This window comes from Atribacterota bacterium (assembly GCA_028717805.1).
Classification (GTDB): Bacteria; Atribacterota; Phoenicimicrobiia; order Phoenicimicrobiales; family Stramentimicrobiaceae; genus Stramentimicrobium.
Genome location: JAQUNC010000010.1, coordinates 1 through 54,554 on the forward strand (window position 1 = coordinate 1; position 54,554 = coordinate 54,554).

47 protein-coding genes and 1 CRISPR repeat array are annotated in these 54,554 nt (G+C 33.6%); of the genes, 3 read left to right on the forward strand and 44 right to left on the reverse strand.

What is annotated here, in order from left to right:
• The first annotated feature begins 59 nt into the window (after nucleotides 1-59).
• A CRISPR array of direct repeats spans nucleotides 60-321; the repeat unit is 37 nt; unit sequence GTTTCAATCCTTGTTTTAATGGATGTCCCTCTTCAAC.
• Nucleotides 322-488: 167 nt separating this feature from the next.
• The 9 genes from cas4 to PHD84_03610 form a co-directional block, all read right to left on the reverse strand.
• Nucleotides 489-1,103 carry a CRISPR-associated protein Cas4 gene (gene cas4, locus PHD84_03570; protein ID MDD5636884.1) on the reverse strand — a complete coding sequence of 205 codons (615 nt, stop codon included), beginning with the start codon at nucleotides 1,101-1,103 and terminating at the stop codon, nucleotides 489-491.
• Between the two features lie 75 nt (nucleotides 1,104-1,178).
• Nucleotides 1,179-1,469 (reverse strand): CRISPR-associated endonuclease Cas2, encoded by a 291-nt coding sequence (cas2, locus tag PHD84_03575; protein ID MDD5636885.1) that lies wholly within the window; start codon nucleotides 1,467-1,469, stop codon nucleotides 1,179-1,181.
• The gene (gene cas1, locus PHD84_03580; GenBank protein MDD5636886.1) at nucleotides 1,469-2,449 is read right to left on the reverse strand and encodes a CRISPR-associated endonuclease Cas1; all 981 of its coding nucleotides are present in this window, start codon (nucleotides 2,447-2,449) and stop codon (nucleotides 1,469-1,471) included. Before cas1 ends, cas2 begins: the two co-directional genes overlap by 1 nt.
• Before the next feature lie 13 nt (nucleotides 2,450-2,462).
• A complete protein-coding gene (locus PHD84_03585) occupies nucleotides 2,463-3,131 on the reverse strand; it encodes a CRISPR-associated endonuclease Cas6 (GenBank protein MDD5636887.1) in 669 nt (222 codons plus the stop codon).
• 12 nt (nucleotides 3,132-3,143) lie between these two features.
• Nucleotides 3,144-5,705 (reverse strand): CRISPR-associated helicase Cas3', encoded by a 2,562-nt coding sequence (gene cas3 / locus PHD84_03590; GenBank protein ID MDD5636888.1) that lies wholly within the window; start codon nucleotides 5,703-5,705, stop codon nucleotides 3,144-3,146.
• Nucleotides 5,706-5,725: 20 nt separating this feature from the next.
• Nucleotides 5,726-6,550, reverse strand: coding sequence for a type I-B CRISPR-associated protein Cas5b (gene cas5b, locus PHD84_03595; GenBank protein ID MDD5636889.1), 825 nt, complete (start codon nucleotides 6,548-6,550; stop codon nucleotides 5,726-5,728).
• Nucleotides 6,551-6,608: 58 nt separating this feature from the next.
• Nucleotides 6,609-7,598: a type I-B CRISPR-associated protein Cas7/Csh2 gene (gene cas7b, locus PHD84_03600; protein ID MDD5636890.1), complete on the reverse strand. Its 990-nt coding sequence runs from the start codon at nucleotides 7,596-7,598 to the stop codon at nucleotides 6,609-6,611.
• Between the two features lie 2 nt (nucleotides 7,599-7,600).
• Nucleotides 7,601-9,775, reverse strand: a complete 2,175-nt coding sequence (locus PHD84_03605) for a TIGR02556 family CRISPR-associated protein (protein ID MDD5636891.1) — start codon at nucleotides 9,773-9,775, stop codon at nucleotides 7,601-7,603.
• Between the two features lie 77 nt (nucleotides 9,776-9,852).
• Entirely contained in the window at nucleotides 9,853-10,830 is a 978-nt protein-coding gene (locus tag PHD84_03610) for a WYL domain-containing protein (protein MDD5636892.1), read from the reverse strand.
• Nucleotides 10,831-11,522: 692 nt separating this feature from the next.
• On the opposite strand from PHD84_03610, the gene mnmG reads away from it, so the two are divergent.
• Complete coding sequence (gene mnmG, locus PHD84_03615) at nucleotides 11,523-13,418, forward strand: tRNA uridine-5-carboxymethylaminomethyl(34) synthesis enzyme MnmG (protein MDD5636893.1); 1,896 nt, start codon at nucleotides 11,523-11,525, stop codon at nucleotides 13,416-13,418.
• Between the two features lie 39 nt (nucleotides 13,419-13,457).
• On the opposite strand, the gene PHD84_03620 is transcribed toward mnmG, so the two are convergent.
• The 27 genes from PHD84_03620 to PHD84_03750 all read right to left on the reverse strand — a co-directional run bounded on the left by PHD84_03620 (nucleotide 13,458) and on the right by PHD84_03750 (nucleotide 43,685).
• A complete protein-coding gene (locus PHD84_03620) occupies nucleotides 13,458-14,333 on the reverse strand; it encodes a bifunctional 5,10-methylenetetrahydrofolate dehydrogenase/5,10-methenyltetrahydrofolate cyclohydrolase (protein ID MDD5636894.1) in 876 nt (291 codons plus the stop codon).
• A 133-nt stretch (nucleotides 14,334-14,466) separates the two neighbouring features.
• A complete protein-coding gene (locus PHD84_03625; protein ID MDD5636895.1) occupies nucleotides 14,467-16,419 on the reverse strand; it encodes a LysM peptidoglycan-binding domain-containing protein in 1,953 nt (650 codons plus the stop codon).
• Nucleotides 16,420-16,649: 230 nt separating this feature from the next.
• Entirely contained in the window at nucleotides 16,650-16,835 is a 186-nt protein-coding gene (locus tag PHD84_03630; GenBank protein MDD5636896.1) for a helix-turn-helix domain-containing protein, read from the reverse strand.
• A gap of 187 nt (nucleotides 16,836-17,022) precedes the next feature.
• Entirely contained in the window at nucleotides 17,023-19,299 is a 2,277-nt protein-coding gene (locus PHD84_03635; protein ID MDD5636897.1) for a transglycosylase SLT domain-containing protein, read from the reverse strand.
• Between the two features lie 37 nt (nucleotides 19,300-19,336).
• Nucleotides 19,337-20,359 (reverse strand): histidinol-phosphate transaminase, encoded by a 1,023-nt coding sequence (locus PHD84_03640; GenBank protein MDD5636898.1) that lies wholly within the window; start codon nucleotides 20,357-20,359, stop codon nucleotides 19,337-19,339.
• Between the two features lie 351 nt (nucleotides 20,360-20,710).
• Nucleotides 20,711-21,487 (reverse strand): transporter substrate-binding domain-containing protein, encoded by a 777-nt coding sequence (locus PHD84_03645; GenBank protein MDD5636899.1) that lies wholly within the window; start codon nucleotides 21,485-21,487, stop codon nucleotides 20,711-20,713.
• An 18-nt stretch (nucleotides 21,488-21,505) separates the two neighbouring features.
• Entirely contained in the window at nucleotides 21,506-21,805 is a 300-nt protein-coding gene (locus PHD84_03650; protein ID MDD5636900.1) for a YerC/YecD family TrpR-related protein, read from the reverse strand.
• A gap of 276 nt (nucleotides 21,806-22,081) precedes the next feature.
• Nucleotides 22,082-23,266, reverse strand: a complete 1,185-nt coding sequence (locus PHD84_03655; protein MDD5636901.1) for an MFS transporter — start codon at nucleotides 23,264-23,266, stop codon at nucleotides 22,082-22,084.
• A gap of 107 nt (nucleotides 23,267-23,373) precedes the next feature.
• A complete protein-coding gene (gene msrB / locus PHD84_03660; GenBank protein ID MDD5636902.1) occupies nucleotides 23,374-24,396 on the reverse strand; it encodes a peptide-methionine (R)-S-oxide reductase MsrB in 1,023 nt (340 codons plus the stop codon).
• A 227-nt stretch (nucleotides 24,397-24,623) separates the two neighbouring features.
• Nucleotides 24,624-25,781 carry a glycosyltransferase gene (locus PHD84_03665; GenBank protein ID MDD5636903.1) on the reverse strand — a complete coding sequence of 386 codons (1,158 nt, stop codon included), beginning with the start codon at nucleotides 25,779-25,781 and terminating at the stop codon, nucleotides 24,624-24,626.
• A 37-nt stretch (nucleotides 25,782-25,818) separates the two neighbouring features.
• Nucleotides 25,819-27,537 carry a glutamine--tRNA ligase/YqeY domain fusion protein gene (locus PHD84_03670; GenBank protein ID MDD5636904.1) on the reverse strand — a complete coding sequence of 573 codons (1,719 nt, stop codon included), beginning with the start codon at nucleotides 27,535-27,537 and terminating at the stop codon, nucleotides 25,819-25,821.
• A gap of 250 nt (nucleotides 27,538-27,787) precedes the next feature.
• Nucleotides 27,788-28,873, reverse strand: coding sequence for a Gfo/Idh/MocA family oxidoreductase (locus tag PHD84_03675; GenBank protein ID MDD5636905.1), 1,086 nt, complete (start codon nucleotides 28,871-28,873; stop codon nucleotides 27,788-27,790).
• A gap of 11 nt (nucleotides 28,874-28,884) precedes the next feature.
• Nucleotides 28,885-29,916, reverse strand: a complete 1,032-nt coding sequence (locus PHD84_03680; GenBank protein MDD5636906.1) for an alcohol dehydrogenase catalytic domain-containing protein — start codon at nucleotides 29,914-29,916, stop codon at nucleotides 28,885-28,887.
• A gap of 80 nt (nucleotides 29,917-29,996) precedes the next feature.
• Nucleotides 29,997-31,175, reverse strand: a complete 1,179-nt coding sequence (locus PHD84_03685; GenBank protein ID MDD5636907.1) for a hypothetical protein — start codon at nucleotides 31,173-31,175, stop codon at nucleotides 29,997-29,999.
• 172 nt (nucleotides 31,176-31,347) lie between these two features.
• Nucleotides 31,348-32,631 carry a TRAP transporter large permease gene (locus tag PHD84_03690; protein ID MDD5636908.1) on the reverse strand — a complete coding sequence of 428 codons (1,284 nt, stop codon included), beginning with the start codon at nucleotides 32,629-32,631 and terminating at the stop codon, nucleotides 31,348-31,350.
• Nucleotides 32,628-33,155, reverse strand: a complete 528-nt coding sequence (locus tag PHD84_03695; protein ID MDD5636909.1) for a TRAP transporter small permease — start codon at nucleotides 33,153-33,155, stop codon at nucleotides 32,628-32,630. Before PHD84_03695 ends, PHD84_03690 begins: the two co-directional genes overlap by 4 nt.
• Nucleotides 33,156-33,242: 87 nt before the next feature.
• The gene (locus PHD84_03700; protein ID MDD5636910.1) at nucleotides 33,243-34,238 is read right to left on the reverse strand and encodes a DctP family TRAP transporter solute-binding subunit; all 996 of its coding nucleotides are present in this window, start codon (nucleotides 34,236-34,238) and stop codon (nucleotides 33,243-33,245) included.
• Between the two features lie 275 nt (nucleotides 34,239-34,513).
• Nucleotides 34,514-35,797 carry a TRAP transporter large permease gene (locus tag PHD84_03705; GenBank protein ID MDD5636911.1) on the reverse strand — a complete coding sequence of 428 codons (1,284 nt, stop codon included), beginning with the start codon at nucleotides 35,795-35,797 and terminating at the stop codon, nucleotides 34,514-34,516.
• A 663-nt stretch (nucleotides 35,798-36,460) separates the two neighbouring features.
• Nucleotides 36,461-37,453, reverse strand: coding sequence for a TRAP transporter substrate-binding protein (locus PHD84_03710; GenBank protein MDD5636912.1), 993 nt, complete (start codon nucleotides 37,451-37,453; stop codon nucleotides 36,461-36,463).
• A 138-nt stretch (nucleotides 37,454-37,591) separates the two neighbouring features.
• Complete coding sequence (locus PHD84_03715; GenBank protein ID MDD5636913.1) at nucleotides 37,592-38,092, reverse strand: VOC family protein; 501 nt, start codon at nucleotides 38,090-38,092, stop codon at nucleotides 37,592-37,594.
• A gap of 91 nt (nucleotides 38,093-38,183) precedes the next feature.
• A complete protein-coding gene (locus tag PHD84_03720) occupies nucleotides 38,184-38,951 on the reverse strand; it encodes a 3-oxoacyl-ACP reductase FabG (GenBank protein MDD5636914.1) in 768 nt (255 codons plus the stop codon).
• A 98-nt stretch (nucleotides 38,952-39,049) separates the two neighbouring features.
• Nucleotides 39,050-40,015, reverse strand: a complete 966-nt coding sequence (gene iolN, locus PHD84_03725) for a 3-dehydro-scyllo-inosose hydrolase (GenBank protein MDD5636915.1) — start codon at nucleotides 40,013-40,015, stop codon at nucleotides 39,050-39,052.
• Between the two features lie 90 nt (nucleotides 40,016-40,105).
• Nucleotides 40,106-40,465, reverse strand: a complete 360-nt coding sequence (locus PHD84_03730) for a cupin domain-containing protein (GenBank protein MDD5636916.1) — start codon at nucleotides 40,463-40,465, stop codon at nucleotides 40,106-40,108.
• Between the two features lie 20 nt (nucleotides 40,466-40,485).
• The gene (locus PHD84_03735) at nucleotides 40,486-41,232 is read right to left on the reverse strand and encodes a 3-oxoacyl-ACP reductase FabG (protein ID MDD5636917.1); all 747 of its coding nucleotides are present in this window, start codon (nucleotides 41,230-41,232) and stop codon (nucleotides 40,486-40,488) included.
• Between the two features lie 27 nt (nucleotides 41,233-41,259).
• Nucleotides 41,260-42,294, reverse strand: a complete 1,035-nt coding sequence (locus PHD84_03740; protein MDD5636918.1) for an Ldh family oxidoreductase — start codon at nucleotides 42,292-42,294, stop codon at nucleotides 41,260-41,262.
• Nucleotides 42,287-42,970, reverse strand: a complete 684-nt coding sequence (locus PHD84_03745; GenBank protein MDD5636919.1) for a 4-carboxy-4-hydroxy-2-oxoadipate aldolase/oxaloacetate decarboxylase — start codon at nucleotides 42,968-42,970, stop codon at nucleotides 42,287-42,289. The genes PHD84_03740 and PHD84_03745 overlap by 8 nt, the downstream gene beginning before the upstream one ends.
• Before the next feature lie 55 nt (nucleotides 42,971-43,025).
• On the reverse strand, nucleotides 43,026-43,685 hold the full coding sequence (locus PHD84_03750; protein ID MDD5636920.1) for a GntR family transcriptional regulator: 660 nt from the start codon (nucleotides 43,683-43,685) through the stop codon (nucleotides 43,026-43,028).
• Nucleotides 43,686-44,052: 367 nt separating this feature from the next.
• On the opposite strand from PHD84_03750, the gene PHD84_03755 reads away from it, so the two are divergent.
• Entirely contained in the window at nucleotides 44,053-44,718 is a 666-nt protein-coding gene (locus tag PHD84_03755) for a hemolysin III family protein (GenBank protein MDD5636921.1), read from the forward strand.
• 79 nt (nucleotides 44,719-44,797) lie between these two features.
• The gene (gene lspA, locus PHD84_03760; protein MDD5636922.1) at nucleotides 44,798-45,322 is read left to right on the forward strand and encodes a signal peptidase II; all 525 of its coding nucleotides are present in this window, start codon (nucleotides 44,798-44,800) and stop codon (nucleotides 45,320-45,322) included.
• Between the two features lie 28 nt (nucleotides 45,323-45,350).
• Here the strand turns inward: lspA and nrdJ are convergent, their stop codons facing one another.
• The 8 genes from nrdJ to PHD84_03800 form a co-directional block, all read right to left on the reverse strand.
• Entirely contained in the window at nucleotides 45,351-47,690 is a 2,340-nt protein-coding gene (nrdJ, locus tag PHD84_03765) for a ribonucleoside-triphosphate reductase, adenosylcobalamin-dependent (GenBank protein ID MDD5636923.1), read from the reverse strand.
• 255 nt (nucleotides 47,691-47,945) lie between these two features.
• Entirely contained in the window at nucleotides 47,946-48,629 is a 684-nt protein-coding gene (locus PHD84_03770) for a zinc metallopeptidase (GenBank protein MDD5636924.1), read from the reverse strand.
• 146 nt (nucleotides 48,630-48,775) lie between these two features.
• Nucleotides 48,776-49,393, reverse strand: a complete 618-nt coding sequence (locus PHD84_03775; protein ID MDD5636925.1) for a hypothetical protein — start codon at nucleotides 49,391-49,393, stop codon at nucleotides 48,776-48,778.
• Between the two features lie 187 nt (nucleotides 49,394-49,580).
• A complete protein-coding gene (locus tag PHD84_03780) occupies nucleotides 49,581-50,777 on the reverse strand; it encodes a D-alanyl-D-alanine carboxypeptidase (protein MDD5636926.1) in 1,197 nt (398 codons plus the stop codon).
• Nucleotides 50,774-52,069 (reverse strand): NAD(P)/FAD-dependent oxidoreductase, encoded by a 1,296-nt coding sequence (locus PHD84_03785; GenBank protein MDD5636927.1) that lies wholly within the window; start codon nucleotides 52,067-52,069, stop codon nucleotides 50,774-50,776. Before PHD84_03785 ends, PHD84_03780 begins: the two co-directional genes overlap by 4 nt.
• 14 nt (nucleotides 52,070-52,083) lie before the next feature.
• Nucleotides 52,084-53,286, reverse strand: a complete 1,203-nt coding sequence (locus PHD84_03790; GenBank protein ID MDD5636928.1) for an ABC transporter permease — start codon at nucleotides 53,284-53,286, stop codon at nucleotides 52,084-52,086.
• Nucleotides 53,283-54,053, reverse strand: coding sequence for an ATP-binding cassette domain-containing protein (locus PHD84_03795; GenBank protein ID MDD5636929.1), 771 nt, complete (start codon nucleotides 54,051-54,053; stop codon nucleotides 53,283-53,285). The genes PHD84_03790 and PHD84_03795 overlap by 4 nt, the downstream gene beginning before the upstream one ends.
• Before the next feature lie 247 nt (nucleotides 54,054-54,300).
• Nucleotides 54,301-54,554, reverse strand: a 254-nt coding sequence (locus tag PHD84_03800) for an adenosine-specific kinase (protein MDD5636930.1), incomplete at its 5' end; no start/stop codon positions are given.

A 54,554-nucleotide genomic window follows, 5' to 3' on the forward strand; every position in this document is an offset into this window, starting at 1 on the left:
TAATGGATGTCCCTCTTCAACACAGTTGCTCCGAAATTTGGCCAGCAGCCGGATAAACAGTTTCAATCCTTGTTTTAATGGATGTCCCTCTTCAACCATATCATCTCAAAAAAATACCTATATATAGTAGAGGGGTTTCAATCCTTGTTTTAATGGATGTCCCTCTTCAACATTTGATTTTGAAAGTATAGCAAAGGAATTATATCGAAGTTTCAATCCTTGTTTTAATGGATGTCCCTCTTCAACAATAATCAGGTACAGGGTAATTAGTGTTAAATATTTTGGTTTCAATCCTTGTTTTAATGGATGTCCCTCTTCAACGGTAATTATTAAAAAAATATATATTTATAAGGTTTCGGTAATTTTTTTGTAGGAATATTTTTTGAAAAATTAGCCTCATTTTTCAGTAAATATTGAAGATTTTCAATTTTTTTACATATTTTTTCCATTGTCAAACCTTTACAAAAAAAGGATTTCATAACTATACTCTATTTCAAACAGATATTTTTATAACAACAATCAATACATCTCACTTTATAGGCAGTTGCCTTGGGGAAATATCCATTTTGAATGATAAATATCATCTCTTTTATTATATCACTTATTTTCTCAAAATCTTTATCTTTAAAGGTAATTTCTTTAAGCAGATTCTTACTTCTAACATAACAAAGGAAACCCTTTTTCACTTGACAAGCATAATTATCCATAATTAAGAGTCCATAAAGTATCGATTGTATTCTATGAGTTCTATACAATCGTTCCTGATACTCAGTAAATTTATAATCTAAAGGTGCCATTGTGTCATCTTCCAGAAATAACACTTCATCTATTTCACCTTTAAGGTGATATCTTTCTGAAACTAGATATACCAGGTTTTCCCTTTTCACACACCCAATTTTTCTTCTTAGATAATCTCTATTTATCTTAGCCTTTTTCTCATGTATTTTCCTACCCATCAAAACTTTAAATCTTTTCTCCTCATGTTGGAGTATATTCAAACAATGCATAAAATAAATGAAACGTGGGCAAAACAAATATTCAATTATCTCAGAAGGAGTAAGAAAAATTTGTTCTTTAGTTTCTAAAGATATCTTTTCTTCCATTCTGATTTATCACCTGCTAAACAAGCAATTTTACTTTATCACATCATCACATTAAGATTAAGATATATTGAGATATTAAAAAAATTTAGCTAACACCTCATCTTTCACTATTTTTTTATCAAAAGCCTGTCCTAGTAGTTTTACCTTTTTAAAATCTTCATCACACATAGGAAAAATATAAATAGAATCTTTTTTCTGATTCATAAGCTCCTGGCATTTTAAAGATATTTCATCAATCTCGTTATTATTCAAAGTGCCCAGAAAAACACTCTTCTGCACCCTTACTAATCCATATCCCTTGCATTGTGCAGCAACTTTGCTTCTGGTTTTATTGTTTTCAATATCATAGATAATCCAGACCAACATTATTTTTTATTCTCTTTAATAAAACTGTTGGCGATGTGATGGCATTCAAACTGAATGATATTTTTATTTTTAACATTCCTACCCCTATATCTTACTGTCTTTTCCATCATCTCATTATAAGCAGTAATCAATAATGCCTTGCCAGCTTGATTTAAAGTTAAACCTCCTCTAATCTTATCAAAACATTCTTTTTTTACCTGCCTTTTGCTAAAAAGATGAATTACTGCCCTATCAACCAAAGGCCGGAAAGGTTCTATCAAATCAAAAACGAAGGATTTTTTATTATAATTATCAGTATGTAAAAATCCAATATAGGGATCCAGTCCAGCTAAAATACAGGATTTCTCTACTAAAGAATACAACACTCCATAGCCATAATTTAAAAGACAATTGAATTCATCTTTTGCCGGATTTCTGCTTCTTCCATTAAATTTATACGGCTCTGGCATAATATAACTGAGGGCTGAAAAATAATCCTTGCTTATTGCCGCTTCTGTTACCATTATCTGATTTCTTTTTTCTTCAATCGTGCCTTGCAGATTTTGTAATATTACTTTCTTCTGAAAGATACTATCTATTATAAATTGTAATTGTACAGCTTTATTTTTTCTGGCATTCTTAAGTTCAGTTAAAAGATTAATCTGATTATCAATCTTTTTAATTATCCATTCTTTGGCTAATTTTAGCCCTTGAGAACCTGTGGAATATTCCAGCTGATATCGTCTTATGAGGGTGGTACTTCCTAATTTGGAATGCCATACCCTGCCATAAGGATTACCAAAGGTATCTAAAAAAACAATATCAATATTATTATCAATAGCAAACTTTACTGCATCAGTGGAGAAATAAGCACTGGTGGTAATCAAGATGCTATCAACCTTCTTCACTGAAATCTCAAAAACCTTATCCTCATTTTTTACCAAGAAACAATTCTCTTTTTTTCTTAAATATGAACCCCTGGTATTTATCACTAATTGCATAACCACTGCCTTCTTATTCTTTTAATTGCTTGATTGTGCCAAAACCACGGGAGACAGATTTGCCCAGACCAATATAATCCGGAAGATGAAAATTTACCTGAAATGTACCTAAAAATCCAATAATCGATTTACCTTTAAAGTCAATTGTAGTCTCCATTAGATTAACCTCCGCTAAAATTCTTTTTTCAACAAAATAATTAAAAGTTTTTGCAATTGACAAAATATTTTGAATTAGGATACTTTTTAACTGATCATCTCTCTCATGGAAAGAATATTCTTTATATCTTCTGTAATTTTCTTCATTTAAGGCAAACCATGGATTAAGAAATTCATATTTTAAATATTCACCAATTTCATTGGTAATTTCAAACAATTCTTCTTTAATGAAAATCTCTTTACTGTAAATCTGGTATTTATTATCATCTAAATTAATCCAATCGTATTGATTATAAATACTCTGTAATACTTCTACTCCTTCTGCTAAACCTAAAATCATCTTTCTTCCATTAATTTCCTTATATTGTATTCGGGGATATTGATATAAAATTTTATTGTTTCCTAAATGATGGTGTAACAAAAGGTAACTATTAAATTTACGGGCAAAGAATCCTCTTAATTTCTCTGCCTCCCCCATTATAGGTTTATCTGATTCCATGATTAATTTCATTGTTTTTATAAGCATGTGGTTTCCAGGCTAAAGAATTAGCGAGCCTCCTTCAGATACCTCTTTATTTCTTTTAAAGCCAGTTTCTGGGTTGTAGTAATTTTCCTGTATAATGTCTTCTTTGGAAATTTTAGGAATATAACTAATACCTTTATTATCTATGAAATCACCTGCATATTGATAGGGTATAGAAATTACATAATCATAAAAATCTTTTCTTATTTTTAAGAACTCGTTCTTTCTTTCCCATAGATTCTTAATTTCTTTTATTTCTTGATATCTTGTGTATATCCTTTGAGCTTCATCGTCCAATTCCACAAAAATATCAACATTATTCCAGTCTTTCTCTTCAATAAGTTTAAACTCAGAGATTGGCTTCCTTCTTTTATTATCTGGATTCTTATCATAAAAATATAAACTATAAAGCGACTTAGTTAAATTAGTTTCTATATTTGATTTTTCTTTTGCCTTCATAAAATAATCATTTATTAAATCTAAAAAATCTTTTTCATATATAATTTTCTTACCATTTAATATTTCTGTCACTATATTTAATAAAACTTTATCGTAAATATTAGCATACCAATATTCTGAACCGCTATCTCTCATTTTCATTAAATTCACCAAATAAGTATTACCTTTGTGCAATTTTTTATTCCTATTACACCTGCCAGCTACCTGAATGATAGAATCTAATGGTCCCAGATCCCTATAAACACATTCACAATCTATATCAACACCTGCTTCAATTAATTGTGTTGAAATTATTATAGCTTTATGATTATTTTCAAGTCTTTTTTTTATTAATTCTATTCTTTCTCTTCTTATTTTTGGAATGACATTGGACGAGAGATAATATAAATCATATTTGTAATTTCCCTTAATAATTTTATTTATTATCAATTTCTTTTTCTCTTCTTTGTAAATAATTATTTCATTTTCTTTAAATTTGTCTCTTGAAAGAAGAGAATAAAATTCCAACGAAGATCCTATTGTATTAAACACAAACAAATATGAATTTTGAGACCAATTAACTAGACTATTGTAAAAATTTAATACATATCGTTTATTAAGATTTACTTCTAAACAAACACGGTTTAATTCAGGCTTACTAAAATATTTTTCATAATCTTCAACTAATTCAATGTATTCTCCATCTTGAAATATCAATGGTTTTGTAGCAGTAATCAGAATAACCCTACAGTTATAGTATTTAGTCATTCCAATTAGAACTTCTCGAACTAGATTCCAGTATTTGACAGGTATGTTTTGGATCTCATCTAAAAGAATTATTGAATTAACTATATTGTGAAATTTTTTTAAACTACAGTTTTTATGACCTATTAATGTGTAAAATAGTTGAATGAAAGTGGTAACAATTATTTCAGATTCCCAAGATTCAATTAGTGCCAAACTTTCTTCAACATCTCTTTCTCTATCTACTCCTTCTGTTTTATAGAAAATCTCCGAAAGGTGGTGATGTTTTAATAAATATTCATTTTCATATGCTCTAAAATCCTCAATTTGATTTAATACTTTATCAAATACAGTATAATTCTGATCAATAATACTGGTAAAAGGTAAAGAATATATTATTCGTGGTTCATTTTTTAAATTGAGATATTTTTTTAATTTATTTCTTAGTAATAAAGCAGCTGAAAGAGAGGCCAAAGTCTTTCCAGTTCCAGTAGGTGCAGTCAAGGTATAAATTTTTTGATGTTTATTTTTAGGATCTCCTATATTTCTCAAAACTGACTTTCGAATTTCATTCCTTATGCAGTTAATATTATTTTCGCCTTCTTCTTTAAATTCATCTTTGTTCAAATAATTTTCTACCAGATTTTCAGGAAATATTTTTCGCTCAATCTCCTTAACGCCACCTGCATACTTTTTATCTGAATCAATCAAGACAGAATACAGTAGTAATATTATAAAATAATATTGCAATGTTTTCACATTAGCCATTCTAAAAGAATAAAAAGAAATATCTAATTCTTTTAAAATTTCCTCAATGTCAGAAGAGTATTTTATATTTTTTTTATATTTTTCTAGATTATTAAAAATTATTTCTGAAGAAATAGGGTAATTTATAAATAATGCATTGTATTCTTTTTTTATTTGCTTTTTATTCTGCCAGATATCTTCAAACTGTTTGCTTATATATCTAAAATCAGAGTCAAAAAGTTTCTCTACTGAAATATCATCTTCAATATCACCCAAATCCAAATGGTGCCTTTTAACTACAAAATAAGAAAATAGTGGTAAGAATTCATATGGAATAATGTTTTTTAGATTCTTAGTCCTGACATATTCATAGGCAACCTCAAACATAAATAAAGCAGAAATTAATCCATGGCGTGCTAAAAAATCATTCTTATCGCACATTCCTTTTAGTTTTTTTTGGAAAAAAGTAGTATATTTACCAAAGTCATGGGATATACCAATAAGATATGAAATATCAGCAAGAATTAACTCATCTATCTCATCTAACCTTTTTGCTTGAATAATTCTCTTGCTTCTACTCCCTACATCCTTTAAATGATCTTTCAATAATATTTTATTGGGTTCTAGATGCGAATAAAACTCTATCATTTTCTCTTTTTAAACATTTCTTACATAAACATTATATTTTCACTTAAGTGTCTACCTTTTTCTAAATAAGTTACAGAATAACATGAAAAACCATACTTTAGTTTGATATTGAATGGTTTACAATTAACTTCACATAAATAAACACAGGGTTCCTTAGGTATTCTACCATTATAAAAAACTGTAGGCATCTTCTCAGTTAGATATTGAAAATTATTTCCATTAAAATTTAATTCAATTTCTTTTAGTTTGCAAACGCTGTTTAACTCTATTTCTTTACTTAAACTTCTAGTTACTTTACCTTCGTCAACATACTTAATAGAAGCCAACAACTCTGATATACCAAAATAGGGAGGAAATACATAGTGATTATTTTCTAATCGTCTTTTTAAGTCAGTATATATTCTGCTATCTGTATGGTAAAAATATATTCTATATATTATATTGTTAGTAGTATCAGGAAGTAATAATTCAATAGGGATTTGGGTACTACCTATTTTCCCTGTCATCATTTTCAAGAATAAATCATATGTTTTTCTTGGAAAGTCATCTGTAGCAAGATAGTTTACGGTTTGCATCATTTTTCTAATCTTAGATCTCATTGAAACAGTTACAAAACATTTCTTTTCATCAAATTTTTCATAATAAGTATCCTCTATAATATTTGTATGTTTTTCACTTGGGATTCCTAAAAGTCCTGCTATTAGCCCAACAATGACTGTTCTAGGAGGAAATAAATAACTTAAAGAAGAAGAATTTGTATAGTATTTTCTAAAATGTGCTATTGGACCTTTTATATCAAAAATTAATATCCTATCTCTATCAAAAGGAAAACTACTAATTGGCATTTCTATTCCCTTCTTAATATTTTTAATTATTTAATATTCTTAACCAATTAATAACCTTTTATGGATTGAGTACCATTAATTTATCTTCATTAACATTCCATCCAGTAATGCAAAAATCTCTATGTTTCCAAAAATGTATTTTATCTATCTTATAGTCATGGCCCATTATTTTTTTTGTTAAATCTGATAAATCTAATTTGTAATCATTACAAGACTTAAAATTTGCTGTATCTTCAAATTTTATTTCCTCATTATCTATATTTACAATTTTTAAATCATCTCTTAGATCTCCTAAGAAAAACTCAGAGTTATTATATTCTATTCGAATATATAATCGTGGACATTGCCCCATTTTACTACGTGTTGTTGCCTCCAAAGGTATGGCATTAATCATTGCCTCATCGAAAAGCTTTATATCATCATCCGTAAGATTAGTTTGAACTCCTCTTCCGGAACTGACTATTCCATGGAATGCAATTAAAGAATAACTTAAACGATAATCTTTACCCATTGCCCCTGCACTTTTTGCTGATTCTTTTTCTTCTGTTATTTCGCCCGTTTGAAAATGTGAGGTTATTCCACTTGATTCCATAGGACCCATAACCTTATTTAAAGAATATCCCCAATTAAATTGGATAGGTCCTGTAAACGTTACATTTCCTTTCCCTTCTTTATATCTAACATCTGGAATTATGGCTCCAAACATTCTTACATCTATAGCTTGTTCTATAAAATCTATTATTTCTTTATCAGTAACATCTATTTTAGCTTTGTTCTCTTTTCCTAATATGATAGCAAAACTCGTTTTTGCATTGATTGGACTTCCTTTCTTGCCTTTAGGAACAAAAATCTTTTTATTTTTATAATCAACAAAATAATCTCTTATATATCTCTTTAACCTTACATCTGAAACAAGATTAATATTTCGATTGTAATCCATTCTAGGTTTGTTCTCATCGTCTGGATCACCATTTGGATTAGATATTTTTGCATCATAAATAAAAAGTATATCACTATTGTTTTTAATAGTTTCAATTTGATTATTCATTTTTATTTATCCTCCTCATTCTTATCTAATTTAATTTTTTCTAAATGTTTTCTAGCTTCTGAATATTTATTATTTTCTGCAAAATTTTTTGCTTTATTAATTTCTATTTCTACTTCTTCCATATTCTCCCCTCTTTCTTTTTTTTGTTCAATAAGTTCTAATATTTCCCCCAATTTTTTGTAATATTTCTCTTTGCTTCTCTTCTTGATCAGATAATTTAAGAAGGCGTAACCTGACAATATATAAAACACATTTTCCTGAATAGATAATTCATAATTCTTTATACTATTATCCATTAATAATTTAATAGCAGAATAAATTTCTTCATCATAATGTAATCTATTATATTGTTTTAATTTTTCAAGAATATCGTTTGTCAAACTATACAATTTTTCTTTCCCCATTCCTTGAAAGTTAATTTTATTCAAAATTGGTTTATTTTTTATATCTTTTCCGCTTTGAGCATTTCCAATTTCTCCAACAAGAAAACCAATTAAAAATAAAGCTTTCTTAAATTCATTATTATATATTTCTACACTATCCCAATAATTCAGAATATCTTTTGGAATCAATCCTTCAATTTCGCGAGTGTTAACTTTATTTCTACTATGCATATTTATACCTCCTAGTATTTTTAACTTATTAAAGAATAACAATAAAAAGTTAAATACGAGAACTTTGTTAACGAAATCTTGTTTTGTCCAGATATTATAGCCCTCTCTTTCAAATTTAATAATCCTGAGGGTTTCTAAAAATTGATCAATTAAAAAATTATATTTAATTCTTTTGTTAGAAAATATTGCGTCAATAATATGAAGATATTTTGAATAGCCAGAATAATTGCCTTTCTCTTCTCTTTTAACAGGGATGCAACTCCATATTTGTCCTAAATCTATTTTAAATGAGTTATCGCTTTCATGATACTCATTTACTGAAATAAATAGTTCTTCTTCTACTCTTCTAATAAAATCTAATCTACTTGGGGGAATATCTTTAATTAAATTCAATATTTTAAACTCATTACTTCCGGTAGGTTTATAATAAAATAAATAGTTTATTATAAAAGCATTTTTCTTTAAATCTCTAAATTTTAACAAATTTTTCCTAAATTCTGCAATAGAATTTATATTAGTTATAGAGTTACTTGAGAATTCAATAAATTTTGAAAATTCTTCTATATCCAAATTATCTATTTTAAAGAAAAAATTTGGAATAATATATACACTTAATCCACCTATTTTTGAATTAAGATTACTGTTAATAAAATTCTCTCCAATCATTAGATATTGATAACATTCCTTACAAATATTATAGTTCTTTTTGAATCGACCATCTAAATTAGAAGAAAAACCAATTTTATCAGTCATATAGAACTTAAAATTCAAATTTGTGGCATTACTTGTCGTTGGTGTATTTTTATTATTACAAATAGAACAAATGCCTTTTTGATAATTATCTTTATAATCACTATGTTCATCAAAAAGTAACCCCACCTTTAATTTGTAAATTAAATCAATATAATCTTTCATTTTGCAAACAAAATTATTACCTATTTTAATTGTATAAAGAGAGACTTCATTACTATTTAAATTTATCCTATAAAGTAGATTTTTTATTATCTCTTTAGTAAAAACATCAATATGTTTTTTAATCTCTTTTTTTTCATTTGATGTTTGTATTTCATTCTCTATTTCTTTTAACTTACTGAAAGTTTCATTAGAAAAGTTTAATCTATCTGGATTAAGATAATAAAATATTTCTTTCTTGTTTTTATTTATGAATTCCTTTGTAATAAAAAAATCATCAACAATTTTATTCAATAAATCTTTTAACTCACTATTATTTATTTTATCTCTCATCATTGGTAATGATTTTGTTAAAATATTATCTGCTCTATTACTTGTTATATTAATTGGAGGTTTATTACCTTTAAAATTATCAACCCATAAATATTCTATTCCAGAATCTTTACCCCCTGCATTCACTTGTTCAATTTCAATATCTATTTTCTTATTCTTTGTATTGAAATTAAAAAAAACAATATACTGCTTAATTTTTCCATCTTTTTTATTATTCTTCTCTTCTAAAACTCTTAAACAAATGCCTTTAAGGAATGTATCAAGATTTAAATCATCTTCAAGAGCATATTCCCCAATATTTCTAATTGCCTCTATCATTTAAGACCTCCGTTAAAAACAAAATACTTCAAAAATCTGTGTTGATTTAAAGTTGAGTCCAATAAATTTTTAACAAATTATTCCTTATACCTCTCTCTCATACCTTCAATCTCTTCTATTATTTCCTTCTTCAGTTCCTCAGGCTTTATCACTTGGGCACAGCTGCCCATTTCCAGAATCCATTTTTTAATCTCAATAAAGCTGGTTACTTCTGCCTGGAAAAGAATTGCTTCATTTTCCAGAGGGATAATTTCCTGAGTAGGGTGGCGCATCTCCTCCCTCACCCAGCGGGAAGCGGGGGGAAAGACTTTTATTTCAATCTTATTTGGTTTACCATCTCCACGAACCACCTGCCAGCTTTTACCCATATAGGAAGAGAGTGAAAAATCAAAAGGGATCTGGAAAGTTATATCAGAGAGAGTAATGCTATGAATACGGTCAATGCGAAATATTTTTATTTCATTACGCCAGTGACAAAAGGCAATAAGATACCAGAATCCCCCCCTAAACATAAGATGGAAGGGATCTACAGTGCGTTTATTCAATTTATTGCGAGTAATAGTATAGTAGGAAATTTCAATCTGTCTTTTTTCTAGGATAGCCTGGTTTAATTTGCGGAAGGTGTCTCTATGCTCCTGGTATTCTTTTAGTTTGCCTAAAGAGACAGAGATCTTTTTATCAATCTTTTGCATATATTGTTTATTCTCGTTTTCCAGAATTCCCTCTATCTTGGCTAAAGCTAATTGTATATACTCCTGAAAGGGAAAGCCTTTCTGTTTTAAGAAGACCTTGGCAGCAATGAGGATAGAGGCAGCTTCTTCACAAGTAAATCGCAAGGGAGGCAGGAAGCAGTCCTTATTAATAAAATAACCTCCTCTCTTTCCGGGCATTGAGAACACCGGGAAACCAGCCAGAGCAAGGGTTTTAAAATCACGATAGATAGTACGTGTACAGACTTCAAAGATATGAGTTATATCCTGGACTTTTATTCCCGGTCGATTCCTAATCAGTAAAACCAAGTTCATAAGTCTTTCAATCTTATGAATTTCAGACACCTCCTTTATAATAATAAGTGTGTCTTATCCATAAGCTGTAAAATTATTTAAGCAGTTAACCGGTAGCAGTTTGTATATATTATAACATATGTTTGTGACTACATATGGTCAGGAATGGAAAAATAATTTTTAATATTTAAAAATTTTTCAATTTTATTATTCCCCATTTTAGATGATTTTAGTAAAAAATGTAGTATTTGGTATAATTTTACTTCATAACTGGATGAGATTGCTTCACTTTGTTCGCAATGACAAAATCAGAGAAGGTTCTTCCTAGGGACAGAGATGTGCGGGAAAGGAGAGATTAGTTATGAGTTTAAGTATTGTATTTTTGTGAGAATAGGGTGATGATAGCAGAAAACTCATAATGACATGTTAGTTACAAGTAATGTGTATTGAACTTTTTTGTAGATTAGTTGGTTGAAATGCGTTTTTAACTATGGTATTTATAGTGGCAAAAAAGATAAAGGGTTAAAATAAAAGGGTATATAATAAATGTAGTATAAAATAGATGCAAAATATTTCAGAATATGTTATCTTTTTTTTGTTTAATCATGATAAAATACCTTCTTAGAAGGTAACGATGGTTAAATAAAATATTTTTCCATTAAAGATAAAAGTAGCAATTTGAATTGATTAGGAATATTCAGCTAAAATATTGTTAAATAATAAAAAGAAAAGAGTATATAAAATTGTTAATTTCACATTTTCAATATGATGTCATTGTTGTTGGAGCCGGGCATGCCGGATGTGAAGCAGCTCTGGCCGTAGCACGCCGTGGTACCAAAACATTGCTGCTTACTTCAAATATAGATAATATTGCTCTTCTGCCCTGTAATCCTTCCATTGGTGGTCCGGGGAAGGGGCATGTAGCCAGGGAAATTGATGCTCTGGGTGGAGAGTTAGCTAAGAATACTGATAGGTCTACTCTTCATATTCGCATGCTCAATACCAGCAAAGGTCCAGCCATGTGGGCTTTGAGAGCCCAGGTGGATAAGAATAGATACAAAGAAGAGATGATAAAGACTATTCAAAATGAACCAAACTTAACTCTAATTCAGGAAATGGTCTGTCAGTTATTGATTAAAGAGAATAAGGTTGAAGGAGTAGTAGTTCAGTCTGGTGTGCAATTTTATGCCCCTGTTGTTATTTTGACTGCTGGAACATTCTTAAACGGCAAGATATATATTGGGAAAATATGTTTTAGTGCTGGACGAGCAGGAGAATTAGCCTCTATTGATTTGGCTTATCAGCTAAAAGCCTTAGATTTTAAAACCACCCGTTTTAACACCTGTACTCCACCTCGCCTCCATAGAAGAAGTGTTAATTTTTCTGAATTAAGTGAACAGAAAAGTGCCAGTGAGCCGCTAGCTTTCTCTTATGAATCAGAAAAGAAAACATACCATGAACATAGTGTTTATATTACTCGAACCAATCTTATGACTCAACAGGTAATTGAAAAGTATCTCCATCAGGTTCCCCTGGTTAATGGAACAATAGAAAGTTCTACCGCCAGATATTGTCCCTCTATTGAGGATAAAGTTATCCGTTTTCCCCATCATAATTCTCATCAGCTATTTCTGGAACCGGAGAGTATTGCCAATGAAGAGATTTATGTCCAGGGATTCTTTACCAGTCTACCCCCTGCTGCCCAGCTGGAGGCTTTACATACCGTTAAGGGATTAGAAAATTGTGAAATAATTCGCTACGGTTATGCTATTGAATATGAAATAATCCTGCCCTTCCAGCTCAAATATTCCCTGGAAACAAAAAAAATTAAAGGTCTATTTTTAGCAGGGCAGATAAACGGAACATCCGGTTATGAAGAAGCTGCCGAACAGGGACTTATCGCAGGCATTAATGCTGTACAGCTGTTAAACAAAGAGGAGCCCTTTATTCTGGATCGCTCACAAGCCTATATTGCTGTAGAAATAGATGATCTGGTTACCAAAGGGGTCACGGAACCATATCGCTTAAGGACCGGTTTGGCAGAATATCGACTGTTATTACGTCAGGATAATGCTGATTTAAGATTAACACCTTATGGTTATAAATATGGTTTAATTCCAGAGATGAGATATCAAAAATTTTTAGCCAAAAAAGAGGACATAGAAAGAGAAATAGAAAGGCTTGCTAACCTAAAGATATATCCCAATGAAGATACCAATAAACAGCTTGAACTGCTAAATACTCCTCCTATTCAAAAGCAGGTAACTTTAGCAGATTTACTCACTCGCCCTAATTTAAATTATAATAAGACAGCTGTTCTTGATCCGGAAAGACCACCATTAGATTCAGAGGTAATTAACCAGGTAGAGATTCAGGTAAAATATTCTGGTTATATAAAAAGACAGGAAGAGGAAGTAAGGAGATTTAAAAAGAGTGAAAACTACAAAATACCTGTAGATATTGATTTCTCCCAACTATATGGAATCTCTCGCGAGGGCAGGCAAAGATTCAGCGAAATAAAGCCAGTATCTCTGGGTCAAGCTAAAAGAATCCCAGGGATAACCCCTTCTGATATTACCGCTCTAATGATTAATCTGGAAAAATTAAGAAGAAACAGAAAAGATAATATCAGCCAATAGTTGCTTATATAATTATAGAAAAAGATATTTTTTATGTTCTTATTTGAGTAATTGTCTCTCTGCAGCCTGTAAGGTATTTTTCATCAGCATCATATTGGTTACCGGCCCTACTCCTCCGGGAACGGGAGTAATTTTAGAGGCGACCGGAGAAACCTCTTCAAAATCAACATCTCCCACCAATTTCCCATCTACTTCATTAGTACCAACATCAATCACTATGGTGCCTTCTCTTATCATATTTCCCTTAATCAATCGGGCTGCTCCAGCTGCTGCCACTACAATATCTCCCTTCTGGGTAAAAGAAGACAGGTTCTTTGTTCGGGAATGACAGATGGTTACCGTGGCATTGGCATGGGGGTTTTTTAAGAGCAGGATAAGGGCTAAGGGTTTTCCTACCACACTGCTTCTGCCTACAATAACAACATGCTTTCCTTCCACTTTAATCTCTTCTCTTTTTAGTATCTCAAAAACAGCATTGGGAGTGCAGGGTAAAAAATCAGGATTCCCCATGGCTAATTTACCCATATTGACCGGATTAAAACAATCTACATCCTTTGCTGGAGGTAATGTTTCACGTATTTTATCCTCATTGATATGTTTGGGTAAAGGGGTTTGTACAATTATGCCATGAACCGATTTATTGTCATTCAACTGCTGCAGTAAAGACAATAATTCTTGTTCTGTTGTCTTTTCAGGAAGAGCATGTTTTTCGAAGTCAAAATCGACCCGTTGACAGCTTTTTTCAATCATTCGAACATAAAATAAGGAAGCTGGATCATCGCCTACAATTACTACCGCTAGCCTGGGCTTCATATTTATTTTCTGGAAAAATTGAGCAGATGCCAAATTTAATTCCTGAGCAATTGCCTCGGCAATATTCTTCCCTTTTATTAGATGATTACTTTCCTTAGTCATTTTCTTCTCCTTACTTAGTTCTTTATTAAGGAAATTTAATTTATTTTTGAAAAATTTCCCACTAAACAAGTTTCATTTCAAATAGATGGGGAGGGAATGTCTGATTTTAACCAAAAAAAATGACCTTAACAAATTACGGTAAATAATTTAGCGGGTTAACCGGTTTGCTATTTACCCTAATTTCAAAATGAAGATGAGAACCTGTAGCATTACCAGTAGCTCCAAGCCGGGCAATAATATCTCCCCTCTTAACACTCTGCCCTTTTTGAACTAAATTAGCTGAATTGTGAGCATAGACAGTTGAATATCCGCCTTGATGATCAATAATGATAACATTGCCATATCCATTAATATAACCATTATAGCTTACCTTGCCGCTTTCAGCAGCTCTAATCGAGGCACCAGTTCGACCATCAATATCAATACCGGTATGATAATCGCTTCTTCCACCCAGAGTTCTCACGCCATAATGTGAGGTAATCAAACCATTTATAGGCCAGACAAAAGAAAGGGAAGATCTTGGAGCACTGCGGGCATTGGGTATAACCAGTTTCTGTCCAACAAATATTCTACTATTTTCAGAAATACGATTGGCACCAGCAATGGATTGCACGCTAACCTGATATTGCTGGGAAATCTGCCAGAGAGTTTCTCCTTTTTGCACATAGTGCACAACATCTTTTCTTTGAGTATCCTGTACTGCAGTTGAGTTGCTATTAGAACTCTGTTCAGCAGCCAAGGCAGAAGAAGGTATATTTAACTTCTGACCGACGGAAAGCCGGTTCACATTTTGTAATTGATTTAAATTTATAATATCATACATCTTTACATTATACTTTTGAGCAATATTCCATAAGGTATCACCCTTAGCTACTGTATATTCCACGATTGCTGTTTTTATATTCTCTCCGCCAATAGCAGGTATTTTCAATTTTTGGCCTACTGATAATATATCTTTATTGGTTAAATAATTAACGGCTACAATTCCTTCTAACGCTACACTATGTCGTTGAGCAATGCTCCATAAAGTATCACCTGGTTTAACAGTATAATAAACCGTCTCTGATTCTACTTTCTTATTATCAGCTGGAGTATTTTTTTTGTTCTGTTCTCCTTCTTGAACTAAGACTATTTCGGAGGGAATCTGTTCATTAATTTTTATTTTCAGTCTTTGTCCGGGATAAATATAATCATTGGGAGTAATCTTATTTAGTTGACAGATTGTTTCTATAGGGATATGATATTTCTGGGCAATAGTAGAGATGCTTTCTCCTTGCAGTACTATATGTTCTATCGAACTACCCTCAGGTTCTTGACCATCATCATCACGAATTGTTTGTTCCTTATTATCTGTTTGTTTATCTCCCAAAGGTATTTTAATAATTTGACCAATAGATAATCTTTCGGCATTTTCTAAACCATTGACCTGAGAAAGATCTTTTAGGGAAATTTGATAATTTTGTGCAATGGTCCATAAATTCTCACCCGGTTTTACCACATAATTAATTTCCTTGACCGATTCTCTGAACTCCTGGTTTAAACTACTGGTTATTTCTTTTAAATTAGATTTTTCCTCCTGGAAAGATAGTGGTGTCTTTTCATCAGATTTATTATTGTTTTCTCTATTTATTTCATTACTACTATTTATGAGAACGGGAACTTTTATCTCCTGACCAATGAATAATGTATCTGGTTGTTGCAATTCATTCACTTGGGAGAGATGCTCTAATGATAAACGGTAGTGTTGAGCAATATCCCAGAGGCTTTCTCCTTTTTGAACGGTATGAATTACTACCGAAGAAGGTTCTTCTGAAATAATATTATCAGATTCATTTTGAGGAATTTTTAATAGAAAGCCGGGTTGTAAGGTCTGTTCAATATTTAGATTATTGGTGTTAGCAATTTCTTGTATTGATAATTGAAACTGCCGGGCAATAGACCATAAGCTATCACCTTTTTGTATTTCATAATCTATATAATCCTGGGCTAAAACAGTAAAAGTAATATTTGTTAGAAAAAGAATGATTAGTAAGAAAATTTTTATTAGCCAGGCTTTATAGATAAAAGTGCTTTTTTGGCAATTCATTCTTCTATAACACCTAATAAATTTTATTTAATTTTTAGCATCACCAGCTGGTTTAAAAGAAGGGATATTTTAATTTGTTTTGGATAAGACGAAACAAGGAATGATTTTATTTATTTTCCATTATATTATATTTTTAAATAAAAATGCAAGGAATTAAAAAAATTATCCAATTCCTTTTATTAATGTTATGTTAGTAGCTATAAATATTATAGAAAGGCCATCTTGTTAATCTATTTTTTATTAACTTTTCTGCGCAGTTGTTCCTCTAAAAAGGCATCAATGGCTTCTTTTTTAAAGCGCCATATTCTTCCTATTTTTATAGCTGGTATCTTGTCCTCTCTTGCCCATTGATAGATGGTTAGGGGTTTAACCTGCAAATATTCTGCTACCTGTTTTGCAGTCAGATATTCTTCCATTACTTTCTCCTCCTTACCTTACTAGATAAGTAATTGTGTTACCTTTAATATATCTTTCTGAAGCTAATTTTCATATGCTCCTTAGAAAAGCAAAAATGGCAAAAGCATTTATTTAAGAATCATAATCTATTTTATTGTTTTTTTATTATATTGTCAATTTTATTGTCTATCTTTAAATATGCTTCAGTTAATTTTTATAAATAATTTGATAGATAAGATAAGAGCGGATAACCTTTTTAATATGTTCGGTGGTCTCTTGATAAGGAATATTTTCCACAAAAACATCTATATCACTAATATCGAAAGTCTCAATCCATTGATCAGTAATCCCAGGTCCTGCATTATAGCCAGAAATTATCAGAAAATTATTTTTATTAAACCTTTCCTGTAGATATTGCATATACCAGCAACCAAAGCTAATATTAATCTCTGGTGTAAAGAGTAAATCATAATTAAATTCTTTATGATTAAGCTTTTGGGCAATCCATTCCCCGGTAGAAAAGATAATCTGCATTAGCCCTCTAGCCCCAGCCCTTGATTCAGCATAAGGATTAAAATGGCTCTCTTCTCTCATAATAGACCAAACTAGAAAAGGATCCAGATGGTAAGAGATTGCTGTTTGTTCCACTAGGTCAGCAAAATAAAGAGGAAAGGCATATTCCCATATTAATGAAGGAATTTCTTTATTATTAATTAAAAAATAATTAAGCAATGCCTGGGCATAGCTATTTGATCGGTAATATTCTTCAGCTTTGGCATATCCCTGGGTAAGCAAAAGCTGCAAGTAAACATTATCCGGTTCTTGCTGGAGGGCATAACTTAACTCCAGAATAGATTCTTGATAAAGTTTAAGAAACATTAGTATTTCTGCTCTATAAGCAGACAACTGAGCAAGCGTCCCCCGGGGGGAATAGTTTTTCTTAAATTGTTCCAGGGAGACTTCCTTACTGTGAGTAATAAGATCTTTCAGCTTACCATTAATACCTCCTACCTCAGCAGGAACACGGAAAGAGTAGTAACTATCGGGAAATTGGGACAACAATTCCTTGAATACCTTAATCCCTTCCTCGCTGTCTCCCAAATATAACAGTTTTCCCATCCAGTATAATGCATCATCAGCTTGACTGCTGAGGGGAAAATGCTCATAAATAAATTTATAATAGGGTAATGCCTCACTAATTAAGTTCTGGTTAGTATAATAGCGTGCTAATTTCCAAGCGGCCTCCTGCGCCGGTGATGATTCGGGATATTCTGAGAGCAATTGCTTCAGGAAATTGATTCCTTCTTCTTTTCTATCCTGTAAAAACTCAATTTCTGATAAACGCAAATAAGACACCTGGGCAAAATAATTTTCGGGAAACCTTTCTATGATCTGGTGATATTTTTCACTGGCCTGACTGCGATTCCCGGTGGATAGTAAAGCGCCGGCATACAGATATAAGGTTCTTATGGTTATTTCTTCCTGGTCAAAATTATCTAATATATAAAGACACTGATTAATCGCTCTTTCATAATCTCCCTGATAATAAATAGCTCTGGCTTTATTGTACTGTATCTGCACTAAATCAATCTGCTCAGCATATTTCTCAATTATTTCCTCATATACCATCTCCGCTATTTTATACCGGTGATAGTTAAATAGAAGATCGGTAAAAAATAACGACAGATTCGGTGGAATCTCCAGTTGCCCATTCTGTTGTACCGTCTGAAATCTATTTAGATACAAATTTTCCTGGAATGAGATTTTTTCTCGTTCATAGCGGTTTTCTATGATTTCTTTCAGATATTTCAGAGAATCAATAAATTTTCCATCTTCCCATAAAATATCGCTCATTTTAGCTAATATTTTTGCTTTAAACTTTTCTTCCGGTGCAGCCTCCAGCGCTAAACTACATCCCTGCCAGAATTGTTCCCATTGATTGTCCTCCAGGTAGAGCAATGCTGATTGATAGTGAACCAGCGCAGTTAATCCGCTGGGAGGGTATTCTTTAATTACCTGTAAATAGGCTTTTCTGGCATTGCTGGCCTCATTGATATTCTGATAAGCCCTGCCTAATAAATAAAGGACATATTCCTGCATAACCGGTACTTGAATTAGAAGATCCTGATAGACTCCTATCGCTGACTCCCAGCGCTGGACTTTTTCATAACATTGGGCTCTTAAAAATTGGCTTTTTAAATAGAGAGGAATATATAGGCTGTTATATTCAATCTTTTCTAATTCTCCTATAGCCAGGCTGAAATGTTCATTTTCCAGGTAAGCAAAAGCATTGTTAAAATAAGCATTCTCCCGGGGAAAACCATCTCCTTCTTCTAAAAAATAAGATAGTTGAAAAATCTTTAACTGTTTTTCTACTCTCTCATCCGGTTGCTGAGCATCTAAAGTTACTGAAAATATTAATATACTAAGCCAGAAAAATAGTATAAATAAACTTTTTTTCAGTTGATATCTAAAATATTCCAAAGACTAAAAGCCCTCCTAAATAATTAAAAAATCATGATTATGAAATATTTTTTAAAAATCTGTCCAGCAGCTCTAACACATAAGCCATCTCTTCCCGGTTGCTTATAGTAAAACGAATGTAATGTTTATCAAGACCGGAAAACTCTTCTTCCCAGGCAGCAAAGGTATAAACCTTCTCTTTTCTTAAATATTGCCATACTTTCCTGGTTTTTTCTTCAGAGATAAAATCAGCTAAGACAAAATTGGTGTGCGAGGGGAAGGATATGATGTCTTTCTCCCTTAAGCCAGCAATAAAAAAGTTTCTTATCTGAGCTATTTCCTGCCATATTTTTTGAAAATAATCTAAATAGTTCAATACCTTAATACCTGCTATCTCTGCCATCTTGTTGACTCTAAAGTGCTGACAATAATGGGCAATTCCCCTGATATTATTTTTTGCCGAAATAACAAAACCTAACCTTAATCCTGCCAGACCAAAATTTTTAGAAAAACTTCGGGAAATAACAAGATTGGGATATTGTTCAATTAAATCTACTACCGATTCACCAAGATATTCATAGTTGCACTCATCGACTGCTACTATTCCGGGAGTAATAGCTAATATTCTTATAATTTCCTCTCGCGGAATAGATGTCCCGGTTGGATTGTTAGGATTGCAAATCCAGACCAGACTGGCTTCTTTTAAATCATCTGCACAGTATTCCAAACTGTACTGATGATCATGCAAACAGGGAACCAATTTTTTATTAAATCCGTTTCGTTCGGCACTGACCTCATATTGAGAAAAGGTAGGAATAGGAATGAGGATTAATTTCTTACCAAAAGCTCTGGTAACCGATTCAATTACTTCATCTGAACCATTGGTGGGCAAAATACTTTCCGGAATAGTACCGGTATATTCTGCTAATTTGGTTGATAGGAGCCTATAATAACCACCACTGGGATATTCATTCACGGAGCACAATTCTTCAGATAATTCCTTTAAGAATAATTCAGGCAAAGGATATTTTAAGCTGGAATGCTCTAAATGTATTGATTTTTTCGTCCTGTCTGTACTCATTATTTTTTATTCTCCCATCCCGGAAAAGCTAATTTTCCCTCCAGTATATTTAAGATTTTAGTTACTATAGAGACAATGGTCAAATAGATTATTCCGATTACTAAAAAAACTTCGGTATAAACAAATATCTGGATATCACAATCTTACCTACTCTGGTTAGCTCAATACAGGTTACTATAAAAGCCAGGGAAGAATAATTTTAAGCAATCTTTTTCACTTCAGGATATTCTATATTGTAACATTAAACTGGGGATATAAGATAGAAATATCTTATATCCCCAACATAATCTATTATTATTCTAATATAGATATAGATTATTTATAGTGTAATATTTTTTACTAATTCAATTTTTATTCAGACTGGAAATATTTAGCCTTTAACTCTTCCCATTTTGGTGAACGCATAATCCGTTTTAGACCCTCATTAATCAGATCTAATAATTCATTATCATCTTTTCTGATAGCCACACCATATTCCTCACCAGTTTTAATGGTGCCCACTATTTTTATAACCATACCTTTGCGAATGGCATCCTCCACCATTACATCATCCATCATAGCAGCATCAATCCTCTTATTCAGGAGATCTTGTACCGCTAAAGAAAAGCCTTCATACAATTTCAGTCTCTCTTTTGGGAATAATCCGGTGGCAATCAGATTATCTTCAATCCATATGGCAGCAGTACATCCGCGCTGAGTACCTACCAGATAATCACCCATAAAGGCAGCAATGGCACTCAGGTCTGAATCTATTGTTACACAGATTGCCTGATCTATCGACCAGTAAGGAAGGGAAAAATTAACTTTCTCTTTTCTCTCTTCAGTAATACTCATGCCTGAGAATATCAAATCGATCTTTTTAGCTAACAGGCTGGAGACAATACCATCCCAGGCGGTAGGTTGATGTACAACCTCAAAATCCATCTCCTGAGCAATCCAATCTAAAGCCTCTACATCAAAACCTGTTGGATTGCCTTTTTCATCCACATAGGCATGGGGAGGGTAATCAGCATCAATTCCATTGATATAAATTATTTTCTTTTCTGCACTTATACCCGTTACCATACATATCATTACTAAGACTACCGAACAAGCTACAGTTAAAATGATTCTTTTGCATTTATTCATCAACACTCCTCCATTATTTTATTTATTTTTCTTTAGCTTTGGTAATACAATCTGATAACCATCAGCACCATAATTGAGACATTTTTTTACTCTGCTAATAGTAGCAGAACTGGCACCAGTCTTCTGGGCAATATCTTCATAAATAAAGCCTTCCTTTAACATTCGCGCAACTTCTAAACGTTGACTTAATTCTTGTATCTCATTTATGGTTGCTACATCCTCAAAAAACCTATAGCATTCATCAACATTTTCTAATAGCAGAATGGCTTGAAATAACTGGTCAGTTGTTTCATTTCTCCATCGTGGACGGTAAGTCATAATAATTTACCTCCCTACTTTTTATAAAACATTCCTGAAAGGTTTGTTAATTTCTAATGTTTTTTGTTTTAGTAAAATCTTAAATAATGTTTTAAGGTATTAGATTCTGATACTTTTTTATCAATTTTATCTTTTACAACAAGGCTTACTAAATTCTTTAATGTATTAAATTATTACCTATTTAATTATGTAGCTGATTGTATCATTAGTTAATTAAATTGTCAATATAATAAAATATTTATTAAGGAATTAGATATTAATAAGGTCACTGAGCTACTATTTCATCTCTTTTTTCAGAAAAAAGAATAATTGTATTGAGGCTATCTCAACCAAAAATACAAAGAGGACAATATACACTGTAGAAATATCATATAAAATACCTACCAGTAAACTGCCTAAAAATCCGGCAATCCCATATACTGTGTTAAATAAACCATAAGCAAATCCCCTCTGATTAATACTGGTTATTTCAGCAATAGCAGCCCGCATGATTGTTTCATGAATTCCCAAAACCGCTCCCCAGAGCAGGACCCCTATCAAAGCTAAATAATATCCCTTTGAAAATATAAAAAGAGGAAGCGGAATTGTGATGATGGGTATAATAATGAGAATAATTAGACCAATCCTGTCATATGTCTTGCCAATAAACAAAGCCAACAGGGCATCAACTCCCATTGCCAAGGCATAAAATATCGGGATTTGAACATCAGAAACTACAGATTGCATTTTAAAATGATAAGCAATTAAAGGGAAGTGAGCAAAACCAACCACACTGAAAAAGGTAAATAGGGTATATAACCAAAATATCCTGGGAAGTTTTTTGGTATTATCAGTATTGTTTATAGCTTTTTGGTCAGAAATTTCGAGTTGTTCTGGTAAGGGAACTTTGGATCTTGCTATAGTAAGAATAGTTAAGGTTAAGAAAGTTGGAATCCATAAAATACTAAATCCTTCTCGATAGCTACCGCGGAAAAGAAATACTAAGGAAAAGATTAATGGACCAATAAAAGCTCCAATCTGATCTAATGCTTCATGAATACCAAAACCCCATCCTCTTCCAATCTGCTTGGTAGAATGAGAAAGAATAGCATCCCTGGAAGGAGACCTAATTGCTTTACCAATACGTTCTAAAACAAGCAGGAAAACTGCCAGCTGCCAATTTCTAGTAAAGGCTAATAGGGGAATAGATACCAGTAATCCATAACCAATAACAGTAAAAAACCAATATGATTTAGTGCGATCAGCCAGGTATCCAAAAATCAAGCGTAATCCATAACCTAAAAATTCACCCAGACCTGAAAACAAGCCTACGATACCAGCACTAGCTCCCAGAATGGCTAAATAAGGACCGCTTATACTTCGTGCTCCTTCATAAACTATATCACCAAAAAGACTGACCATTCCCATTAGAAGGATAAATTTGAAAGCTAACTTTTTACTATTATCTATTTCCCTTATCATTTTTTTTCTTCTACTATTAATATTAAATAACTCATCATGCATGGAAAACCATTAGGGAATCACTAAAAGAAAATAAACTTTTTCTTTGCTGCTGTTTTTTAACAGATTTACTGATGGAATAGATTCAGATATTGTCCGTATCCCTCTTTTTCTAAATCTTCTTTAGGTATAAAACGTAATGCTGCCGAATTAATACAATACCGTTGATTAGTTGGAGGAGGGCCATCATCAAAAAGATGCCCCAGGTGAGAATCCGCGTATCTACTTCTAACTTCTATTCTTGCCATCATAAAACTTCTGTCTTCCTTTTTCACAATAAAGTGTTCATCAATTGGTTTAGTAAAACTAGGCCAGCCTGTTCCTGACTCAAATTTATCAGTGGAGCTAAAAAGTGGCTCTCTGGAAACAATGTCTACATATATCCCCTCTTGTTTATTATCCCAGTACTCATTTTGAAATGGTCTTTCTGTGCCGTTTTCTTGAGTAACATAATGTTGTAATGGCGTTAAGATGTCCTTTAATTCTTCTTTCGATGGTTTTTGATAATTATCATCCCATTTTTTTACCATAATTTCTCCTGACCATTTTGTTTTAATATAATCTGCTCTACCAGAACCTGTGTGATACAATTCGTATCCTATAAGATTTTTTTGGTAATAATCTTGATGATATTCTTCTGCTGGATAAAATTCTGTTTGAGGCAATATTTTGGTTACAATCTTCTGGTCAAACTTACCTGAATTTTGTAATTCTTCCTTTGACTGTTCAGCTATAATTTTTTGCTCATCGTTATGGTAGAAAATTGCAGTCTGATACTGACTCCCTCGATCAGCAAATTGTCCACTGCTATCAGTCGGATCAATATTTCTCCAAAAGATAGCTAACAATTCAGCATAAGAAATGACGTTGGGATCAAACACTACTTCCACTGCCTCATAGTGACCTGTTCTTCCGGTAGAGACTTCCTCGTAGGTGGGATTGACCGTGTCGCCTCCAGTATAGCCAGATATTGCCTCTAACACTCCTTCAACTTTTTCAAATGCTGCTTCTATGCACCAGAAACAACCACCAGCGAAGGTAGCCCTCTCGGTTGTTGATTGACTGAAAGCAGTACTATGAGCAGAAAACATTAGCAAAAACATTAGCCCTATTATAATTAGTGTTTTCAGTACCCAGGTAACCTTAAGGCCAGTAATTATGCTATCCCTATAAATATTTCCTTTATCTTGTTTTTTCATATTTTGCTCATCCTCATTTTTTTTACATTATAGCATAAAGAGAAAAAATGAATTATTCTTCATCATTTACATTGAATGGAAGCAAGTTTTGAAGCAAGAAGAGATGAGATAGTTTTTTACTATTTACCTAACATTAGCCTATTATAAAGATCAAGTACTTGATCAGCAACGGTATCAGTGCTGTAGTGCTGCACATTCTGTAAAGCATTTAGAGATAATTTTTGCCTTAACTCTTTATTCTGGATAAGATTCCTCAGTTGTTCAGCAAACTGAGAAACATCATCTTCAACTAAGATACCATTAAATCCATTCCTGATAATATCTACAGCACCAGGAGCCTTTACCGCTAGAACTGGCAGCCCGGAGGCTAAGGCTTCAATAATAACCATACCAAAGGTTTCCGAAGTGGAACTAAAAGCAAATACATCAGCAATCTGATAATAATCTATAACCATTTCTCTATTAATGGCACCAACAAATTTAATCCTCTCAGTTAGTTTTAAGGAATCTGCTAAATTCTTAAGTTGCTTTACTGCTGTTCCTTCTCCCACTACAATAAATTGGAAATTATCAATTTTCTTATCTCGAGTAATGGCTAGTGCTTTAATTATCTTATCTATATTCTTCTCCAGAGATACTCTTCCCACATATAGAATCACTATATCACCCTGAGTTAATTGTAACTCTTTCTTTAGCAATCCAACTTTTTGCTCATTTTTTTTACGAAAGACATTAATATCTATGGCATTGGGTATAACCACAATTTCTTTTTTGATTCTGTAATTGCTAATCATTTCTTTCATAGATTGTGATGGCGTCGTGATAACATCTACCTTATCTGCCAGGTTAAAAATAATCCTTCTAATAGCTTCGTGGGTAATAAGCTGAGGAATGGGAGATACATAATAAGCATATCGTTCATATTGGGTATGGATAGTTAATACTTTAGGAATCTTCAACCTTGCAGCATACATAATTGCTGGCATACTGAGAACAAAGGGGTGATGAAGATGGATAATATCCGGTTTAAATCTGGTAATAACTTGACCTGCTTTCAAAGATAAAGGAATGGCTATGGGGTACTTAACCTTATGGGTTAAGTTAATAGAATGGTATCTGAATATATTTTCTTCTTCATCCTTAAAATCTTCCACTCTCGGAGCAAAAACATAAGTTTCATGACCTTTCTTCTTAAATGCTTCCTTTAAAGATACAATACTACTTACTACCCCGTTAATTAATGGCTTATAGCAATTGGTAAAAAAAGCAATTTTCATATATTCACCAATGATTTTAATATCAAGCTACTCACAACTAATTAGAAGTTTTCTCGCTGCTCTTCATTATTTTTTCCCAGCTATCCCGTAAGGAAACAATTCTGTTAAAAACCAGCTTTTCAGGTGTGGAATCAGGATCTACACAGAAATACCCTTTACGCATAAACTGAAATTTTTCACCAGATAATGTATTTTTTAAACCAGGTTCTACTATGCTGTCTTTTAAGATTTCTATTGATTTAGGATTAAGCAGTTTAATAAAATCTTTATCGCTCTCCTCTTCAGCTTGTTCTTCAATATTATCAAGTAGCAGGTAATCATATAAGCGCATCTCAGCCTTCAGAGCAAATCTGGCAGAAACCCAATGCAAGGTGCTTTTCACCTTACGTTGTGCACCTGGTCGTCCACTCCTGGTTTCCGGATCATAAGTACAGTGCACCTCCTGGATATTGCCGGTTTTTTTATCATGCAGGTAATCGGTACATTTAATGATATAGGCATTCTTTAATCTGACCTCACGTCCCGGTGCCAAGCGATAATATTTAGGAGGAGGATTATCATGAAAATCTTCTCTTTCCATATATAGTACTTTAGAAAAAGGAACTTTTCTGGTGCCAGCAGCAGGATCCTCAGGATTATTTTCGCAATCCATTTCCTCTATCAGGTCTTCCGGATAATTATCAATAATCAATTTTAAAGGATTTAAAACAGCCATCACTCTGGGGGCTTTCTTATTTAAATCTTCCCTGATACAATGTTCTAAAAAGCGAATATCTACCACACTATTAGTCTTTGCAACTCCGATACGATCACAAAAATTACTGATAGCTTCCGGCGTGTAACCCTTTCTTCGTAAACCAGAAATAGTGGGCAGACGAGGATCATCCCAACCTGAAACATAACCATTCTCTACCAGAAATCTCAGCTTTCGTTTACTCATAACCGTGTTACTAAGATTTAAACGAGCGAATTCAATCTGCTGGGGTAGTTCTGTTTTATATAAATTATTTAAAACCCATTCATACAGAGGTCGGTGGTCTTCAAATTCTAAAGTACAAACAGAATGGGTAATCCCTTCATAATAGTCTTCCAGAGGATGAGCATAGTCATACATGGGATAAATACACCATTTGTCACCAGTCCGATGATGAGATTTTTTTATAATGCGATAAAGAACCGGATCACGCATATTTAAATTAGGAGAATTCATATCAATTTTTGCCCTGAGAACTCGAGAGCCATCTTCAAATTTGCCTTCTTTCATCTGTTGAAACAAAGAGAGGTTCTCTTCAACAGAACGATTGCGATAAGGGCTTTCTTTTCCCGGTTCGGTAAAGTTTCCCCGGTACTCTCTAATTCGTTCCGGACTTAAATCGCATACATAGGCTTTCCCTTCTTTAATTAAAGTCAGGGCATCCTGATACATTCTGTCAAAATAATCAGAAGCATAATAGAGACGATTTTCCCAATCAAAACCCAACCAACGTACATCCCTGATAATTGAATCTATATATTCAATATCCTCTTTGGAAGGATTAGTATCATCAAAACGAAGGTTACATAAGCCATTATTTTTTTCCGCCAGACCAAAATTTAAACAAATAGACTTGGCATGACCAATATGTAAATACCCATTAGGCTCGGGTGGAAAACGAAGATGTGCTCTGCCACCATATTTATTATTTTTTTTATCCTTATCAATAATTGCCTGAATAAAATTTACTGTTTCTTGACTACTTATTTCGTTTGAATTCATTTATTTATTCCCTTCTCCTGCTTACCTTTGTTATCTTCATATTTTTCATTTCAATCCAAATAGAAATTCAGTTAAATGAATATTTATCTATAGTGTTCTTTATATTACAACATTTGGGGTAAAAAATCCATGCCCGAATATAATTAATGACAAGCAATATTACAAGTGGTAAAAAGAGGTTTTCTGAGATAGTAAAAAATCAAATAGGGTATTTTACTCTAATTTAGCATGAAATAACCACTGGTCAATATTATAATCTAACACTTTTTCTACTTTCTGAAGACCTTTTAATAGCATCTATTGCCCTGAGCGTCTCCAGGGCGTCAGAGGCAGATATTTTAGCTTTTGCTTTCCCTGCTATTAGCTCACAGAAATGCTTTAATTCTTCCTCCAGAACATCAAAACGTTCAACTAAAAGGGTCTGTTTTTTTAATGGTCTATGCCATCCTTCTCCAAATTCTTTTTGGTAAGAGAATAGGGTCAGAGAGGGAAAGGCAAGGCTAGCCTTCTTACCAAAGAATAAGTAACAATCATAAAGACTCGGATAGAAGAAGGAATATTCCTGAGTACAGGCTTCGTAAAACCAGGGAGAGGGACAGGTATCTGTTAAAAACACATTTGCCAGGGCACCATTTTTAAATTTGATATTTATCACGCCCGTATCTTCAACCTCATTGCCCCGGTACTTATTGGTGATATAGGCTTGAATTTCCTCAATATCTCCAATGATGTATCGAAGGTCATCTATATCATGAATGGTATTGATTAACAGCGGGCCACCATATTTTCTATCTATTCGCCAGGAACTTTCAAAATAATGGTCAGGTTTTTTCGCTACCCAGAGCATATTAGCACCAACAATCTCTCCTAATTCTCCTTGTTGCACTGCCTCTCTAGTTCGCTGGATAATTTTAGAAAATCTTCTATGATGAGCAACCATAAATTTAATTTGAGAATCCTCTACCATTCCCGTTATCTCCTCCCCTTCCGGGAGAGTACTGGCTATAGGCTTTTCCAACAGCAAAGGAATCCCATATTTAGCTGCTTCCCGGGTAACCTCTACATGTAAGTCATTAGGTAAAGCAGCAATTATCCCATCTAATTCCTTTCCCATCTTCTTTAACAGATCTTTGTATTCTTTAAAGATTTTAATATCTGAATTTAATAATTTAGACTTCTCATTTACTTCTGATTGGTCTACACTATATGATTTTAAGGCTTTCTCCACATTTAAATCAGCCACTGCAACGAGTTTAGCAAAATTACAATTCATCAATCTATGTACAAACTTAAATCCATGAGAAAGCCCCAGCACTGCTAATCTTGGTATGGACATAAAGCCCTCCTCTAGTTTTCTAAGATAACTGCACCTTCAGTACCTTTCTTGAATACTCTAATTGCTTCTTCGGCCTCTTCTAAAGGAAAACTTCGAGTAATAACCGGCTCAGCTAACACCTTGCCTATTTCTACCCAGCGAATTGCTCTAATAAAATGTTTGGTTAAAAGTGCCACGTCCCCACAAATAGTTAATCCTTTTCGGATTACCTGAATGGGAGCAATAGTTGCTTCCAGGTAAAGACCGAAAGTTGAAACTCGAGCTTTAGGAGCAGCTAATTCTATGGCCAGAGAAAAACATTGCGGAGAATGAGCAGTTTCAATGACCATATCTGCTCCTCTTCCTCTGGTTAAATCCATTACCTTTTTCAAAGGATCTTCCTTATCTGCATTGATAATAAAGTTTGCTCCTAATCTTTTGGCAATTTCAAATCTTTTTTTATCTCTATCCAATCCGATCACATATACCTCTGTGACTCCAGATGCTTTTAAAGCCTGTAAATGGAAAAGCCCTATTTTCCCAGGTCCGATAATAGCTGCGGTATCACCCAGCACAGGCTTAACATTTGCTAACGACCTTACTGTTAATCCCATGGGTGCCAGACAAGAGGAATTCTTAAAGGATATATTATCAGGTAGTTTATGGACTAATTCACTGGGAACTAGAATGTATTCAGCAAAGGTACCATTACAGGTAAGACCTAAATGTTCCCAATACTGACACATATTTTTATTTCCTAATTTACAATCAGGACATTGGCCACAACCTTGGAGAGCTTCAAAGGCTACCCTATCACCTGCTTGAAAATTCTTTACTCCCTTACCAGTCTCGGTAATAATCCCTACTCCTTCATGCCCCGGAATTATTGGTATAGGAACAGGTTTCTTCCCCTTATACTTATTCTCCAGAAGCGAAAGATCAGTACCACAAATAGCTGTCGCTTTCATCTGAACCAAGACATCGTTACTACCAACTTTGGGTTTATCTACGTCTCTTACCTCATAAGCGTTAGCTTCTTCACTGTATTTCACTAATGCCTTCATATTAGTTTCGTCTCCTTCTATAGAGGATAATTTTAAATTATTTAAATTAATCTATTTCTATCTATATTGTCAGATAATTATTATATTTTTTCATGAAATAGATCTAAATACTTTCCGAGAATACGTTTTCCCTCTTCAATGTCTTTTACTTTACAAGCCAGTGTTATTCCAGTATTTATTTCCTCATCTTTTAAAATTTTTTCAAGATAAGACCAATCCTGATTCCATCCCCAGGTATAAATAGCTCTTTTTTTATCTTTATTTTTTTTATAGATATCCCTAATATTATGCTTTTCCGGATTGCCATAATTTATTCCTTTGACATTTTCATTTTGATCCAGAAGTTTATAGATATGGTCATTGATCCTACCACAACAGTGGTAGGTCCCTTTAAACTCATCAAAAATTTTATTGTTATAATACCAACTGAATTCTTCGTACATCGTCGGAGATAAAGAAATCTGTGGCGTATCATCTTTGATAACGACCTTACCATAGCAGATATCTCCATGAATATAAATCATCTCTTGATCTGCTTTATCATTCAAGTGATAATTATCTTCTATAAATTTACGATATTGAATATATGTTTGGGTAATTAATTCCAATAATTCATGAATTAAATCCCTTTGATCGTATAACATGAGAAATATATCTGATCCAATAATTTGGTGAGCAATATCAAAAGGCCCCTGCATATCAGGATGGGTAATCTTAATTCCCTTGGCACATTTAGGATACTCCTTTAATTTTTCATGATAAAACTGGTGGGTATCATAGACTCTTTGTCCCAAACCTGCTTTAAAATCAGGAATACCACGCTTAATGATTATTTTCAGTTCATCTTCATCTTGAATGGGTATGACAAAGGGTAACATATCATTCAGAATCTTGGTTTCCATACCAAACAGGGAAGCAAGAATGCCTATTCCGTAATTGCTTCTAATCTGCAGAGGAAAATAATCCTTAATCTGAACACTGCCATAGATGCTACCAGCAAAGACAGTTTTTTTCAGTTCGTTATACATCATTTTTGCTGGATTATGAAAAGCTTCCTGGTAGGGATATAGATTGCTTGCTTCATCATAGTGAAAAAAATCTCCTCCTTCAGGCAATATGGAAAGAGGCAAAAAAGGAACTGGTTTAAATTTATTAACTTTTACGTGCAATATCTCTACTTCTAGCTGATGTTCAAGATCAATATATTCTTCAATAAAAGATAGTAATTCATCTAAATTCTTATCCTCTCCCAACCGCATCTACAATATCACCTCAACTTTTCGTATTCTCAAAACTGTTATACTTTAAATTATAAAAAAGGCTAATTTAAAAATAGCCAAAAGCAATTATGTACTAAATTATCATCTAAAATGACCTTAGTAAAAAGTATCTTGCGACCTTATTTAATAAGTTTTACAAGTATTTCTTGTGCTATCTTACCAAATTTGTCAGGAGCAATACTGTTTGGGGAATATAGGTAATAATTGTCAGTGCTACAAGTAATACTGCTATAAGCGGCATTGTTTCTCGTATCAAATCTCTCATAGATACCTTACCTATACCAGCTGTTATAAACAACAACATGCCAAATGGTGGTGTTAAAAGTCCAATCATCATGTTCAGACAAATCATTACACCAAAATGAACTAAATCGATGTTAAAGTGTTTCACCAGCGGTAAAATAATCGGGATAAATACGAGTTCAGAAACATTCACATCTACCAAGGCACCAAGTATCAAGAATAAGATATTCACTGAAAATAAAAAAACAAGAGGGCTGCTTACGAAACTGCTCATTACTTGCACTACTGTCCTTGAAACCTGCTCGGCTGTAACAATAAAGGAAAATCCGAATGCCCCCGCGATAACTAAAAAAATAGTTCCTGTTGTTCGTATTGTGTTCACTAATATCTTCACAAGATCTTTCAAACCAAGGGTTCGGTATACACAAAAAGCAATAACTAATGTATAGGCAGCAGCAACTGCCCCGGCTTCTGTCGGAGTCATAATGCCCGTATATATTCCCATTAAAAGAACAACCGGTGTCATCAGTGCGGGTATAGCCTGTATTGTGCTGCTTAAAAAATGTCTAAAGGTAACCTTGGCTCCGATAGGATAATTGCGCTTCTTAGAAATAAAATACACATAGATTCCCATAACGATACAGAGAATAATTGCCGGAATCATTCCGCCCATAAACAGCTTGCCTACCGAGGCTCCAGAAAGCATAGCATATATAACAAATGGGATAGAGGGTGGGAAGATAGGACCGATAACTGCAGTAGCAGCTGTTATGGCACAGGAGAAAGGCATATCGTATCCTTCTTTTTTCATCTGTGCAATTTCCAATGTTCCCAGTCCGGATGCATCTGCTACTGCACTTCCAGTCATCCCGGCAAAGATCAGAGACGCCAGTATATTAACATAACCAGTTGCACCGTGTTTACGCCCTATAACCGATCTGGCAAAATCAAATATCTTATCAGTTACCTCACTGGCATTCATTACATTGGCAGTAAATACAAAAAGCGGGATGGCAATTAGAATGTATGAATTTGTTAATCCATAACACACTGTATTAACAAATGAACCAATACTGATCCCCTTAGCTAAATAATATGCGATTGACCCAACAAACATACCTAAACCAATAGGCATACGAATGATAAAGGCAATGATTAAAAAGCCAAAAGGTATTAAAAGATACCAGCTCATATCATCTTCTCCTCTTCGTTATTGTTGTACAGCTGAACATAAGTCTTGTTCTTAAACGACTTAATATCCATTACTAAGCGGTATGCTGATCGTAAGACAGTAGAAATCAGGAGAATCGGAAATGATGAAAAAATAATCTTAAGAGGTATCTTCATAATTGAGGTAACTGCCCGGAGTTTAATCAGGTACCTGATAGACCCCGGAATAGCTATAGAGAAAAATATAATTATAAAAACATAGGAAATGATCCGAAAAATATTCTTACCTTTCTCGCTTATCTTAGTGTACAGTAAATCAAAAACTACATGATCCTCTTTTCTATAGGCAGTACATGCTCCTAAAAGACCAACTATTACAAATGAATTAACAGAAAATTCAAAAGTCCAGTTTTGAGGATTCCTGATAACATACCGAAAAAGAACATTAATCAAAAAAACAATAAATAACATAACAAATACAGCGATAGGTATATGCACCTCAAAAAGATCTATAATCCAACGAATGGTTTTCTTTAGTCCCCTCATCGCTAATTCCTCTCATAAAAAATGCTGATATCATCCCAGACAGGCGCTTTTTAAAAGCGCCTGTCTATTAAAAAATATCTTTATATGTTACTTCATAGCTTGAACACGATTGTACAGATCCATGTTCCAGCTCTCAGTAAGGCCATTTTCTACATAGTAGTCATAAGAATATTTTTGAAATGCTTCTATATCTGGATAGGTAATAATCATCCCGTAATCTTCCATGAAGCCTAACAATTCTGCTTCCTGTGCGTAGGTAGTTTTACTACCTTCTGTACAGGCATAATGTGCCGCTTCACGCATCGCTAGTTGCTGCACCTCTGACATCTGGTTCCAAACATCATTATTTATGACCAGTAATTTTACATCAATAATGTGTTTGGTGAGAACAATCTGCTTGGTCACTTCATAAAACTTCATGGCATATGTTCCTGGTAATGGATTATCCTGGGCCTCAACCGTCCCTGTTTGTAAGGCTGTATAGACTTCAGAATAGGCAATTGGAGTTACACTTGCACCTAGAGAAGTACCTGCATGAATCCAATCCGGGGCATTGGGCATCCTCAAAATCATTCCCTTCATGTCCTCTGGTTTCATGATCGGTTTCTCCCACTTCGTATTGATGCACCTTGAACCCTGAGTCATTGCTGCTAAGGGTGTATATCCACAGGCATCAGATACCATCTGGTAAAAGTCTTTGGCAACTTCTGAATCTAACGAGAAAACTTTCTCCATGTGCTCATAGCTGGTAAAAATGTATGGGGCAGCAAACATACTGGCGGCTGGGAGATAGGGACCCATGTCCTGGAATGCCAGGGTTGACATATCCAGATCACCCGCCATCAATGCAGTTACTTCACCTTCCTGAGTGAACAGAGAGCCGCTGTAATAGGCATTTATTTTAATTGTACCCCCGGAAAGTTCTTCAATTTTTTCTTTAAACTTTGTTAAAGTAACTCCCTGTGGATGCTCTTCAGGTTCCAGCTGGTTATAATCCAAAACAAAGTTTTTTGCTTCTCCTACAGCCATTAGAACCATCATCATCATTAAAATAACAAATATTGAGACTATCAGTTTTTTCATTTGACTATCCTCCTTAATTTATTTACCATAAATTGAAATGCTCCCAAAACAATTTATTAGTATATTAGAACATCAATCACCTCCTCTTTATTTAGTCTTGTTTACAAAGAATTACTTATTATATTATCTAAGTACTAAGCAGAAAGAAGGTATTCTTTTAAATTAAAATTAGTATATCAAATAACAAAATGGATTTACTTTTTATAATCATACTCTATTTTACCTTATACTAATTTAATATTTTATGATTAACATATTTCAAAAATTATATTTCATCAATTTCCATAGATTAAAGATGGTAAATAAGTTGAAATGGACGGAATGTAAGTAGTCAAGATTAATACTATGATATTTACTACCAGATATGGTAATATTGCTTTTACCATTCTTGATATGTCTACCTTGGCAATGGAACAACCTAGAAAAAGACAGTTACCAACTGGGGGAGTTACCAGTCCGATACCTAGATTAACAACCATAATAACACCAAACTGAATCGGAGTAATTCCTATTTCTAATGCTAATGGTAAGAGAATAGGTGCAAACAAAATTAGAGCAGGTATGAGGTCCATAAACATGCCAATAATTAATAAAAAAATATTTATTGCTATCATTAGAATGATAGGATGTAAATTTAAACTAGTTAGACTATTTACTAACATATTAGGCACTCTCTCTATTGAAATCAGCCATGCAGTTACTGAAGCAGTCGAAACCAAAAATAATGGTATGGCAGTGTTAATTGCAGACTCAATGAGCATTTGAAATAATTCCTTAAAACTAAGTTCTTTATATATTAAACCACATAAGAATAAAATATATACGACTCCGATAACACCAGCTTCAGTTGCTGTAGTAATTCCAAAAGAAATAGATGCTAATAAAAACAATGGTAATAATAAAGATAAAAAACTTTGTTTAAAGCTTAACCATAACTCGCTGAAACTTGCTCTTTTTTGTCTTGATACATAGTTTTTCTTTTTAGATACTAGATAAACTGAAACCATTTGTAATAATCCAACTAAAATACCGGGTATTAAACCTCCAATAAATAATTTTCCAATTGATACTCCTATAGTAACTCCATAAATCACCATTGGTATGCTGGGGGGGATTAGAATACCTATTGTAGAGGAACATACTGTCACTGCAGCTGCATCCTCCGGTGAGTAGCCTTCTTTTTCCATAGAAGGGATTAACAATGAACCGATAGATGCAGTATCAGCTACAGCAGCCCCGGAAATTCCTCCAAAAAACATTGATGCTAGAACATTAACATGTCCTAATCCTCCTCTAATATGTCCAACCAAGGCATTAGAGAGCTTCACCAAACGATCAGCAATGCTAGTTTTGGATGCTAATGAGCCAACTAGTATAAATAATGGAACTGCAACTAATGGAAATGAATTAATGCCATTAACCATCTTGTGAGCAATCATCTCTAATGGATAGCTGCCGTCAATTACTAAAGAAATCCAAGAGGCAATTCCAAGGCTTAAGGCAATAGGTATCCCTGAAAATATTAAAATTATAAAGCTAATGGCTAGTATTATAATCATTAATAATGTTACTCCTCCCAATAAATAAGTTATACAAATTCAACAATGTCTGTATAAGCATTATAAAACTAGAAAATGGAACACATATATATACTAAACCATATGGTATTTTTAGAGCTTCAGATAATGAAGTCATATTGATTCTCACTATACTTATACCCTTTATGAATAGTAATATAAAAAAAGACATTATAATAAGATTACATATAAATTCCAAAACTATTCTATGCTTATATCTCAATGCTTTAGTAAAAACATCTATTGAAATATGGGATTTTTCACAAAAAGCTATACTTGCTCCAATAAATACTACCCATATTTGCAAAAATATAGAAACCTCAGTACTCCAGAATAAAGCTTTCTGAAGCACATATCTGTAAAAAACGCCTACAAATACTACAATTACTAAAAAAACCATCAAAAATGCAATAGTGCATTTTAATATCTGTAAAAAGGTTTTCATTTTCATTTGCCTAAACCATTTAATTCATAAGTTATTTAATATACGAAAAAATTATTTTATTTATTTAAATTTAATAGTGTATTTTATTTCCTTTTGGATAATTGTAAAATTTATAAAAAATATCCTTATTTATTAAAGATATAAATTCAGTAGGTAGATGATAGGTATTCCCTATCATCTACCTACTGTTTATTGATAGACTATTCAGCAAGAGCTCGAATATCATTTATAAGTTCAGCGCCACTATTAGCTATATAAGCATCATATGCTTTCTGCCCGCCTTCATAAAATGACTCTCTATCTACATCTCTTATAATGGTCATTCCCTGCTTTTCGAGTTCATCAACTAAATTAGCGTTAGCTTCTCTAGCTAATTTTACATGATAATCTCTAGCAACAATTGCAGCTTCTTCTATTGATTTTTTTAGATCTTCTGGTAACTTATTCCAGAAATTTACAGATACTAAAAATTGACTTGGTATGTTTGCGTGGCTTGTTAAATTAAGATATTTTTGGACTTCATAAAATTTGGAATTATATATAATTTCAGGTGGATTTTCTTGCGCATCAATTACTCCTTGTTGCAAGGCAGAATATAATTCCGAGAAATCTAATGGAGTTGGACTTGCTCCCCAAGCTTGGAATGCAGGAATCCAAAGAGGATTATTTGGTATTCTAATGCTTATCCCTTTAAGATCATCAGCTTTTCTAATTGCCCTATCCTTAGTAGTTATATGACGAAATCCTAATACCCCCCATCCAAGACAAACATATCCATGTTCTAAAAAAATATTATTAAGTTTATGTTCAATTTCATTTCCGCTTCTTAAAACTAAATCTTCATGCTCATCGTCATCTAAGACAAAGGGAAGATTAACAACTTCTAATCTTATGTCTATTTGTGCATGCCTACCTAAAATAGTACCTTCAATGGAACCAATTTTCATTTGTTCTAAATATTCAGTTTCAGTACCTAGCTGTGCACTTGGGTATATCTGTATTTCAATCTTATCTCCTACTCTAGCATATACCTCTTCTTTAAACTTTTCAGCCCAAATATTATAACCATGGGTTACTGGCATTGCATGCGCTATTCTCATCTTTATCTGCTCTTCAGCAGCTTGAACAAAAAATACTAAAAAACTAAATAATATGAAAATAACCATAATTACTAATGTAGTTCTTTTAAACATCTATTTTACCTCCATTATTCTTTGATTTTATCTATCTTACTTCTACATTAATTACCACTATTGTTCTCTTAATTAACTACCTCCTCCCAATTAGTAAATATACTAAGAAAAAATAATAATAGTTTTAAAATAAAATGATTAGTTTGCACAACTTATTTTTTCAGTAGCCATCTCTTCATAAGTACAATTTAGAATTTCAAATACATTACCAAAGGGGTCCTGGCAATAAGCCGTCTGACATCCTGGAAAAAGTTCCCAAACTTTACTGATCATCTTGCCTTTATGTTTAATAATCTTTTGGATTGTCTCATCTAAATCTGAGACATTAAAGGAAATATGAAAAATACCCGATTTCCAATATTCAAAATTTCTTTTTCTTATAGTTGATTTTGGTTCTATGAATTCAAATAATTCCAATCCAACGCCATTATTAGTTATTAGATGGGCAACCTTTACTTCCATCATTTTACTACCAAATATATCCTTTCTTCTTTCTTTTTTCTTCTCTTCGCTACAATAACTCTTTTTAGGCATGCTCAATTCCTTTAAGCCAAATACTTTTTTATAAAAGTTCACTGCAAGCTTTAAATTTGTGACTGATAGTCCAACATGCTGGAAAGAAATTACTTTTTCAGACATTTTTTGAAGTACCACCTTTAATTATTATTCTTCAATTTTCAAATTAATTTAACTGCTAAATTCTACCTATAATAATTATTCTTATAACAATTTAACTTACAGTAAATCCACCATCGACAATAATAGTTTCCCCATTAATGTAGCTTGATGAATCGGATACCAAAAATAAAACAGCTTCTGCAACCTCTTCAGGTAATCCAAATCTTTTCATTGGAATTCTCTTAAGAATATCATTATTAATATCTTTACTGGTTTTTCCAGTCATTTCAGTTTTTATAAATCCTGGAGCAACACAATTGACACGAATACCAGATTCAGCTAAATCAAAAGCAAGACTTTTGGTAAGAGAAATTACACCAGCCTTTGATGATCTATAATGATTCCCTGCGGGACCAAAACCACCAAAGTTTGCAGCAGTAGAAGCTATGTTAACTATCCTGCCATATTTTTGTTTTATCATCAATTTAGCAACTTTCTGAGAACATAAGAACATACCTTTTAAATTAACTGTTAGGACATTATCCCACTGGTCTTCAGGAATTTCTTGGAAAGGAATCTTAAAGCCGTCTAAAGTTTTATAGGAAATGCCGGCATTATTAACAAGAATATCAATTCTTCCAAATCTTTTAATAGCTTTTCCAATCATATTGTCAACATGTAATTTATCAGATACATCACCAATTACTGGTATTGAAATAAATCCTAAATCTTCTAAATAATTTGAAAACTTCGTAGCTCTTTCTTTTTCTATATCATTAATAACTAATTTAGCGCCTTCTTCTGCTAATTTTTTGGCAATAGAAGCTCCAATCCCTTGGCCTGAACCTGTTATAAAAGCTACTTTATCTTTTAACTCCATTTGTTGAATCACCTTGTTATTTATTAAGTTATTTAAAATTATAATAATTCGTAATTAATTAAGTAAAATTATTCAGTGAATTATATTAAATATAATAATCAGCATGGCCAGGCAACGGTATAGATGTGCTTACCTCCGTCAGAAGGCCCTTTAAGTAATTTATCTATCTCTTCTTTATCGCGCTGGGTCATATATTTTGCATCCGGTAAAACTCCTGGTGGAAACTTTCCCAGGATATCATTGTGCAGTTTAACAACATAATCCAGATATGTTTCAATGGCTTTAAAGGCTTTTTCCGCTTTAGCCAGTGAGGGCTTTCCTAAAACTCCTTCCGGATATATGACACATTCAATTCCACCACCACCAATATGGCTCTGACCGGGTATAGGACAACCGTAAATATCTCCACCCTTATCAATATGCCCTTCCGGTAAAAATCCCCAGGTTTTGGTATCCATGACATTTTCCATCTGGATGAATTCCGGGAATAAGGCCAGACAGATGGAATTTTCTGCCTCATCTCCATGCCGAAATACAGTTTCAAATTCTCCACCATGAGCTTTATCCATCAAGCCAACCCCCATAATTTTGGGCACATCCAGGAAGATAATGACTGCTGGCACCTGATATCTCTTCCCCCACTCCTGAATAGCAGATGGGATTATGTATTCTTGACCGTGACTGCTCATAATAATTTGTTTCCGAAAACCTGCATTCCAAAAACCAGTAATAATTGCTCTCATATAGGCAGCATTCACCTCATCGGGAATAGGAACAGTTCCTTTCTGCCCTAAATGGGAAAAGGGATGAGAAGCAAACCAGACCGGCTCGCTTACTGTACACCCAGTTTTCTGAGCAATCAGTTCACATATACGGGTAACAATAAAGGTATCCTCACCGTAAGGTTGGGCATCTCCATGATTTTCTGTAGATCCCAAAGGGATAAGAAGTATATCATTTTTTTTGAGTCTTTCCTCCACATCCTTTTTAGTCATAGTCTGAAAATAAATCTTATCCGGTTTTTCCATATGACCTCCCTTGGGAGGTAAATTCCATTTACTCATTCTCTATTTACTCCTTCTTTTAATTTCAGCATAATGATATAGATTTTATTATATTTTATTTATTTTATATTAATATTTATATCTTTAATTCTATTTTTTATGACTCGGCAGCTGGGGAGAATAAATCCAGACAAATCGCAAGACCTCATCTCCGGTGTTTAGAATTTTATGTGATTTACCGGGAGGATTATATATGACAGTCCCAGGGTATAAATCAATTTCCTCATCTTCAGTAACAAATTTTCCATTCCCTGACATAAAGTACATTACTTCTTCTTCAAGATCATGCTTGTGTTCCGGAACCATCCCACCGGGATAGGTTTCGTTAATACCCATAGCAATATTCTTTGCTCCTACAGTTTTTTCAGATACTAATATCCATGACGTTCTTGGGGGATCCCTCCTTATTCCCTTTATATCCTTAATACGAACAACTTTCACCTGTGACATATTGTTTCCTCCATTTAAAATTATCGTATTAATATTCCACCATTTACATCAAGCGAGACACCGGTAATCCAGTCCGATTTATTAGAAGATAAAAATACTGCAGCATCAGCAATATCCTCTGGTAAACCATCCTTTTGGATGGCTCGGCCTACATTCCAGCTGGTAAAAACCTCTGCCGGATACTGTTTGGTTTGTTCGGTTAAAATGGGACCGGGGCAAATTGAGTTTACATAAATCCCACTTGGACCAAGCTCTCGCGCTAAGGTCTGGGTTAAACCAATAATACCCGCTTTGGAAGCAGCATAGTTTACACCTACTCCCGGACGCCCAGTTCTCCCTCCTAAAGAAGCTATGTTTACAATCTTACCTCTTTTTTGTTTTTCCATATAAGGGATGACACTCTTGCTACAGATAAAGGTACCATTCAAATTTACCTTGATTACCAGATTAAAATCTTCTAGTGACATTTCTTTTATTGGTCTATGTAAAGAAATTCCAGCATTGTTCACCAGGATGTCAATCCTGCCAAACTTTTCATAAACTATTTGCATAGCCTTTTTAATGATATTTTCATCAGTCACATCAGCTTTAATAGCGATAACTTTTTCTCCGGAGGAATCTAATTCCCGAGCCAGGTGATCAATCAAATCATATTGGATATCAAATAAAGCCAGCAAGGCACCTTCCTGAAAAAACTTCTCTGCAATGGATTTACCCAATCCCTTTCCTGCTCCGGTAACAATTGCCACACAGTCTTTAATTTGCATAAATACAAACTCCCTTCCTGTTAAATTCTATAACCTCAGCTTACTACCTATCTGAGATAAAATATCATTCAACTTTTCTACAGTGGATAAGGCAAGTTCGATACCTTCATTTTTTGCTTTTTCTTCTTTTAGGAATTCTATCTCACCAGGTAAATATATCTCTGAAACATCTTTTACCTTTTTTAAATTTTTCACAGAATCAATATAGTGATCCACCTGAGAAATAAACTCTTCTAAATTAAGAAAGTATTCAATATTGATTGCCACGCAAAACATACCCACCCCGGTTTCCCCTTCTAATTTGTGAAAGGTTTTTACCTCAGTCCCGTATTTAGAACCAGAAAGCATTCCAGCTAAAATATCAATAATGATAGCCAAACCAGACCCTTTAGGACCCGCAATAGGAAGTAAAGTACCCTTTAGTGCCTCCTCAGGATTGGTTGTTGGATTTCCTTCCGTATCTAAAGCCCAATTTAAGGGAATGGATTTCTTGTTTCTAGAAGCTTGTCGGATTTTCCCTCGCGCCACAAGACTGGATGACATATCTAAAAGAATTGTTCTTCTATTTTTTGCTGGAATGGATATAGAAAAAGGATTGGTACCAATAAAAGCTTCCCTGCTTCCCCAGGGAGCTATGGCAGGAGCGGCATTACTGGCAGCTATACCTATCATTCCAGCTTTGGAAGCTATTTCGGTATAATATCCTAAGAAACTAATATTATTGGTATTTTTAACAGATGTGATGGCATTACCAAAATCCTTTGCCTTCTCAACACTTATTTCCATTGCTCTTCTTGCTGCTAATTGACCTAAGCCATTTCCTCCGTCCATTATAGTAACTGCGCCCATTTCTTTAATAACATCAATTTTAGTAGGAATACTTATCATGCCGGCTTGAATACGATCAAAAATGGGAATTAATAAGTAGGTTCCATGGGTAGAAATGCCTCTCAAATCTGCCTTTACCAGACAGTCAGCAGCTAATGAAGCATTTGTTTCACCCTCTCCGTAAGCCTTTAATATTTCAGTAGCAATCTTTTTGAGCTGTTCTTCTTTAATCATTAGGATCTTCCTCTATTAAACCTAAAGATTTAAACACTTCATCCAATTTGTTATATTCCACACTGGTCACTCCTGACTTCAGGGCTTGTGCCTTTACCTTTTCTTTTTGTACTCTCTCCAAAGATTTAGCTAATACTTCTTCGCACTCTTCGTGTTTTACGATAACCATTCCATCATCATCTCCCAAGATAAGGTCCCCGGGATTAACAGTTACTCCGCCAAAATTAATAGGATAATTTATCAAACCGAGTGTTTTCTTGACTGTACCCTTGATACAGGTTCCTCTACAATAAACTTTGTATCCCTGGTTGATGATATCTTCCGAATCTCTCACACATCCATCAATGGCTAATCCTTCTAATCCTTTCACTCGAGCCTGGGTAGCCATTAAATCGCCCCAATAGCCATAGTCATATTCATTTCCTACAGTAGCAACTATCACATCGCCCGAACAGGATATGGCTAACGCCTTATGTAACATAAGATTATCACCTGGACTACATTGAACAGTAAAAGCTGGGCCACATATCTTTATTCCTTTAGCTAATGGCTTTATCCTGGAATCAACGAAACCCTTTTTTCCTGAAGCTTCGTAAACAGTAGCTACAGAAACTCTTCTAAACTTTTCAACTATTTCCTTTGATGCTCTTGGTATGCTGGTAATAACATGTATCATCTAAGGCTCACCTTTCTTTTTTATATTGTTGGTATCTTTAAATTCTTTTACTTTGTTAGATAAGTAAACTCTTTTCCAGCCTATTAATATATCCCTCTTTTATTCTCGCTTCATTATTATCCATATGTTCTATATATTTTCTAATTGCCATTTCTTTATCATGTAGGACAATATATTTAATAATCTCTTTGTGCTCTTCAATAGCATTTATATTCTTATTCTTATCCACACTATCTACGGTTTTATAGGAACAATAGTAACTTCTATCCATAATATTGTTCATCTGATTGATGAAAATGGAATTATTGTAGAGGTGAAAAAACAGCAGGTGGAATTTCTTATCATATTTGTGGAAATTTTGAATATCTTTCTTTTTCAAATACTTAATCATATTTTCATTATATTCTGAAAGTATATCTACATGTTCCTTGGTTAAGGAAGAAAATATCTGTTCAAAGACATAGCAACCAACAAGTCTTCGATATTCAAATACCTCTGTGAAATATTTTTCTTTCACTTTAGGTACGTAATATCCGATGCCAGGTAATTGCTTGATAAGCCCTTCCTGACTCAAGCGATTACAGGCTTCTCTTACCGGGCTATAGCCTATATTTATTTCCTTGGATAATTTTCTTACACTTAGATACTGACCATCGCACTGATTAATCTTCTTTTTGATTATAGAATAAGCTTTGTCACTTAATAGCATACTCATAACCAGATGGCTCCTTTTTATTTTTCAAGATATTCAAGGGAAACCCTCCCCCTTAAGAATCCCTTAAATAACCTCAGACTAAATAAACTATTAATCCTTTTCGTTGGTAGAACAAGAGAAAAATTTCTTCAAATTCTGGTACTATAAAATAGTTATTTATATAAATATGATATATCAGTTTTATATCAATGTCAAAAATTTAACAAACAATATTTCCTGATTAAGAAAACCATAACATACAAATCTTTATTAAAGATTGTCTTTACGATTCGTCCGAGACAGTGGTAAAATAAATTAATAATGCCTCTAAAAATTGTTATTAGAAAGCATTAGCCTTATATGATCACTGGGATTACTGGATAGAAAGTTGAGGAGAAGAGTCATTCTAAAAAAATTACTATCTCACCAGACAAATGAACAATACCAAGAAATAGCTAATAGCATTACCCATGGTATTGGATCTATATTAAGCATTATCGGTTTTATTATCCTAATCTTCATAGTAATCAACAAGGGAGATGTCTGGTATATAATTAGTTTTACTATCTATGGCACAACACTGGTTTTTCTTTATCTGTGCTCTACCATATACCATGGTTTATCTGATAAAAAAAGAAAATATTTATTCCAAGTTCTGGACCATATTGCCATTTATCTTCTTATTGCCGGTTCTTATACCCCATTAACTCTAATATCGCTGAGGGGACCATGGGGCTGGACTATTTTGGGAATAATATGGCTCATTGCTCTTATCGGTATATTAATGAAAGTATTCTTTTTTACAAAAACACAGGTTATTTCGACAATTCTATATATAATAATGGGATGGCTTATTGTGGTAGCGGCAAAACCTCTAATCGCTACTATCCCTGCAGGAATGCTACACTTAATAATTGCTGGCGGTTTATGCTATTCATCGGGCATTATCTTCTTTATAACACCCAGAATACCATATAATCACACTATCTGGCACCTCTTTGTCTTAGCAGGAAGCTTTATCCATTTTTGGGGATATTACTTGTTCCTGGCCTAACATAAATTATTTTAAAATGTGATTTTTAATTATGTTATAATCTACACTGTTATAAGTAAAAATTTAATGTCGAGAAAATATGAAGAAAAAATGGTTTAATTTTCTTATTAATATGCCTAAGGCATCATTACTTTTGTTGGTATCCCTTTTTTGTGTGGGTTGTGATCAAACCACTAAGTTTACTGCTCAGAGAGTACTGGAACCTGATTCGGTTACTAAACTATTAGGTGGCATCATTAGAATACAATTGGCTCAAAATGAAGGTTCCTTTTTGGGTTTAGGCTCTTCTCTATCAGCTGAATGGAGACTCTGGATTTTTATTATTCTGGTCGCAATTATATTAGTTATTCTGCTAATTTATTATTTCCATTTCGAAGCCGGTAACAAATTATCGACTCTGGCCTTATCCTTAATAATTAGCGGTGGATTCAGTAATTTAATTGATCGCATTATCCATGACGGTATTGTTATTGATTTTCTTAATATAGGAATAGGAAATTTAAGAACCGGAATATTAAACATAGCTGATGTGTCTATCACATCAGGAATGGTATTATTATTGGTTTCTTATTTCATAAAAAAGAGTCAGGGATATTTTCAATAAATTTCTATAGATTAATAATTATCTTCGCTTACCTAATAGGACAAATACCATTTTCACAAGACTCATCACCAGCATCAATTATTACCTCATCTTTCTCATATTTAGAAATAAGGGAAGGAATAAAATGAACCATATTCTTAACTCTCTTGTCATATTCTTCCTTACTTATTTCTTCATAGGGCATCTGAGCATAAAAACTATCATCCAGAGATACGAAACTGACTGCTACTACATCATCCCAGTTATTCCATAGCCATTCTTCCACCTCTTCCCATTCATTATTTCTAACATGTATAGTAATAGAAGTATTATGATCAGAATATTCCTTCTGAAAAGCTCTATAATTCTCTAATTGCTCAATAGCGGAGATATCATTTTTTGTTTTTCCTGGTGGTGCACTACAGGGAAAAGAGATTACCTTTGTGCGACAGTTGTCCTCAGCCTGCCCATTTTCTGGTTTTATGTCATAACCAAGTTCTTCACAAACTTTAAGCAATGGATCAGAAGCATTGATACGCACTCTTCTGATATAAAAGGGAGCATGGGAATAATGGATACCACTGGAAACCGTAGGTAGCTGGGTAACTGTACCCTCTGGTTTAATAGTAGTAACCAGAAGAGGTGGATTGACTCCTAATTTTTTGGCATAAGATTCGGCTTCTTGATGGGCAACTTCTCGAAGTTTTTTACGCAAATGTGATTGTTCTTCAGAAGGCATATTAGTAGCATTCACCATATCCTGCCATCCTGTTAGACTACAACCAACTAATCTATCTCTTTTCTGTTTGATATCCCAATTGTCTAATTCCAGATCTAAAAAAGTCATTCTGAATGCAGCTCGAACTGAAAGACGCTGGGCTTCCAATAGCTTCTTTTCATCCACTTTTCCCTCTCTCACAAATCCCATTACATTTACTGTAGTTAGATTACACATCTGTTCCCTATCCAACAATACTTCCATACAGGGATTTGCTCCTTCTAGATTTGGTCTTCTCCGAGCCGCTGCTTCCGCATTCATAAAACCTGGTTCACCGCTATATCGCATCTGTTTGATATGCCAGGATAGCTTTTCACGAGAAGGCTTAACAGTATAAAAAATACTATTATTACTCATTTCTCGATAATCAATCTCTTCATTTTTTATCCATTTACCATCAATCTGCTCATAAAGATTGTTTTTGGCATTTAAGATATCTTGATCATCAGAGTCAAATAGTATTACTTCGCTGGTCCGCCTTACTCCACCAACCACTACGTTCTGACCAATGATATTGGCAATATCCATACAATCGACTGGTTTTAACTTTTTCAGCTGCCCAAAACAATTATTCTTGATAATTCTATCTATTTTAAAAAACATCCTCTCTAAGCTCTCATAGCCAGAGGCAGTCCCCCCAAAAGTCTTTAATTTTTCGCCCTTAGGCCTTACCTGATCATAATTAAAAATAATGGTATTAATCTGTCGATATTCTTTGCGAGATAATATATTTAGATATATCTCTAAAGCCTGCACCCATCCTTCCTTGCTATCGCCAATAATAATATGTGCAGTATCTTTTTGAAATGCAACACTGGTTAGATCTTCTCTTTCTTCTTTGGGAACCGGTGAATAGGATTCATGAATTATTTTAATATTTGTCCTTACTTTCGGTAATTTCTGGATATCTGATTTTAGAACCCTAACTCCCACTCCCGTACCAATCATTAATAGATAAAACAAATCCCGAAAAGCACTGAACTTGTCTAACACCGTAAAGCTACAATTGAAATTAGACATAGGATATTTTAAGCTAACTTCCGTACCGCCAGTCCACAATGTTCGTCCGGCTAAAAATTGCCTTAGATGATAGATATTATCATAGAGGACTTCAGCTTCTTGTTGAGTAGTTTTAACCAGATTACAATTGAATTCCACTGCTCTTCTCGCTGCTTCCCACCAGTACTCTCTTCTCTTTTCTAAGGATAGCCATCTGGAGTAAGTACGATAATAAACAAATTGTCCTAATTGAGTGGGAAAAGGATTGGGAAGATGCTTATATTTACTTATGAATTCATCAGTTAATAATTTATGATTTTCTTTAGTTATTTCCCTTAACTTATCCCGTTGTTCCCGGTATAAAATATATACTTTGGCCACATCTTTTCGCTCACTGTTCATTAATTCCGTCTCTACCCTCTCCTGAATATCGGCAACTGTTACGTTTTCTATACTCCCTTTCAGGTCCTGTTCAATTTTTTGAGCAATATTAATACAGAGCTGTTCGTCTACTCCCTTGATTGTTTCCCTCATAGCCTGGGTAATAGCATTAATAATTTTTTTCTGGTCAAAATATTGTACTGTATTATTACGTTTAATAACCTTTAGCATGAAAATCCTCTCTATTTCTTTTAAATTATTATTTATAGGATATTCAAAGTATTTCTTCCCACTTGAATACCCTTTAACCCCACCTTAGTATATTTTAATTTTCTAACAAAATCTGCTGGACTAACTTGTTAGCATCTATTGTGTTTTAAAAAATATTTCTTCTCTGGTATTTTCACCTAAAATCATTCACACACAATCTTATTTGATTCTACTATAAATGGTTTTGAAGTAAAGTAGAAATTTATATTTATCTGCTCACCTTCTATTGAGCATAGCCAGAATTAATAGAATAAACAGGAAGGTGCCTATTCTTTGAGCAGCTCCAATAAAATAGGTAAAAGCAGCATGTCGCAAGACAATGGCTACCATCTTAATCTCTTCCTGATCAGCCAGACCAATCTCCTGTAAGGAATTTAAGGCACGATTACTGGCATTTAATTCCACCGGCAAAGATACCAGAGCGAAGACAACCATACCAAACAGAAGAAATAATCCGGTATAGATTAAGAATATATTTCTAAAAAAAATACCCCATACAAAAACCAGAGGACTTAATTGGCCCATTATAGCTAAAATTCTGGCCATTCTATTTCTTAAATTCATAAGTTGGAATCCCTGGTGTTCCTGTACAACGTGTTCTACCTCATGAGCAACAATACCCAAGGAGGTAACCGAAGATGTTTCGGCAATTTTTCTACAGAAATTAAGCGTTCTGTTTTGGGGATTGTAATAATTTACCATCTGCTTATTGGTCTGTAAAATTGGGATGTTTAGCCTATAAAAAGATAATAAATTCTGGGCAACTTCAATTCCTTTCTTTCCTTTTTTATTAGGTATTTGTAGATAATAATAATAGACTCGTCTAAGTCGCCACTGAGCAAACCATCCTAAAAGTACAGGCACAATAAGGAGTAAATAGATTGGTTTAAAAGTCAGCATCGGTTATCCTCACTTCTATTGCTATATTTTAGGGCAAATATTTCAGAATATTTATCTAGTGCTTTCCCAAGATAATTAGAAATCAACTGTTCTTACTATTTTATGGTTATCGCTAATCTGTAATCTTAAGGATACAAGCAGTTTATTTAGGCATTTTTCATATTTTGATATCTCTTATAGAAAAAGATTATGCTAACCACAGAAATCATAGCAATGAACAGAAAATACATTATTGAATTATCTAAATCACTTCCTGATAAGATACCATGAATTGCTGCCAGGAGAAAAGCAGGATAAAGCAAGCTGTGTATATATTTCCAGTATTTTGCTATATTTTTTCTCAAGAGGGCAGCAATAACTGCCATATAAATCAAGTATAAGGCAGGGCGACCGGCATTGGTTAAAAAACCATTCCAGGAATTAAAATGGGGAATAAATATGCTGGTAGTTCCAAAATCTATAGCCATAATCACGGGATGTAAGCTAATTAATATCAGTCCAACAATAGAAAAAAAGTGATGTATTCTTAAATAGTATACCCCAAAAATCTTTTTGCTTTCTTTCACCAGTAAACTTAGGAGAATAGCTATAAAAAGAGAGGTTAGCCCTGTCAAGCCGGCTATGCGGCGAATAAAGTGAAAAACATTAGCAAATCCATTGCTAAAAACAATAGTAATAGGAATGAGATAAAGAATTATAAATAAAAGATAGAAAAAAGAACGAATTCTAATCCATTGCTTAATCTTTTTTTCATTGTCTATCATGTTCTGCTCCTTTCAATTATTAGGATGGAAAACAAGATAATACTATTACCATTTTAGATTTTCTAACATATTAGCAAATAAAGTGCAAATATAAAATAACAACCAGGTTGTTTGATATTGCTATGGGCAACTTTATAGCTTTATTATAAGTAAGTATTTTCCCAGGCAATGCTTGAGATTTTAAAATCTAATACTTTTCATAGATGTAGTTAATAATCTGGTCTTCCCACAATTTTGGATTATTCTTTTCGCCACGAAAATTATTCTCCATCAAACAAAAAACAATATTCCGGCCACTTTTAGTCTGAAATATTCCGGCTAATCCAGAAGCAGAAGGTAAACTGCCTGTTTTAGCCCAGAGAGGAAAGGAAAATCTATTTTTAATGGTCCCTCTTTCTTCTGTACTGGCAAAAAAGTTTAGAATCTCTCGACCATATTTTTGATAAAGATAAGAAATAAATCCAACTATCTGAGCAGGTGTCAGTAGATTGTATTCAGAGAGACCACAGCCATCAACTATCAGGTAATCTTCACCCCATTGCATGCCAAACAGCTCATAGAATAGTTCTGAAAGCACTGTGATGGATTGTTCTATAGTAAAAGCCTGATCAGAATTAACCATTAATGGTAGAGTACGAAAAATAATTTCTGAGCTTTGATTATCACTCATTTTCATCATTTGCACTAAAATATTATCTAGGGTATCAGAATAGTGAATAGCCTTAATGCTAACATCCTCTTTAACCTGGTCAATCTTAATTCCTCCCTTAATCTGTATCCCCAATCGTAATAATTCACTGCAGAATATTTCTCCCCAGTTCATGGTCATGGTATCATAATAGGAAATATATTTTTCTTTGGCACTGTATCCTTTAATAGCCAAGGCACCTATCAGGGGATTCTGATCATCCCACATCCACCCCCTGCCTAAAAATTCTTCTTTCTGAAAGAAAAAATCATCCAGAATTAAATCACCATTAATCTGACCAATACGGTATTTATTTACAAAATTTTGGGCAATTTCCCTTATCATTTCCGGAGAATTGGTCGGATCTCCGCTCCCCTTAATATAGAGGTTACTCTGTATTTCACCGGGATTTGTACTGGAAAAATAAAAAAATGTAGGAAAACGATATTCCTCTCCTATAACTTCTAATGCCGCCAGTAAAGTCAATATTTTTACTAAAGAAGCCGGGGTAAAAAGCTTATCCTGGTTATGGGATAGCAGTATTTGCCCGCTGTAAAGGTCTTGAATTAGAATTCCTGCAAAAGCATTGAATTGCTCAATATCCTGTTCTATTACCGACTGACCTGATATCATAGGAGATACCAGACTAAAAACTATAACAATGGTAATAATAAATAATATGGTTCTCTTTATCAATTTGCTTTGCTCCTCCTGGCTGCACTTTCTCCTGCTAAAAAGCCAGTACTCCAGCATTCCTGCAGGTTATATCCTCCTGAAGGTCCATCTAAATCCAGAATTTCCCCTGCAAAATAGAGATTTTTAACCTTTTTAGAAACCATGGTACCAGGATCAACTTCTCTTAAAGAAACTCCTCCACAGGTAATCATAGCCCAGGGAAATCCCAGTAACTCAGTAGGTGTCAATTCCAGCTCTTTTAACAAATGCACTAATCGTTTTCTTTCTGATTTAGTAATATAATCCACTCTCTTGTCTTCTTCTATGTTAGATAATTGAATTATTACTGGTATTAAAGAAGCAGGAAGTAGCTTAGGCAACGAATTTTTAAACATACGACCTTTAAATTCCTGAAAATCCCTTTGTATCCTTTCTTCTAATTTTTTAAAATCCAGAGCAGGCTTTAAATCCAGCAAAAGTTTGACTTCCCCCTTTCTTAAATGCTGTTCAATATTATTGCTCATATCCATCACTATTGGTCCACTGATACCAAAGTGAGTGAATAGCAATTCGCCAAAGCGTTCATCATGTTTCTTTCCATCCTGGTATAATTGCAGAGAGATATTCTTTAAGGTTAACCCCTGTACCTCTTTTACCCATATTTCGGAAGTCTTCACTGGATTTAATGCTGGTAAGGGTTTAACTATGGTATGTCCCAACTTTTCTGCCCAACCATAACCATCACCAGTAGAACCGGTTTGGGGATAGGATTTACCACCGGTACAAAGAATAATCTTTTCTGAAAATATTTCTCCTCCCGTAAAGATTATTTTACATATCCCTGTACTATCCTGGGCTACCTCAATGGCACTAATCCTGGTATTATAATAAATCTTTACTCTTCCCTCTGATAAATACCCCGTTAAAATCTTTAATACATCTTGAGCATCTCCCTCTTTGGGAAAAATACGATTACCGCGTTCTACCTGCCAGATTAATCCCCGGGATTGAAAAAAATTTAATACCTCGCTTACTCCAAAACGTTCCAGTGCACTATATAAAAACCGACCATTTTTTCCAAATTTTTCAGCTAATTTCACCTTATCAAATTCATAATGAGTAAAATTACAACGACCTTTACCGGTAAGTAACAATTTCTTCCCTAAAGAGTCATTTCTTTCCAGCAGGACTACTCTGATTCCCAGTTCAGCCGCCCGACCAGCAGCTATCATACCTGCAGGGCCACCACCTAATACTGCTATATCAAAGTAGTTCTCCTTTTTATTCTTTATATTCTGCTCGGAATATTCCATTACTCTATACTTCTTTAACTTCGAAATAAAACGTTTTCCCTATGAAACATATTTGTTGCTGCTGCCAGGGCAAGCAAAGCAATACTAATGTTGCTTATCAGGGTAGCTGATATATGAGTCCAATTAACAGTACCCATTAATAATTCCTTAAAGACAAAACTATTGTTCAAAATGGGAATGAAAAATAGTTGTTTAGCTAATTCTATCCCCTGGCTTAAAGAAATCATGCCCAAAAAAATTGCTATCATATAAATCGGAGTTACATAAGTAGAAGCCTCTCTACTATTTCGGGCAAATATACCAATCAATATGAGTATGGCACTCGCTAATCCTACCAGGGGAGTTAAAATAAGCAAAAAAAGGAAAAACAAGGAAAAAGAAAAAGGTACCCTTATTATTGAAACTTCTCCTAGCATATAAGCTGGAGTTAGAAAAGCAATACTGAGCCCTGTTAATCCCAGAATCATACTTACTGCTGAAATAGACATGACAGTAAAATATTTTCCTAATACAATTTCCAAACGGCTGATTTGGCTCACCAGTAAAGTTGCCAGAGTCCCTCTTTCTTTCTCACCGGCAGTAATATCTACAGCTGAATGCATAGCTCCAATAAAAATAAGTATGATAATAATATAAGGTAGTATTGATCCCAGCATAGAGCCAACTTTTCTTTCCTCTGGAGCCAAATCCAGCCATTGTTCCTGAAATGGCTGTAGAAAATCAGCATCAAAACCAATTTGCTTCAATCTTGCTTGCATAATTTGCTGCCGATAGTAATCAATTAGAACGGTTACTCTCTTTCTTGCTAACTGGGAACGCTGTGTTGTAGAATCATACTTCATTATAATAGAGATTGAGTTAATACTATCTTTCTCCGAATAATCTGTTTCAATAACTTCAGGAATATGTATTGTTAAGTGAACCTTGCCTCCCAGTAGCTCGTTCTCTGGATTTTCCTCAGACTGAATTATCTTTATATTCTTATCTTTCTGTAATATCTCTACCAGTTGCGGCGAATTCCCCGCTCCTGTTATGTTAATTTGGGAAGGCAAATTTTCCGTACTTTTCTGTCCTATTACTGTAAAATAACCAATTCCCAGGAAAAGAAGAGGATAAAAGATAAGAGGTATAACTATCATACTGATTAAAGTTCTGCGGTCACGGATGGCACCCTGTATTTCTTTTTTATAAACTAAATGAACATTCTTCCAGTTCATGCACTTTCCTCTATCTTAACTTTCACCAATTTAAAAAATATCTCTTCCAAATCCTTTTCCCGAAACTTTTGTTGTAAATCTGCTAAGGTACCTGCAGAAAGGATTTCTCCTTTATGAATAATGGCAATTTCATCACATAATTTCTCTGCCTCTGGCATTTGATGAGTCGAAAAGATAATACACTTGCCCTGATTTCTAAATTCTTTGATATAATTTATAACTACCCTGGCTGTTATTACATCCAGACCTACTGTGGGCTCATCAAAAATTAAAACCGGGGGATTATGAATAATAGCACGGGCAATTGATAGCTTCTGCTTCATACCTGTTGATAGTTTATCAACCCTGACATCCTGAAAACTTTTCATATCCAGAATTTGAAATATTTCATTCATGCTGGTCCTAATTTCCTGTTCTGCCAAACCATTAATTCTACCAAAAAACAGGATGGTCTCCCAGGGTGTAAAACGATCATATAATCCGGTTTCCCCGGAAAGAAAACCAATACTCTGTCTAACTTGGTGAGCTTCCTTCACCACATGATAGCCATTAACTAGAACCTCTCCAGCGGTTGGCTTCATCATAGTAGCCAGAATACGCAATGTGGTAGTCTTACCCGCTCCATTTGGTCCTAACAACCCGAATATTTGACCCCTACGGCAATGAAAATTGACATTATTGACTGCCGTAATTTTGCCTCTTTTTTTATCAAAAAATACCTTTTTTAAATGGGTAACCTTAATCACTGAACATGGCCTTTCCTGCATAATTGCCATTTAGTAGTTATTAGTTAGTATTTAGTATATGGTATATAGTTTTTGGTTTTTAGTATGATGTATACCCTATACCATGTATTATCGTATAGTGTAGTTATTGGGCTCAAGGTATATAATTTTATCCTTTATGAGCTTATTATTAAAAATATATATCCTTCTCACAGTACACTCTTTTAGAAAGAAACAACTAAATTATTATTGGTATTGACCGAAAATACTGGTAATAACACCAGGTTTGCTATAACTTATAATTAATGGTTCTTAAAAATATTTTTCTTTTTTCTACATCTTCCCCTTTTTCAATTCCCTTAGGGGCAAAACCATCAATAACTCCCAGGATACCCCGCCCAAGCTCTGTTTCCACAACTATAACCTCTACAGGATTGGCTGTAGCACAGAATATATTACAGACTTCTGGACATTGTTTGATAGCATTTAGAACATTAATAGGAAATGCATTTCCCATGATGATAATAAAAGCATGGCCTGCCC

What these genes read in the sequence shown, in the direction of transcription:
- cas4 (MDD5636884.1), bottom strand. Translation starts at nt 1,103, where the DNA reads ATGGAAGAAAAGATATCTTTAGAAACTAAAGAACAAATTTTTCTTACT.
- cas2 (MDD5636885.1), bottom strand. Translation starts at nt 1,469, where the DNA reads ATGTTGGTCTGGATTATCTATGATATTGAAAACAATAAAACCAGAAGC.
- cas1 (MDD5636886.1), bottom strand. Translation starts at nt 2,449, where the DNA reads ATGCAATTAGTGATAAATACCAGGGGTTCATATTTAAGAAAAAAAGAG.
- PHD84_03585 (MDD5636887.1), bottom strand. Translation starts at nt 3,131, where the DNA reads ATGCTTATAAAAACAATGAAATTAATCATGGAATCAGATAAACCTATA.
- cas3 (MDD5636888.1), bottom strand. Translation starts at nt 5,705, where the DNA reads ATGATAGAGTTTTATTCGCATCTAGAACCCAATAAAATATTATTGAAA.
- cas5b (MDD5636889.1), bottom strand. Translation starts at nt 6,550, where the DNA reads ATGCCAATTAGTAGTTTTCCTTTTGATAGAGATAGGATATTAATTTTT.
- cas7b (MDD5636890.1), bottom strand. Translation starts at nt 7,598, where the DNA reads ATGAATAATCAAATTGAAACTATTAAAAACAATAGTGATATACTTTTT.
- PHD84_03605 (MDD5636891.1), bottom strand. Translation starts at nt 9,775, where the DNA reads ATGATAGAGGCAATTAGAAATATTGGGGAATATGCTCTTGAAGATGAT.
- PHD84_03620 (MDD5636894.1), bottom strand. Translation starts at nt 14,333, where the DNA reads ATGACTAAGGAAAGTAATCATCTAATAAAAGGGAAGAATATTGCCGAG.
- PHD84_03625 (MDD5636895.1), bottom strand. Translation starts at nt 16,419, where the DNA reads ATGAATTGCCAAAAAAGCACTTTTATCTATAAAGCCTGGCTAATAAAA.
- PHD84_03630 (MDD5636896.1), bottom strand. Translation starts at nt 16,835, where the DNA reads ATGGAAGAATATCTGACTGCAAAACAGGTAGCAGAATATTTGCAGGTT.
- PHD84_03640 (MDD5636898.1), bottom strand. Translation starts at nt 20,359, where the DNA reads ATGAGTACAGACAGGACGAAAAAATCAATACATTTAGAGCATTCCAGC.
- PHD84_03645 (MDD5636899.1), bottom strand. Translation starts at nt 21,487, where the DNA reads ATGAATAAATGCAAAAGAATCATTTTAACTGTAGCTTGTTCGGTAGTC.
- PHD84_03650 (MDD5636900.1), bottom strand. Translation starts at nt 21,805, where the DNA reads ATGACTTACCGTCCACGATGGAGAAATGAAACAACTGACCAGTTATTT.
- PHD84_03655 (MDD5636901.1), bottom strand. Translation starts at nt 23,266, where the DNA reads ATGATAAGGGAAATAGATAATAGTAAAAAGTTAGCTTTCAAATTTATC.
- msrB (MDD5636902.1), bottom strand. Translation starts at nt 24,396, where the DNA reads ATGTTTTCTGCTCATAGTACTGCTTTCAGTCAATCAACAACCGAGAGG.
- PHD84_03665 (MDD5636903.1), bottom strand. Translation starts at nt 25,781, where the DNA reads ATGAAAATTGCTTTTTTTACCAATTGCTATAAGCCATTAATTAACGGG.
- PHD84_03670 (MDD5636904.1), bottom strand. Translation starts at nt 27,537, where the DNA reads ATGAATTCAAACGAAATAAGTAGTCAAGAAACAGTAAATTTTATTCAG.
- PHD84_03675 (MDD5636905.1), bottom strand. Translation starts at nt 28,873, where the DNA reads ATGTCCATACCAAGATTAGCAGTGCTGGGGCTTTCTCATGGATTTAAG.
- PHD84_03680 (MDD5636906.1), bottom strand. Translation starts at nt 29,916, where the DNA reads ATGAAGGCATTAGTGAAATACAGTGAAGAAGCTAACGCTTATGAGGTA.
- PHD84_03685 (MDD5636907.1), bottom strand. Translation starts at nt 31,175, where the DNA reads ATGCGGTTGGGAGAGGATAAGAATTTAGATGAATTACTATCTTTTATT.
- PHD84_03690 (MDD5636908.1), bottom strand. Translation starts at nt 32,631, where the DNA reads ATGAGCTGGTATCTTTTAATACCTTTTGGCTTTTTAATCATTGCCTTT.
- PHD84_03695 (MDD5636909.1), bottom strand. Translation starts at nt 33,155, where the DNA reads ATGAGGGGACTAAAGAAAACCATTCGTTGGATTATAGATCTTTTTGAG.
- PHD84_03700 (MDD5636910.1), bottom strand. Translation starts at nt 34,238, where the DNA reads ATGAAAAAACTGATAGTCTCAATATTTGTTATTTTAATGATGATGATG.
- PHD84_03705 (MDD5636911.1), bottom strand. Translation starts at nt 35,797, where the DNA reads ATGATTATAATACTAGCCATTAGCTTTATAATTTTAATATTTTCAGGG.
- PHD84_03710 (MDD5636912.1), bottom strand. Translation starts at nt 37,453, where the DNA reads ATGTTTAAAAGAACTACATTAGTAATTATGGTTATTTTCATATTATTT.
- PHD84_03715 (MDD5636913.1), bottom strand. Translation starts at nt 38,092, where the DNA reads ATGTCTGAAAAAGTAATTTCTTTCCAGCATGTTGGACTATCAGTCACA.
- PHD84_03720 (MDD5636914.1), bottom strand. Translation starts at nt 38,951, where the DNA reads ATGGAGTTAAAAGATAAAGTAGCTTTTATAACAGGTTCAGGCCAAGGG.
- iolN (MDD5636915.1), bottom strand. Translation starts at nt 40,015, where the DNA reads ATGAGTAAATGGAATTTACCTCCCAAGGGAGGTCATATGGAAAAACCG.
- PHD84_03730 (MDD5636916.1), bottom strand. Translation starts at nt 40,465, where the DNA reads ATGTCACAGGTGAAAGTTGTTCGTATTAAGGATATAAAGGGAATAAGG.
- PHD84_03735 (MDD5636917.1), bottom strand. Translation starts at nt 41,232, where the DNA reads ATGCAAATTAAAGACTGTGTGGCAATTGTTACCGGAGCAGGAAAGGGA.
- PHD84_03740 (MDD5636918.1), bottom strand. Translation starts at nt 42,294, where the DNA reads ATGATTAAAGAAGAACAGCTCAAAAAGATTGCTACTGAAATATTAAAG.
- PHD84_03745 (MDD5636919.1), bottom strand. Translation starts at nt 42,970, where the DNA reads ATGATACATGTTATTACCAGCATACCAAGAGCATCAAAGGAAATAGTT.
- PHD84_03750 (MDD5636920.1), bottom strand. Translation starts at nt 43,685, where the DNA reads ATGAGTATGCTATTAAGTGACAAAGCTTATTCTATAATCAAAAAGAAG.
- lspA (MDD5636922.1), top strand. Translation starts at nt 44,798, where the DNA reads ATGAAGAAAAAATGGTTTAATTTTCTTATTAATATGCCTAAGGCATCA.
- nrdJ (MDD5636923.1), bottom strand. Translation starts at nt 47,690, where the DNA reads ATGCTAAAGGTTATTAAACGTAATAATACAGTACAATATTTTGACCAG.
- PHD84_03770 (MDD5636924.1), bottom strand. Translation starts at nt 48,629, where the DNA reads ATGCTGACTTTTAAACCAATCTATTTACTCCTTATTGTGCCTGTACTT.
- PHD84_03775 (MDD5636925.1), bottom strand. Translation starts at nt 49,393, where the DNA reads ATGATAGACAATGAAAAAAAGATTAAGCAATGGATTAGAATTCGTTCT.
- PHD84_03785 (MDD5636927.1), bottom strand. Translation starts at nt 52,069, where the DNA reads ATGGAATATTCCGAGCAGAATATAAAGAATAAAAAGGAGAACTACTTT.
- PHD84_03790 (MDD5636928.1), bottom strand. Translation starts at nt 53,286, where the DNA reads ATGAACTGGAAGAATGTTCATTTAGTTTATAAAAAAGAAATACAGGGT.
- PHD84_03795 (MDD5636929.1), bottom strand. Translation starts at nt 54,053, where the DNA reads ATGCAGGAAAGGCCATGTTCAGTGATTAAGGTTACCCATTTAAAAAAG.